Raw genomic sequence first — 57,671 nt, 5'->3', positions numbered from 1 at the left:
CCCTTGCGAGGGTGACCACGGTTTGGCGCTGGAGTTTTACATTCACGCAGACGGGAATGTCATAGGCAACCAGCGGCACATCGACGGCATCTCTTATGTAGCGGAAATGGTCCGCTATCTCGGACTGACTGGTCACGGTGTAGAATGGGGCGGTGACGACAACGGCGTCCGCTCCGGCGGCCTTGGCGACTTTCGAATGGGCGATCACGCGGTCGGTCGTGGGGTCAATAACGCCAACCAGCAGCGGCACCCGCCCGTTCACCACCTTGGCGGAATGCTCGATAATCTCGCGCCTCGTCTTTTCGTCGTGGAAGACGACTTCACTCGTGGAGCCCAGCACGAAGACGCCATGACAGCCGCCATCGATCAGATGCTCCAGCACCCGCGTATAGGATTTGTAATCGACGGTAAAATCGTCGTTCAGCGGTGTTACGACGGGAGGCACCACGCCCTTGAATTTGCTCATTGTCTCGTTCTTTCTTAGGCTCAATGAAGTTCGGCGCGCGGATCGAAGGCATCCCTCAATCCGTCGCCGATGAAATTGATGGCAAGGACGGCCAGAACCAGCGCGGCGCCGGGAAACAGCCATTGCCAGGGATATTGTTCGAGGACGGCAGTGGAGCGGGCAGCATTCAGCATGTTGCCCCAGCTCGCCGCAGGTGGCGCGATGCCGAGCCCGAGAAAGGAAAGCCCGGCCTCCAAAAGGATCGCGTTCGCCACCTGTGTTGTCGCGTAGACCACCAGAATATCGATGCAGTTCGGCATGCCGTGGCGCAGCAAGAGATGCGGCAATCCCGCTCCCATGCCGCGCGCCGCCGTCACGAAGTCGCGTTCACGCAACTCCAGCAGCCTGGAGCGCACCATGCGGGCGAGCAGCGGCCAGGATAGAAGCGATATGACTGCTATCGTCGGCAGGATGCCGGTCCCGGTGATCGAGGCCAGCACCAGAAGAAAAATCACGGGCGGCAGGGTCATGACCAGATCGACGAAGCGCATGCTGAGCGCATCCGCCCAGCGCCCGGCAAAAGCAGACACAAAGCCGAACAGAAAGCCGATAATGGCGGAAATGACCGTGGAACCTGCAGCGACCATCAGCGATATGCGGCCGCCTTCGAGCACTCTGGCAAAGACGTCACGCCCGACACCATCCGTTCCGAACCAATGGGTCGCATTGGGTGGCGCGTTCATGGCGAGGAGATCGATGTCGTTGGGCTGGAACCGCCACCATAGCGGATAGGTGACGATCAGCAGCAGCAGCGGCACGGCGATCCCAACGCCGAAGAGGGCAGCCCCATTCAGCCTGAAACGGTCGAAGGCCCGGGCCAGTGGGCCATGACTTGGTCGTTCGGTTCGCGCCAGCATCTCAGCCCACCTTGATGCGCGGATCGATCACCGCATAGGCGAGATCGGTCAGCAGGTTGACGACGATGACGCAAGCGCCGATGACAAGGGTCGCCCCCATGATCACGGGATAATCGCGGGAGGTGACCGCATCGACGAGCAGCAGACCCATGCCCGGCCAGTTGAAGACGCTCTCGATGAAGATCGCGCCGCCGATCGCAAGCCCGATGGTCGAGCCGATGACCGTCACCACGGGTAGCAGCGCGTTGCGCAGGGCATGCTTGACGATCACCCAGAACTCGAACACTCCCTTGGCACGCGCCGTGCGCACATAATCCTGGTTCAGGACCTCCAGCAGCGACGCGCGCATGTAGCGCATGATGAGCGCGGCCTGGGCGATCGCCAGAAGCGAAGCCGGCAGGATGAGATGCCAAAGCAGGTCGCCAATGGAAAAGTCCTCGCCCGGCGTCAGCATGCCGCCTGAAGGCAGCCAGCCGAGGCGCACGGCAAAGATATAGAGGCCAAGCAGCGCGCTCAAAAAGGCCGGGCTCGATATGCCGGCCAACGCCAGGACGGAGAGTGACACGTCCGTCACCGAATTACGCCTGACGGCACCGATGACGCCTGCGGCAATGCCGGCGATGACCGCCATGACCAGGGCCGAGCCCATCAGCAATACGGTCGGGCCGATGCGCGACAGCACAAGCGTCAAGACCGGCTGATCCGCTCGCTTGACGGAATAGCCGAGATTGCCTTGCAGGGCCTGCAGCAGCCAGCTGACATATTGGACCGGCAGCGGCCGATCCAGCCCGAGCCGCTCACGCAGATCGGCCATGGCAGCGGGAGACAATGGCATGCTCGGATCGATATAGGCATCGATCGGATCGCCCGGCGTCAAGCGCAACAGGACGAAGACCAGCATGCTCAGGGCCACGAGCATGCCGATGCCGATCACGAGACGCCTGAGACCATAGTGGAACATATCGAACCTATGTTTCGAGAGCGTTACAAGCCGTATTTACGGCCGGTCGAAAACCTAGAGCGGCTCAGCTTTTCTCAGAATCTCTGAACCGCTCCATCTCTTTGTTTTCATGCAATTCCGGACGGAAAGCCGCTGCGCACTTTTTCCTGGAATTGCTCTAGTTTGCGAGCTTCCACGCTTCCGGATGCGCGATGTAGGGGCCGCCGCCGGGCGCCGGCGTCCAGACGAAATCCTTCACCTTGGACGAAACGACCCCATAGCGGTTCGCCACCCACATGGTCGCCCAGGGCAGGTCCTTGTTCATGACCTTGCAGACATCCTGGTAGCGTTGATCGCGCTTGCCGGCATCCGTCTCGGCAATCGCGGCATCGAGTGCCTCGGTCAGATCGGGCATGCGCGCCCGCACCACATTGGCACCAGCCGGAGGGATCTGCTTTTCATTGAGCCCGGTATTGATGTTGCTTGGATCGGGGCCGTTCTGCAGGCCGGCATAGACGAGCTGGAACTGCGATATGTCGGCCTTCGCGTTGAGCACGATACCATTATAGGTCGGCGCATCGACGGCGCGCGGCACGACATTGATGCCGACCTGCGCCAGCATTGCCTGCACGGCCGCCAGCACATTCGTCGCAAGCGGCGTGTTGTAATAGGTCAGCAGGGTGATCGGCTTATCGCCGTTGATTTTGTCCCAGCCTGCCTCATCCAGCAGCTGTTTGGCCTTGGCCGGATCGTAAGGATACGCCTCGATGCCCGTCGGGACGAGTTGACTGGCCACGTAGGCGCAGTTGGCCGGCTTTGCCGCGCCGCCATAGAGGCTCTTGATGATCGCATCGCGATTGATGGCGTACATCACGGCCTGACGGACGCGAAGATCCTTCCATAGCGGCGAATCCTGGTTGAAGCCCAGATAATTGACGACGAAGGAATCGCCCTCGATGACCTCAAAAGACTTGTCGTCCTTGAAGGTCGGCACGTCGTTGGAATCGACATAGGTGAACTGGATCTCGCCTGCCCGCAGCGCCGAGATTGCCGCGGCCGGGTTGGCGAAATAGCGATTGATCAGCCGATCGAGAACGGGTTTACCGCCGCGATAATCTGGATTGGCTGTCAGCTCGACATATTGATCCTGCACATATTTGACGAATTTGAACGGCCCCGTCCCGATCGGAGAGGTCGACCACCAGGCGCTCTTCGCAAGCTGGTCGACCGGTACGCTGCCGAGCGCATGTTCAGGCAGAACCATGATCTTGGCGAGTGTATCGAGCAGGCTCGCCGAGGGCGCTGAAAGCTTGATGACAAGCGTATGATCGTCCGGCGTCTCGACGGATGACAGAAGTTTAAACCGGGCAGCAAAGACCGAACCGGTCTTGGAATTGGCAGCAAGATCGATGGTGAACTTGGCGTCCTTGGCCGTAAAGGCCTTGCCGTCGTGCCACTTGGCGTCCGCAAGCTTGAACGTGTAGGTCAATTGATCCGGGCTCACCTCGTAGGAGGAAGCAAGCACGCCGACGATCTTCTGCAGCTTTTCGTCGTAGCTGACCAGAGGTTCGAAATAGGTGCTGAGCCAAGTGAGACCGGCCGTTGCCGCCAGCGGGTTGAAATTGCCCTGAAAGCCGCCCGGACCGACATCGAAGCCGCCCGACATGGTCGCGGCGACGGCAGGTGCGGCCAAGCCACTCAAGACAGGCATTGCAGTGGCCGACAACAGCGCTCCCAACGCGATCGCCGACAGATGAAAAGCCTTCCTCATGATGATCCTCCTCCCCTTGTTTGTGATCGCTATTTCTTCCTGTTGTTGGCGATCACCTGCGAAATGCCCTCGTAGTGGCGGTCGAGGCGCATACGCACCTCCTTGAGATTCTTGGATTCCAGCGCATCGACGATCGCCTCGTGGTCACGCCAGGTGGCCATGGGGTCGACATCGTCCAGATCGAAAAAGCGGGACGCCTTGTAGAAAGCGAGCCAGAAGACATCGATCAGACGAACGAAGGTCTCGTTGCCCTGACAGCGAAACAGCAGGCGATGAAAGAGCTGATCGTCTTCAGCGAAGGGTTCGCCGCGCTCGGCATGAGCGCGCATGCGGTCGGTGGTGGCGCGCAATTCCGCCAGATCCTCCGGCCCGATCATCTCGAGCGTCTTGCCGATCAGGCCGACTTCGAGCGTCCGACGGATTTCCAATACCTCTTCCATGTGCCGCAGCGCATCGCCCAGCCCGTAGGCGAGATTGTCGAGCAGTGGCGCAAAAGAGAACGCCTTGACGAAGATGCCAATCCCGCGGCGCGTCTCCAGCACACCGAGGGATTCCAACGCCTTGATGCCTTCACGCAGAGAATTGCGGCTGACGCCCAATTGAGTCGCGAGCTCTCCCTCGGCCGGCAGCATCGTGCCCGCCTCAAGACCGTTGTCGGCGATATAGCTGCGCAAACTCTCCTGCACAGAGACATGCAGCAGCGGCGCGCGCGTTAAAGGCTGAATGACTTTTCCGACCATGAAACCCAAGCTCCTCGGGACATGACGGTCAACTTATTGACTTGTAGGATATCCGTCAAGTGGATAAGCAATTGAGGTCACCACTACAAATGATCGCCGGATTTGCCGGAGCGCATAAAGATCGCTTGGCAAGTTTCGCCTGATCATCCCTTGGCCATCGATCGGCCGGACCTATTCGGCCTTCGGCGACAGCCGACCTCAATTTGTTGCATGCGGCGCGTCCGTTGCCGGCAGGCGCGCAAGCTTGCCTTCCTCGGCCTTGTAGAAATACTGACTCGCCACCAGCCAGCCTTTGAGCGGCCTCAACGGCGGAATACAGGTCGCCAGCATGAACGGACCGGTCACAAGGAACTGGACCCAGATTGGCGCCGAGAAAGCCACCTCCAGCCAGACGCCGAGAAGCACGCTTGGGATGCAGGCAAAGCAAATGACAAAGAAAGCTGGTCCATCGGCGGGATCTGCGAAGGAATAGTCGAGACCACATGCTTCGCATTGCTTGCGAAGGGTCAAGAATCCGTCGAACAAACGCCCCTGCCCGCAACGTGGGCAACGGCAACGAAGACCTGTCTGCACTGGGCTTAGCGGGGGATAGTCGGCATCCATGATGGCATCACTCCTGAATCAATCTTCCATGAACAAACAATCAATGTCCAGATTGCATGCATTCATTATCCATATAATGAATGCATTCGAAACGTCCATTTGGCAGAATGACGCAGTGGGAATCTCGGCAAATTTGGGGAATAGGCGCAGCAACGAGCCAGTGCACCTCCGATCAATGGCGATATTGCGCAGCGGACTAGAAGAAGGAGGCGGCTAATTCCGGTGGCCCCTGCAGCGCGTGCGCCATGAAATTCAACGCACCCTTCAGCGCCTCGCGGCCTATCGGGCCGCCGAGACAAACACGCACGGCCTCGGGTGCGATGCCCTCCACCGTGAAGGCGTCGCTTGCGACAACGCCGATACCCGCATTGCGCATATGGCTGCCGAAGGTAGCGCGCGTCCAGCCGCCGCCGAGCGGTAGCCATATGTTGAAACTGATGGGATCGGCCCGGTAGCTACCTGATGGCAATATGTCCGCAACCATCCCCTGGCGGGCGGCGGCCTCGGCGCGAATGAAACGCAAGATGCCATCGGCAGTGCCGTCTTCGATCCAGCGCGTCGCAAGCGCCATATTGAGCGGCGACGCCATGACATTGTTGCTCCGCATTGCACTGACAAAGGGCCATATCGACCGGGTGTCCGGCGCCACGACGAAGGCGAGACGCAACCCCGCACCAATGCACTTGGCCAATCCACCGATATGCCAGGTCAGATCCGGTGCGATTGCAGCCATTGGCACAGGTGCATCCAGTGGAATGAAGCCATAAGCATCATCCTCTATGATCGGCACACGATATTTGCGGGCAATCGCAGCAATTGCTTCGCGCCGCGCCTGCGGAATCGTCAGCGTTGTCGGGTTCTGCAGTGTCGGGTTGAGATAAAGCGCCTTCGGCCGCAGGCGTTCGCAGCTTTCTTCAAAGGCTTCCGGCAAGACGCCTTTGTCATCCATCGCCAGGCCTGCGAGATTGAGCCGGAGCTGTGCTGCAATCGAACGCATGCCGGGATAGGTGATATTTTCCGAAAGCACGGTTTCGCCGGGCTTGGCCAAGAGCCCAAAGATCGCCAGCAAGGCCGGGTGTGCGCCGGGTGTTACGAAGATGCGTTCCTGCGCCGGGTTGAGGCCACGGCGGCTGAGCCAGATCGCGGCAGCATCCTTATCCATACCCAGACCGCCAAATCCCTGATAACGCAGCAAGGGAATGATATCGACCGCCACGGCCGACATGCCCTCCTGCATGCGGGCAAGAAGATCCGGATCACTCGGTTCCGGCGGCAGATTCATGGAGAAATCGATCGCGGAGGCACGACGCGGATCGGAAGCGGCGGCGAGAGCGAAACTTCGGCGCTCCCTCGCCTGCCTACCCACCACGAACGTCCCCCGTCCGACGTGGGAATCCACCAGCCCACGCTTCTGCGCCTCGACGTAGCCGCGTGCGACGGTCGTAAAATCGATGTTGAGACGCTTGGCCAGCGCACGTTGCGGCGGCAGCCTGTCGCCGGCGGCAAGAACGCCGCTGCGCAAATCCATCTCGATCAGGTCAGCTATGGCAATGTAGCGGGGGCTGGAGGAACGGCTGAGATCGGGATGCCAGTCTTTCATTTCATGCTCCGCATGAGACCGATCGTGAGCTGAAACTCCGACCGGCATTGATTGCATATAATTGCATACAATTCCCGTTATGTGGAGCTATCAGACACACTTTTCATCCCTGGAAAGACCAAATACAGTGATATTTTCGATCCATGAATGCCTTGAGCCAGCCGATGTTCCCGCAATTGACGGCATGACAAAGCTGTTTGACCGCCTCGACAGTCAGAAACCCAACAGCCTATATCCCGTTTATCGCGATTCGTTCCTGCAAGCCCGGCACGCCTGCTTTTGGCGGGCGTGCCGAACATATGGCCGAGTTCGATCAAGGATTAGACGTCTCGCTCATTTCTCTTGAACGCGCGCGGCTTTCGCTTTCGCTTGATCATCCATCAGTTCGTACCACATCGCGTTAAGGACAGCGAATGCCGCGGCGAGAGGGAAGCCGAGAAGCCAGGCAAAGTACCACATGAAAAATCTCCTTCGGGATCAGTAGGCGTGACCGCTCTTGTCGTTCACCGTCGCTTCGTCGACCTTGCCCCACAGCACGCGATAGACCCATGCTGTGTAGGCCAGGATCATTGGCAGGAAGATGATGGTGACAACAAGCATGATGAACAGCGTCATGTGACTGGACGAGGCATCCCAAACCGTCAGGCTGGAGCGCGGATCGAGCGACGACGGCAAGAGGAAGGGGAACATCGACAGGCCCACCGTCGAGATGATGCCGAAGATCGCAAGCTTGCTGAAGAGCAGCACCGTGACTTCACGTCGGCCGAGCATGGCGAGCAAGGCCACCGCCGCACCGACGAAGCCGAGAACCGGAGCAATCATCATCCATGGGTGGCTGCTGTAATTGCCAAGCCATGCGCCCGCGCTGTGCTCGACCGTCTTCAACAGTGGGTTCGAAGGTCCATTGGCATCGACGGCACTTGCGATGTGATAGCCATCGACCCCTATCCACAGGAACAGGCCGCCGAGCGCAAAGAGCACGATCACGGCTAGCGCGGCGATGATGCCGAAGCGACGTGCCCGCTGCGCAACGATACCATCCGTCTTCACCTGCAGCCAGGCAGCGCCATGCATGACAAGCATGGCGACCGACAGAAGCCCACAGAGGAGCGCATATGGGTTCAAAAGGGCGAAGAACGAGCCTTCATAATAGATGCGCATGTCGTTATCGAAGCGGAAGGGCACGCCCTGCAGTACATTGCCGACTGCCACGCCGAAGATCAGCGACGGAACGAAGCCTCCGATGAAGAGCGCCCAATCCCAACCGGCCTTCCAGCCGGCGCTATCGCGCTTGGAGCGATATTTGAAGGCAACCGGTCGCAGGATCAGCGCAAACAGGATGGCAAACATCGCGAGATAGAAGCCGGAAAAGGACACGGCGTAGAGCGGCGGCCAGGCGGCGAAAATCGCGCCGCCTCCGAGAATCAGCCAGACCTGATTGCCTTCCCAGGTCGCGCCGATCGAGTTGATGGCGATGCGCCTCTCCGTATCCGTCTTGGCAACGAACGGCAGCAGCGTGCCGACGCCGAGGTCGAAGCCGTCGGTGACGGCAAAGCCGATCAAAAGCACGCCGAGAAGCAGCCACCAGATGATGCGCAGGGTCTCGTAGTCGATCAATTCATGCAGGATCATGGCAGGTCACTCCGCAGCCGAAACGAGGTTTTCGGAAATCAGCTTGGCCTCCGGCTCATCGTCCGGTTCAGGCCCCTTGCGGATCGCCTTAATCATCAGCGTCATCTCGATGACGATGAGGACCGTGTAGAGCGCCGCAAAGCCGAGGATGGTGAGAAGCACTGTGCCGGCGCCGAGATTGGAGACGGCCGCCGCCGTCGGCAGCACGCCTTCGATGATCCACGGCTGTCGGCCGAATTCCGCAACGACCCAACCTAGCTCAATGGCGACCCAGGGCAGCGGAATAGCGAAAACCGCGATCCTCAGCAGCAGCGGATAACGATCCAGTTTCCGCCGTGCCGAGAGCCAGAAGAAGACCGTCATCAGCAAGATGAAGAACATGCCGAGCCCAACCATGATGCGGAAGGACCAGAAGAGCGTCGGCACATTCGGAATAGTGTCGCGGGCAGCCTTGGCGATCTGCTCCTCTGTCGCCTGGCGCGGATCGTCGACATAACGTTTCAGAAGCAGAGCATAGCCAAGCTCATGGCCGATATCCTCGAAGGAGGTTCGCGCTGTCGCGATATCCTGTGATGCCTCGCCGGGCGTTGCCGGCTTTGCAGCGCGGATCTTCATCAGCGCGTCATAAGCCTTGATGCCCTCGCGTATGCGGTCCTTGGCCTGTTCCTCGAGTTTGTCGATGCCGGGAATTTCCGTCGTCAGCGAGCGAGTGCCGATCAGGCCCATCGCCCACGGAATATGAAAGGCATAATGGGTCTCGCGGGCCTCCTGATCCGGGAAGCCGAAGGCGGTGAAGGCGGCCGGCGCCGGTTCGGTCTTCCACATTGCCTCGATTGCCGCGAGCTTCATCTTCTGATGCTCGGTCGTCAGATAGCCGCTCTCGTCCCCCAGCACGACCACCGAAAGCGCCGAAGCAAGCCCGAAGGATGCGGCAACCGTCATCGACCGCTTGGCAAGCTCCACGCTGCGGCCACTCAGAAGATACCAGGCCGATACGCCGAGAACGAAGACCGATGCACAGACATAGCCCGCTGAAACCGTATGCACGAATTTCGCCTGCGCCACCGGATTGAAGACGACGTCGAAGAAGCTGACGATCTCCATGCGCATGGTCTGTGGATTAAGCGCCGAGCCCGCCGGATTCTGCATCCAGCCGTTGGCGATCAGGATCCAGAGCGCCGAGAAATTTGAGCCGAGGGCGACGGCCCAGGTGGCAACCAGATGGCCGACTTTCGACAGCTTGTCCCAGCCGAAGAAGAACAGGCCAACGAAGGTCGCCTCCAGGAAGAAGGCCATCAGCCCCTCGATCGCCAGCGGCGCGCCGAAGATGTCACCGACATAATAGCTGTAATAGCTCCAGTTCATGCCGAACTGGAATTCCATCACGATGCCGGTGGCGACGCCGAGCACGAAGTTGATGCCGAAGAGCGTCCCCCAGAATTTCGTCATCTGCCGCCAGATCTGGCGGCCCGTCATGACGTAAGTGGTTTCCATGATGGCAAGCAGCACGGAAAGGCCGAGCGTCAGCGGCACGAACAAGAAGTGATACAGCGCCGTCATGGCGAACTGCAGGCGCGACAGCGCCACGATATCGAGTTCCATAGTCTTTCTCCCACCCCCTACGGTGTGTCTGACAGGAATGCGGCGCCATTCGACGCGCCGCGGGCATGTTGACTACCCCTCAATCAGGCCGCAGCCGATCGAGAAGCATTTCGAATTCCGATGTGCCGCGCGCAGCCATGGCGACCATGCGACCGTCGTCCAGAGCGACGATCCGATCCGCCAAGGCGGCTTCGCGGCGAATATGAGTTGCGATAACGAGACTGCGCCCATCGGCCGCCGAGGCCAGTCGCGCCAGCACGTTGCGAGCCGTAGCTGCATCGAGACCTTCCGTCGGCTCATCGAGAAGCCAGAGCGGCGTATCGCGCAGCAAGAGCCTTGCAAGGGCCAGCCGCCGAAGCTGACCGCCGGAGAGGCCGCTACCGCCTTCGCCGAGGCGTGTTGAAAGGCCATGAGGGAGTGCTTCGATATCATCGAGCAGACCGGCCGCTGCGAGCGCATCGCGCAGATGGTTGTCATCCGCATGAGGTGCTGCCAGCTTCAGATTGCCTCGCACCGTGTCTCGAAACAGCTCGCTACGCTGCGTTAGCGTTGCGGCCGGTTGACGGGCCACCGAGCCGATCGTCGCGGTAATCTCGCCCGCAAGCAGGGCCAGCAATGTCGATTTGCCGACGCCGCTTTGACCCACGACCGCCAGCCACTCGCCAACTGGCAACGACAGGGACAGATCGTTCAGGACCGGGCGGGACGCTCCTTCGTGTCCGGCGACGACAACACTGAGCTGGAAGGCATAGCCGGCGTCCGGCTCAACCCGCTGCATGGAAGCGGCAACCGGGCTCAATCGAGGCGCAATACGCCTTGCAGCAAGGAGGGTCCGTCCGAGTTCGAGCGCTCCCCGTCTGAGAGCCGCAAAGGGTTCCGTGGCAGCGAAGGCGACGAGCAGCGCGAAGGCGGCGGCGGGCGCCCCGATCGCTCCCTGCCTAGCAAACATGGCAACCACAAGCAGCGTCGTCGTCAACAACAATGTCGACCCGAGTGAAAAGCCGGCTGCGACGCGACCATCGATCCGGTTCAAGGCATTATCCGCTTCGGCCAATCGCCGATCCGCCTCGACAATTACCGATCGTTGCGTCTGTAGCTGTCCGGCCATCGCGAGATCCGTCTGCCCGGCGACGAGATCTATGGCGCGGGCACGCAAGGCCTCCATCGCATGGGCACGCCGGCGCCCCGGCTTCAGCGCCAGACGCGCTGCAACGAGGGAAAGACCGAGACAGAGCGTGACAAGCCACAGCCCTGCCATGACGCCGAACAATGGATCGATGAAACAGAGTGCGATCGTCACCGCAATAGCGGCGAGAACTGCGACGGCGGCCGGCACAAGCACGCGCAGATAGAGGGAGTCGAGCGCATCAACATCATTCGTCAGCCGGAACAAAAGCTTTGCCGGCCGGCGGATCATCGCCGCGGCGGCGGCAGGTTCCGCCCAGCCGCGAAACAACTTCTCGCGCAAGGCGGCAAGAACCCTGAGGGTCGCGTCATGCGTGACGAGCCGTTCGCCATAGCGAGCAGCTGTCCGGCCGATTGCGAGCAGGCGTATGCCGGCCGACGGCATGAAGACGTCGAAAACCGCCGCACTCTCGATCGACAGACCGGCAAAGGCCGAGGCCGTGATGAACCAGCCCGACAGCCCAAGCAATCCACCGCCGGCAAGCATGGCCAGCACGGACAGGCCGGCGCCGAGAGCAAGGCTCCCGCCGCGCTCGACCCAAAACAATCTCATGAGCGGCAGAAGGATCTTGAGGGAGGATGTCATGCGGCCACCCTCCGTGCCTGCTCATCAAGCCGGACGATGCGGTTCATTCGCGCGGCGAACACGGGATCATGTGTGGCGACGATCAAGATGCGGCCCTTGGCGAGCGCGAGCAGCGCATCCGTCACGGCCGCCGCCGTTTGCGCGTCGAGATGCGCCGTCGGTTCGTCCGCGAGAATGATATCCGCCCGCTCATCGACCATCATCCGTGCCAGCGCCAGTCTCAGCGCCTCGCCGCCGGAAAGACCGAGCCCTCCCTCGCCGACCGCAGCTACCCGCTCCGGCGTAAACACCTTATCGAGAGCAACGCCTTCGAGCGCTGAAGCAACGGCAGGAGCATCAATGCCGTCGCGTCTTAGAGCGATATTGCGTATGACGCTGCCGGCAAAGATATGCGGTGACTGACCGATCCAGGCCATGCGACGGCGCAATGCATCCGCTGTGTCGTCATGCAGCGGGACGCCGCCGATCCTGATGACACCGGCCTCGTATCGCGCAAGACCTGCAATCAGCGACAGAAGCGTGGTCTTGCCCGAGCCACTGGCACCCCAGAGCGCTACATGTTCCCCGGCCGTGATCGAGAGATCGAAATGATCGATTGCGGCGTCTCGTTCCGGCGTATGGCGAAAGACCAGCGCTTCGATTTCGACACCGGCCTCGCCTGCCGGCATGGGTGACGGCATGTCTGTGCCGCCGAGAATGGTCTGGCGCGATGATGCGAGTTCCTTCAGTGCCGAAAGTGCCGCCTCCCCGCTGGCACGGTCATGCCAAACTGCGGACAGCTCCCGCAGCGGCTCGAAAAAGGCGGGCGCAAGCAGCAGAATGAAGAGCCCTTGCGTCAATGTGAGGCGACCGTCCCAGGTGCCGACTTCGATCGAGCCCAGAAGGCTGAAGCCGACATAGACGGCCGTCGCGGCAACGCCGAGCGCGGCAAAGAATTCGAGCACTGCCGACGACAGAAATGCGATCCTCAAGACAGCCATGGTACGCAGCCGCAGCGAGTCCGCATCCGCGCGCAGGCGCCGGGCCGTAAGATCGACCGCGTCGAGCGCGCGAATAGTGGCAAGACCGCGAAGACGATCGAGCAGGAACGCATTGATGCCGCCGGTTTCGGCAAGCTGCTTCTCGCTGGCGGCTTTTGCACGCCAGCCGATCAATGCCATGAAAATCGGAATGAGCGGCGCGCAGAGCACAAGGATCAGTGCCGCCAGCCAGGAAATCGGCAGGATACAGATGAGCATGACAAGCGGCACTACACTTGCTCTCATGCGGATCGGACGGAAACGCGAGAGATAGGGTACGACCGCTTCAGCCTGCTCGCCCAACACGCTTGCCGCGAGGCCGGAGGCCGGCCTCTCGCTATCGAGTGGTGAGCGCGCCGCAAGAGCTGCAGCTGCGGCGGCGCGCCGAATACTCAGCTCGCGGCGCGCGGCGAGAAACGCGAGCCGGGAACCCGCCGCATCCAGACCGGCGCGCAGGACGCCGATACCCGCGACCACAGCTGCCGGAACGGCGACCTCTGCCACACCGCCGCCCTTGCTGATCGCACCGACGCCTATGGCAAGCATTGCTGCCTGGCCGATCCATCCGAGAGAAGACAAGCAGAGCAGAGCCGACGCAAGGCCAAGGCCACGACACTGCCCGGCCGTCCCTTCACCCGCCACCTTCTCGACAGGCAAACTCTCCGACGAAGGCGGGTTCGCGACCTTGCGTCTTTCCAACATTCCATCGGTGGCGGAAGAGGCTGTCACGTGAGCCCGTCCTTTCCAAGTCAGTGTCATCAAGGAGGGTCCGCCGACCAATAAAGATCGAATGACCTGCATGGCAGACCATCAACCTTTCGTCGAACCCAGAACGCACTTGCCGCAATCGACGATATCGGAGCCCCAATATGACTGGCTTTCTGCTTCTTGTCAGCGACAAGAATAGCAGTGCCCGTCTCGCCGATGGGTTGATCCCACGGCAAGTTGTTCGCGACATGGTTCTAAGGCAGTTTGTGCACTGCGCAAAAGCGCGCAGGATGTCGCAGGGCGCCGCCGCAGCCATGTCAGATTGACGCAGAAGCCCATGATATTTCTATGTTGTTGCGATAGCGACATCGCATCATCTGACGGCTAAGCCGTTTGCACTGCAGCAATTTCCTCTGATTCCGACGCCTCCCTGGGGAGCGCAAATTCGGCGTCGCTCGCTGTCTGATCGGGGATGAAAACCGCGACCATTTGACCTCCATTGCGGTAAACTTCACCCCAGACTGGCGAATCACCCGATCGAATGGGCCAGCGCCGGCCGCGAGACTTGACGGATGCCATCATTGTCGATGTGTTGGGTATTCGTTTGCTTGTCCGGGCAAGTTTAACCGGAGAGATTGCAAGTGACGCCGAAGAACTGCTTCGTGCCGAGGCGTTTTGGGAGAATGCAATGTATGACAAGATCATTTGCGCAATTGGGTTGGGCTCACGCGAGCGCGCCGAACGCCTGCTGCGAACGTCTCACGCACTTTTATCCTCAGGCGGCGAATTGACGGTCGCGCACGTTATCGAGCGTTTCCCTTCCGGGCGCGAAAGCCCGGATGATTGGGCCGTTTCAGTGATCACGGAAGCCGAGGAAAAGCTCGATGCTCTGTGCAGACGTCTCGGCATCACCGCCTCCGTCGACGTGCGCATGGGCACGGCATCGAAGACGCTGCTGACCGTCGCCAAGGAGAAGAAGGCCGATCTCATCGTTCTTGCAACGCATACGTCCGATATTATCGATCGCATATTCGGTTCGACTGTCGAATATGTCATACGCCACGCAGAATGTTCCGTCCTCGTCGAGCGAGCCGACAAAACGCACGACGATACGGCAAGGAGCGCCGACACGGCGAAGAAGGCATAGCGCTTCGTCACATCGTGCAGGATTCTGTCGAGATATAGGTCAGCCCGGTTTGCGCTGCCCCGCAGTGATGCTACATACCCGCTCCGACCTCAAATCCAAGACGAGTTGAATGACCGAATCCGCCATCACCTGGAGCATCGCCGGCCTGACCGCCCTCGGTGTCGTCACGCGCCCATTCCGGTGGCCGGAAGCGATCTGGGCGGTTCTCGGCGCAGCACTTCTCGTCGCCCTCCGGCTCATCGGCCCAGCCGAGGTATGGGCGGGCATATCCAAAGGTTTCGATGTCTATCTCTTCCTGATCGGCATGATGCTGCTGTCGGAGCTCGCGCGGCGCGAAGGGCTCTTCGACTGGGTGGCGGCGATCGCAACCTCGCATGCCAGAGGCTCCCCTCGCCGGCTTTTCGTGCTCGTTTACGTTGTCGGCGTGGTCGTAACGGTATTTCTGTCCAATGACGCAACCGCCGTCGTGCTCACGCCTGCCGTCTACGCAGCCTGTCGCGCGGCGCGGGTGAAAGACCCTATGCCATATCTGCTGGTCTGCGCCTTCATCGCCAATGCGGCGAGCTTCGTACTGCCGATCTCCAATCCGGCCAATCTGGTCATCTTCGCCGGCGGTGAGATGCCACCCCTGTCGCGCTGGATGCAGACCTTCCTGCTGCCGTCCATCGTCTCGATCATCGTTACCTTCGCCTGCCTCTACTGGACGCAAAGACGTGCGCTGGGGGAAGACACGATCGCCCGCAATGTCGAGCAGCCGCACCTCTCCCGCAGTGCTCGGCTGGCGGGATGGGGGCTGGTGGTCACCGCTCTCATCCTAATCGGCGCATCCGCCATGAATTTCGACCTCGGCATCCCGACATTCGTCGCGGGCCTCCTCACGACCATCATCGTTCTCGCCCTTACCCGGCAAAATCCATTGGATACGGTTCGTGGCATCAGCTGGAGCGTAATACCTCTGGTTGCGGGCCTTTTCGTGATCGTCGAGGCGGTCAATCACACCGGCCTCACCGCCCTTCTGTCCGAAAAGCTGGCGTTGCTGGCCGCGCAGTCCCAGACACAGGCGGTCGGCGCTGCCGGGCTTTCAGTCGCGGTCGTCTCCAACCTCGTCAACAACCTGCCGGCCGGTCTTTTCGCCGGCAGCGCGGTACAGGCGGCCCATGTTCCTGATTCCATTGCCGGCGCGGTGCTGATCGGCGTCGATCTCGGCCCCAACCTGTCGGTCACCGGCTCGCTCGCCACCATCCTCTGGCTCGCCGCTCTTCGTCGCGAAGGGCTCCACATGGGAGCATTGGCTTTCCTGAGGATCGGCGCTCTCGTGATGTTCCCGGCTCTGATCCTCTCGCTTGCCGCTCTCGCATTGATCTGACGGCGAACAACATCGGGTTTATAGACGACCGGTCGAATATTTGTTACGGACCGCTCATGATGACGAAGAAGAAATCAGAGCTGACTCGGAGCCATATTCTCGCAATCGGGCGAGAACTGGTGCTGCGCAAGGGTTTCGGAGGCGTGGGCCTGAAAGAGCTGCTCGAGCAGAGCGCCGTGCCGAAAGGCTCGTTCTATTATTATTTCGCGTCCAAGGAGGCCTTCGGCTGCGCCCTGCTGAAGCAATATTGTTCTGACTATGCGGAGAGACTCGACGCACTCTTCGGGTGGAAGGGCAATGGCCGCCAACGCCTGATGCACTATTGGGATGCCTGGCTTTCCGACGGTAACACGGCCAGCCTTGCCGACCGATGCCTGGTCGTAAAGCTTGCCGCCGAGATCTCCGATCTTTCGGACAATATGCGCGTGATCCTGCTCGGCGGCGTCGAGGATCTCATTCGCCGCCTCACCAAAACAATCACCGAGGGGCGCGAGGACGGTTCGATTTCACCATCCTGCATCCCGGAAAAGACGGCTCGCTCGCTCTATAGCCTCTGGCTCGGGGCAGCGATCCTCGCCAAGCTTGGAAAAGACAAGACACCGCTCGACCAGGCCATGCTTGCCACCGAACAAGCCCTTTCGGCACCCGGCAGCCTTTGATCCAAAGCAGGACCAGCATGTCAACACGCAAGGAAAATACAATGCGCAGTGCCATCCACGATGTCTTCGGCGATCCGGCTGCGGTCCTTTATCTGGCCGACATGCCGCTGCCGGAGCCTGCCGCCGGAGACGTGCGCATTCGCACTATTCTCTCCCCCATCCACAATCACGATCTTTGGACCGTGCGCGGCGCTTATGGCTACAAGCCGATTTTGCCCGCCATCGGCGGTAGCGAAGCGGTCGGTTTCGTCGACGCCGTCGGAGCCGGTGTCGACAAGACGCTCATCGGCAAGCGGGTCGTTGCGGCCGGCGTCCATGGCACCTGGGCCGAGCAATTCACAGCGCCGGCAGCAAGCCTGGTTCCGGTGCCCGACGTGATTTCCGACGAAGCCGCAGCACAGCTGATCGCCATGCCGTTCAGCGCCATTTCGCTTCTCGAGTCCCTCCATGTCGAGCCCGGCGACTGGATCATCCAGAACGCTGCGAATGGCGCGGTCGGAAAGACGCTGGCCATGCTGGCCCATAGCCGCGGCATACACATGATCAACCTCGTTCGGCGCGATGGCGGCATTGACGAGCTGTCCGCATTCGGCATCGGCAACGCCGTTTCGACTGCCGCTTCAGATTGGAAGGCGAAGGTACGTGCCATGGTCGGCGATGCACCGATCCGCGCTGCCGTAGACTCCGTCGGCGGTGTTGCAAGCAACGACCTGGCCGACCTTCTAGGTGAAAACGGCCTCTTGGTTTCCTTCGGCACTGCGGCGGGCAAGCCGATGCAGATCGCCTCAAGGGCTGTCATCTTCAAGCAGCTAACGATCAAGGGCTTCTGGGGCATCAAGGTCAGCGCCGCCATGCCGGCGGAAGAGCGCCGGCGGCTGATCAGCGAATTGATCACGCGCGTCGCATCCGGCGAAGTCAAACTGCCGGTGGAAGCAGCCTATGACATCACGGAGATCGCAGAAGCGGTGAAATCCTCGCTGGCGCCCGGCAAGGCTGGAAAAGTTTTGCTGAAACTATAGGCCTGCCTGCGCCGTGGCGTAACAACCGGTGCAGGGAACTGGGGCGGGAGCACGGCTAGATCGATTGCCGCTTTCTGCGAATGATCACACAAAATTCGCAAAATTGCTCTTGTCCCTCTAGTTACTAGAGGATGTAGCAGTGGTTCCAAGAGAAAATCTGGAACCGAAACATGACTTCGACAACACAACAGAGCCGCTATCGCGTAGAGGGCATGGACTGCGCTTCGTGCGCCGCGAAAATCGATACAGCCGTTCGCCGCCTGCAAGGTGTCGAGGATGTTTCCGTCTCGGTCACTGCGGGCACGATGACGGTCAAGCATCAGAGAGATCCCGATCTTCTGCCCAACATCGCGAAGCGGGTCACGGGGCTGGGTTACAAAGTTTTCCCGCTGCCGCAGAGCAACGTCTCCACGCCAAAGGTAGAAGAGAATGACCATGCCTGCGGCTGCGGGCACGATCATCACAAGCACGAATCCGATGGGCATGATCATGCGGGACACAGCCACGATCACCACCATGACCATGATCATGGCGACCACGATCACGGCGCCGCTGGCCATCGGCACGACCATGCCGGGCATAACCACACCACCGAAGAGCGAGAAGCGGCGGTTGCCGGCCTTCACGGTCACGACCACGGACCGAGCACAGGACCATGGTGGAAATCGGCCAAGGGCCGCCTGACGATCGCCAGCGGCTTGGCACTTGCCGCTGCCTGGGGGATCGGCAAGCTGGTTCCCGCACTGGACGTCTGGATCTTTACCGCTGCCATGCTTGTCGGCTTGGTGCCGATCGCCCGGCGCGCCTTCATGGCCGCAAGGGTCGGAACACCGTTTTCGATCGAAATGCTGATGACGATCGCGGCCATCGGCGCTGTCATCATCGGCGCCAGCGAAGAAGCCGCGGCCGTCGTCTTCCTGTTCCTGATCGGCGAGCTGCTCGAAGGCGTTGCGGCCGGCAAGGCCCGCGCCAGCATTCAATCCCTTACGGATCTGGTGCCCAAGACCGCTCTCCTTGAGGAGAATGGCAAGACCCGCGAAGTGCAGGCCGAAAGCCTTGCCGTCGGTGCCATTATCCTGGTTCGCCCCGGCGACCGCATTCCGGCCGACGGCGTGATCCTCTCAGGCGAAAGCGCCATCGACGAGGCGCCGGTGACAGGCGAAAGCACCCCCGTTCGCAAGGGTGCGGATGCCGCCGTCTTTGCCGGCACCGTCAACAGCGATGCGGCGCTGCGCGTCCGCGTGACCGCGGCAGCCTCCGACAATACCATCGCCCGCGTCGTCAAGCTTGTCGAGGAGGCGCAGGAATCGAAGGCTCCAACCGAGCGTTTCATCGATCGCTTCTCCCGCTATTACACGCCCGGCGTCGTCGTTGTCGGCGCGCTGGTCGCCATCCTTCCCCCGCTGTTCCTGGGCGGGGCCTGGAGCGAGTGGGTCTATAAGGGCTTGGCGATCCTGCTGATCGGCTGCCCCTGCGCCCTCGTCATTTCGACGCCGGCGGCGATTGCGGCCTCGCTCTCGTCCGGCGCGCGGCGTGGTCTGCTGTTGAAGGGTGGCGCCGTGCTCGAAAACATCGGCAAAGTCACCGCCGTTGCCTTCGACAAGACCGGCACTCTGACCGAAGGCAAGCCCAAGGTCACCGATATCGTCGGTCTCGGCATGAGCGATACGGAAGTGTTGCGACTGGCAGCCGCACTCGAAACCGGTTCCAGTCATCCGCTCGCCCGCGCGATCCTTGATCGCGCAGCTGCAGCCGGAACGGATATTCCTCAAGTCATCGATGCGAAAGCGATTGGCGGCAAGGGCGTGAGCGGCACGGTCGATGGTGTCGAAGTGTTTCTGGGATCGCCGCAGGCCGTGGCCGACAGGATATCGTTGACCTCGGAACAGTCGGTACAGATCGCGAAGCTCAATGATGAAGGCAAGACCGTTTCCGTCGTCGTTGCAAAGGGCAGCGCTGCCGGCCTGCTCGCCATGCGCGACGAGCCGCGTGCCGATACCGCCGCCGGCCTCAAGGCGCTTGCCGATGCGGGCATCAAGACGATCATGCTGACCGGCGACAACCAGCGCACGGCACAGGCGATCGGCAAGACACTCGGTATCGAGGTCAGGGCGCAACTGCTGCCCGAGGACAAGCAGCGGATCGTTGGCGACCTGAAGCGGCAAGGCTTGCGCGTCGCCAAGGTCGGCGACGGCATCAACGATGCCCCCGCGCTTGCAGCAGCCGATGTCGGGATCGCCATGGGCGGCGGAACCGACGTTGCTCTGGAAACGGCGGATGCCGCCGTGCTGCATGGCCGCGTCGGCGATGTCATCGAGATGATCGACCTTTCCAAGCGGACGATGAGCAATATCGGCCAGAACATCACCATCGCGCTCGGCCTGAAGGGTGTGTTCCTCATCACCACGATTGTCGGCATCACCGGGCTCTGGCCGGCAATCCTCGCCGATACCGGCGCCACGGTGCTGGTCACCATGAATGCGCTGCGCCTGCTCGCCTTGAAGCCACGCCGGGTCGCAGTCTGAACTATCTTCGGGCGCCGATGAACAGGTCGGCGCCCCCTCTCGTCATTTCCGAAATTACGAGGAGATCAAGATTTCCGGACGGACAGGTAACGGCGCGGCGATAGGCCAAATGCCTTCCGGAACATGGCGATGAAGCTGCTCGCGCTCGCATAGCCCAAGCTGTCCGCCACCTCAGCGATCGGTATTCCCGCGCTCAGATGTTCCAGTGCCAGCAACAAGCGCGCCTGCTGCCGCCAATTTGCGAAGGACATGCCCGTTTCTGCATGGAAGAGCCGCCTGGCCGAGCGTTCGGATATGCCCGCCCGCTGCGCCAGTGACTGAAAGGTCTCCTCGCTGGCGGGGTCCTGCAGCACGGCTTCCGTGATGCGCAGAACGCGCCGATCCGTCGGCATAGGCAGATGCAGGCTTTCGCGAGGCGCGGCCCGAACCTCATCCAGCAGAACGGCGGCAAGGCGACGCTGCTGCGCTGACAGCTTTTCCTCCCAATGCCATGTCGTCGCCCGACGCACGAGCGCCCGCAGGACATCGCTGACGCTGAGAACGCAAGGCGTCGTCGGCAAACCGGCGCTGGCACCGGGCGTCAGAAGGATGCCCCAGCCGCTCAGCACGCCGTTGATCCCCGCCTTGTGCATGACACCAGGCGGAATCCAGCCCGCACGCTGCGGCGGCAGGAGCCAGGAACCATCCGGCGTATCGACGCGGACGAGCCCGCTCTCAATGCAGAAAAGCTGCCCGCGCATATGCGCGTGCCAATCATATTCCTGGGTTCCCAGGCGGAAGGCGCTACCGGGTTCATCCGATCCCCAAAAGGCAATGAGCGGCGGCCCGTCAGCACGTTCGCCGATATCTTCGATGTCCATTTTCGTTTGGCCGTTTTGCAATATTTATAGTCCGAATGTCGTTATCATGCTCTGGCGGCGCTGGGCTATCTTTCTCTCGTAAGATCGAAATCGACCAGTGAATGGAATAGAAGACCCATGCAGGACTTTCGTGTCGTCATCATCGGCGCAGGCCTCGGCGGCTTGTGCCTCGCACAGGGATTGAAGCGCGCCGGCATCCGCTTTGACGTATATGAGCGCGACCCGGCGGCAGATAGCCGCTTGCAAGGCTATCGCATCCGTATCGACGCAAACGGACAACAAGCGTTGGGAGCCTGCCTGCCGCCGGCTCTGTTTGAGCTCTTTCGGGCGACCGCCTCGGTGAGCCCTCGATCCGTATGCTTCCTGACTCCTCAGCTTCTGCCCGTCACGGGGCGCGCGCCGACGAGCTGGGATACCGGCGAGGATGACGACGACGGCGATCTGAGCGTCAATCGCCTGACCCTTCGCGAAATCCTGCTGTCGGGGATCGAGGATCACGTTCATTTCGGACATGCCTTCACCCACTATCGCTGCATGGATGACGGTCGCGTCGAGGTGCAGTTCGAAGGTGGCCCCCCGGTTTCCTGCAATCTGTTGGTCGGCGCCGACGGCGTGAACTCGCAGGTGCGCCGCCAGCTGGCTCCATATGCCGAGCCGGCGGATACAGGTTCTATATGCGTCTACGGCAAGAGCGAAATGCCGCTGAACGATGCCGCTGACCTACTTGGGAATGGAACGACGGTGGTCTTTGCCGATGGGTGCACGGCGATCTTCGATCTCATGCGCTTCCGCGACGACTTTCCGAACCTTGCCGCCAGTGTTGCTCTGGATTGCAGGCTGACGCCGGTGACGGACTATCTCTATTGGGCGCTGATCGGCCCCCGTCAAAAACTGGGATTGGAGACCTACGATCACACGCAGGATCTGCCTGTATTGCTGAGGACGGCAATGCGCGGCTGGCATCCGGAACTGAAACAGATCATCAGCCACAGCAAGTCGACAGCTGTGGCGGCACTCCCCGTCAGAAGCGGTCGCCCGGACGCTCTCTGGCCATTCGGTGCGGTGACGCTCCTCGGGGATGCTATTCACGCGATGAGCCCTGCCGGCGGGCTTGGCGCCAATACCGCGTTAGAGGACGCATGCATGCTGACGCAGATCCTGGCCAAATCCGACAAGGAGTCAAAGACGGCCTGTACGGCCTTGCTGGATTACGAGGCCGACATGCGCGAACGGGCAGCCCGCGCCATCGATACATCGGAACGCGGCGCCGCGATGCTGTTCGCAGCAGTGACAGACAAAATCGCTTGAGGACAACAGCATGACAATCGATGCAACCACCTTCACCTTTCACGATGTCTCCCTGTGGCCGATCGTGCGCCAATCGGCCGGGTCCGTGCGACCAGGCTATTCCGCACAATGGGAAAGGGAAATGGACGCCATGCTCGCCATTTCCATGCCCTTCGTCGTCATCATGGACGGCGATCAGGCAGCTGAGAATCATGAGGATCGCAGGGCTCGCGGCATATGGCTGAAGAAGAATAAAACTGCGCTTGCGGCAATTTGCCGGGCAGTGATCGGGGTCGAAGCCAACCCTATCAAGCGGGCAGCCATGCAGGTGCAGATGGCGCTTGCAACGAAGGCGTTCGGCACGAGAATGGATCTCGTCGCAACGCATGAAGACGCGCTTCGCCTTGCGGAGCGGATTCTCAAAGGCGGCAAAGCCACGGCCGCGCAGTTCGGCTAGAATATCTCCTAGCGCGACGTGATACAGACCGGGCAGATTGCAGCCTGCTCGGTCTCTTGGCTATGGCCGCTTCACGATGCGGACCGCTGCAGAGGCCTGATTTCTTTCCAGCCAAGCTCCGGAGCGATCGATGTCACGAAGTCGTGGATGATCTGTCGATATTCCTCGTCATGAAACTCATAGGGCAGCTCCAGCCGGAATTCACTGACATAGGGCAGGATCGGATCCTTGCGCAGACGTTCGAGGATTTCATCCGACGAGCCGACGATATCGCGGGCGAAAAGGGTTCGCCGTTCGCCTTGAGGCGAAAGCGTGCGCTCATAGCGGCCGGCGGCATAGTCGGTATAACGCTTGCGGGTGATCGCATCGGCGCTGTCGAAGGGTACGATGACCCGGCCAAGCGCCACCCGCCTCGTATCGCCGCCCGAAGCACGGTAGGTTTCCAGTTGGCGCGACTGCGCGACAAAGAAATCATCCGTCTGCTCGCCGGTCGTAACATTGCCGATGAGCAGGTTGAAACCGTTTCGACCGGCCCATTCGGCCGAACGCAGCGAGCCACCACCATACCAGATGCGATCGATCAAGCCTTTGGCATAGGGCTGGAGGCGCGGGCGCTGCGGGCCGAACGGCGTCTTGATGAGCGTATCCTGATTGCCGACATAGGTGCCCTTCAGATTATCCGTGAAGCGCAGCACCCTCTGATGGGAAAAATCGTGGTTCTCCCAATCGCCATCGAAGGCGAGCGGCCCGATCAGATCCGCATGCAGCGGCCGGCCGGCGCTCAGACCGATATTCAATCGTCCGCGCGAGAGCACATCCACAGTCGCCAGATCCTCGGCAAGCCGATACGGGCTTTCGTAGCCGATGGGTATGACGGCGGTGCCGAGCTCGATGTGGCGCGTTCGCTGCGTCGCCGCGGCGAGAAAGGCGCTTGCCGAGGAAATGCCGGGTTCCAAATGCCGCTGGCGTACCCAGGCGCTGTTGAAGCCCCTCCCTTCCCCGTATTCGAGCAATTGCAGGGTCTGTTCGAGACCGGCGAGCGGGTCCTCATCCGGATAGTTTCCCGGCGTCAGGAAGCCGATATGGCTGATCGATGGGGCTTGGCGGCTCATTCGGCTGTCTCCTCAAAATTTCGGCAGGCCCGGCGGATTGGTTTCCGACTTCGGCAAGGCTTCTTCGGCAAGATGCCAGTGGTCGAGGATCTTGGCGTAGGTACCGTCCTTGATCAGCCCGTTCGTCGCAAGCGTAAGCGCCGCGGCAAGGCCGCTGCCCTTACGCGTGGTGATCGCGACATCCGATCGATCCGGCCAGCCGGCGCTCAGCGTTCCCACGCGCTTGATGTTCTTATCGCGCGCCGCGATGTAGACGAGCTGGGCGTGTGGCTGCACGATGACATCGGCCCGATCCGACTGGAGAGCCAGAAGGCTCGCCGCGTCGTCGTCATAATATTGCAGCTCGATCGGCTTCAGACCGGCTTTGACATCCTCGTCGCTCCATTTGAGCAGGATACGCTCCTGATTGGTGCCGGCGCCAACGATGATGCGCAGACCGGCTGCATCCTTCGGCTCTTTGATCGACACGATCTTGCTGTCTTTCTTGACGAAGAAACCGTGCAGGCCCTGCCGATAGGTGGAGAAATCGAACTTCTCCTTGCGCTGCTCGGTAACGCCGACGTTGGAAATGACGGCATCGTATTTGCCGGAGGTCAGCCCCAGCGGCCAATCGATCCAGGCGACGGGCACGAGTTCGAGCTTCAGGCCAAGCGCATCGGCAACGGCATTGGCATAATCGGGATCGGCGCCGACGACGGTCTTCGCGTCCGTCGCATAGGTCGCAAGCGGAGGTCCACCAGGTGCGACCGCGACGGTGAAGGTGCCCGGAGTGACGAACTTGAAATCCTTGGGGATAGCGGCGATCGCAGCATCGTTCTTCGCTGCATGAATGCGGCCCGGCTGTTCAGGGCTGAGATCGAAGTCGTCGGCCGCCTTCGCGGCGCCAAGTCCGATCAGGGAAATCGTTGTGACCGCGGCCAATATGGTTTTGAAAGTCGGAAGGATGAACACGAACAGGTAACTCCATGGATAAGACGGGGAGCGGACCGACGCGGGCCCCACCGGCGCCGGTCCGCTCGACCAACATTACGAGCCGCTCTTCGGCAGGCCCGCAGGGTTGGTCTTGGATTGATCGATCCCTTCGGCAGTCAGGCTCCAGTGCTTCAGCACCTCGCCATATTTGCCGTTCTTGATCAGATCGTTGAGTGCGAGAGTGACAGCATCGGCAAGGCCAGCGCCCTTCTTCGTCGTCACGGCGATTTCGGCCGTCAGCGGCCAGCCACCGGAGACGATGCCAACGAGCTTTCGGGTGCCGTTGATGGAGGCATTATAGGCCTGCGTCGCGTTCGGATTGAATTCGACATCGGCGCGGCCGGACTGCAGCGCGAGATCGGCGGCGGCGCGATCATCGTAATATTGCACTTCGATGGGCTTCAGGCCAGCCGCCACATTCTGACGATCCCATTCGAGAATGATCTTTTCCTGGTTGGTGCCGGCGCCGGTGATCACCTTGAGACCCGCTACATCCTTCGGCTCCTTGATCGAGGTGATCTTGCTATCGGCCTTCACATAGAAGCCGAGCACATCCTTGCGATAGGTGGAGAAATCGAACTTCTCCTTGCGCTCTTCGGTGACGGTTACATTGGAAATGACCGCATCATACTTGCCGGAGGAGACGCCGAGCGGCCAGTCTTCCCAGGCAACTGGCACCAGGTCCAGCTGAAGGCCCAGGGAATCGGCGAGCAACTGCGCGATGTCCGGATCGCCACCCACGACCGTCTTGGCATCGGTCGCATAGGTGGCGATCGGCGGATCCCAAGGGCTGATCGCGACGGTGAACTTGCCGGGATTGACGAACTTGAAGCCCGGCGCAATTGCCTTGACCGCCGCCTCATCCTTTTGCGCCCTGACGCGATTGGATGTATCCGGACTGAGGTTGAACTTCTCGGCCGCAATCGTCGGCGTCCAACTCATCGCTACCGCCGTCAGAACGCCGGCAACGACATACTTTGCTCTCTCAATGAATGTCATTTCCCTTCTCCGTTTCAATTATAGGTTGCTTTTATTGTTATCAGTATCCGAACGCTTGCTACGTCAGAACGTCCAGATCCTGCCTGCGACTGCTAGAGAACCTTGGCGAGGAAGGCGCGGGTGCGCGGGTGCCTCGCATCGTTGAAGATCTGGGTTGGCGAGCCAGTCTCGAGAATATGTCCGCCTTCCATGAAGACGACGGTATCGGCCACCTCGCGGGCAAAACCGATTTCGTGGGTGACGATCACAAGGGTCGTGCCGGTTCGCGCCAGTTCCTTGATCACATCGAGGACTTCGCCGACGAGTTCCGGATCGAGCGCCGAGGTCGGCTCGTCAAAAAGCAGGACCTTCGGCCGTAGCGCCAAGGCGCGAGCGATGGCAACGCGCTGCTGCTGGCCACCGGAAAGTTGGCGTGGGTAGGCATCGATCTTGTCGCTGAGGCCGACGCGAGCGAGCAACTCCCTGGCAAAAGCGATAGCTTCGTCCCGGCCTAGCCCGCGCACCTGTATTGGCGCCTCGATAATGTTTTCCAAAACAGTAAGATGCGGGAACAAGTTGAAGTTCTGAAAGACCATGCCGATGTCGGTTCGGCGTTTCAGAATCTCCTTTTCCTTAAGCTCATAGAGCACCTCGCCCTTCTGCGTGTAGCCGACGAGATCGCCATCGACGGAGATAAAGCCGCTGTCGACGCGCTCCAGATGATTGATGGCGCGCAGCAGTGTCGATTTCCCCGAGCCCGACGGTCCGATGATAGCCGTGACGCTGCCGGCCGGCAGGTTGAACTCGATATCGTCGAGAACCTTCAGCGCACCAAAGCTCTTCGATATACCATGGATGCGCACGGCACCGCCCTTGGCACGAAGATCTGTGACGCTCCGAAGGGTGGCGAGTGCCCCGGTTTCCGACCTGGTATCTGCCGTGACGGCAGGCAGCGGCCGCTGGAAGCGTTTGAAGAATGCCTGGAACGGCAACGGTGTCGGATTGCGTACCGCGCCCCTGGAGAAATAACGCTCGATATAGTGCTGCGCGATCGATAGCACCGTCATAATGACGAGATACCAGACCGTCGCCACCATCAGCAGCGGAATGACTTCCAGATTGCGGCGATAGATGACCTGCACCGTATAGAAGAGCTCCGGCAGGGCGAGCACGTAGACCATGGACGTGCTCTTGGCGAGACCGATAATCTCGTTGAAGCCCGTGGGAAGAATGGAGCGCATCGCCTGCGGCAGAACGATGCGGAAGGCCTGACGGCGGCGAGACAGGCCGAGGGATGCGGCCGCTTCCAACTGGCCCTGATCGACCGAAAGGATGCCGCCGCGCACGATTTCGGCAAAAAAGGCCGACTGGTTTAGCGTCAGGCCGAGAAAGGCTGCGGCAAACGGCGTCAGGAGCTGCGTGGTCGGATAATTCAGGAGCACCTTATCGGTGAACGGGACACCAATGCTAATAGTTTCATAGAGATAGCCGAGATTGTTGAGAACCAACAGCAGTACGATCATCGGGATCGAACGCAGCAGCCAGATATAGCCCCAGGAGAGACTTGCAAGCAGCGGCGACTTCGATACGCGCGCCAATGCCAGGGCGGTTCCGAGGATGGAGCCTGACACAGCCGCAAGCGCCGTCAGAAGCAACGTCCTGCCAAGCCCCACCAAAACCGGCTCGGCGAAAAACCATTCGGCAAAGACACCCCAGCCCCAGCGCGGATTGGTGAAGGTGGAATAGAGGACGACCGCTATGACGAGCGCGGCAAAGATCGTGCCGGTCATGCGTCCGGGGTGCCTCGCCGGCACGATGCGGTAGCGCGAATAATCAGTCTTGGTCTCGATAGTTGCCGTGCCTCGATCGGCACCCGCAAAATCCGTCGTTAGCGCCATGATACTTACCCCTTATGATTGTTGTTGATCCGGCTCGCCATTACCTGCCGGCGGCGGCCAGACGTTGCCCGGAGCCCGGGGCATCAGCGATGTCAGGCAAGGCCAGATGGCTGACATCCTTCTCGAAAGGCAGGATCTTGTGGACCTCCGGATCGAGCGAGGTATCGAAGAGCGCCGTGTAACCATTGCTGAGATAAAGACCGACCGCCTCGGGCTGCCGAAAACCGGTCGTCAGATAGATGCGTCGATAGCCTTGCCGCACCGCCTGTGCCTCCAGTTCCACCAGCACTGTGCGCGCCAGTCCCTGACGGCGCAGATCATGCCGTGTCCAGATGCGTTTGAACTCGGCGGTCCGATCGTCGTAATGCTTGAACGCGCCGCCGCCGATCGCCTCGCCATTACGCAACAGCAGCAGGAAGTTGCCATGCGGCGGCGCGAAAGCCTCTGGTGGATAACGATTGAGTTCGGCCGCTGCCCCTTCGGCACTGAAGTAGTTGCCGTAACGGCTATCATATTCATGGATCAGCTCGTCAATCAGCGGCTTGGCGCGCGGGTCCAGCGTGGTCGTATAAAGAAACGTGTCGCTCATGTGGTTCGTCACCCGTTGTCATTCGCGAGGAAAGCTTCGGCGAGCCGCACCCAGTAGCGAGCTGCCGGCGCGATGATGGCGTCGTTGAAATCGTAGCGGGCACTGTGCAGCGGCGCGGTGTCGCCGTTGCCGACGAAGAGATAGCTCCCGGGCTTGGCCTGCAGCAGAAAGGCAAAGTCTTCGCTCGCCGTACGCGGCCGAAAATCCGCCTCGACGGCAGATGTCCCAAGCGCCTGCAAGGCGACATTGCGAGCGAATTCGGTTTCTTCGGCATGATTGACGAGTGCGGGAAAACCGAGACGGTAATCGACTTCGGCCGCGGCACCGAAGCTTTCCGCCTGTGCGCGCGCTAGCGCGGGTATTCGTTCCTGCAATCTGGCACGGACGGTCTCATTGTAGGCCCGCATGGTCAGCTTCATCTCCACGCTTTCCGGGATGACGTTCGAAGCCGAACCGGCATGAATGGATCCCACAGTCGCGACCGCCATCTCCTGAGGGTCTATATTGCGCGAGACGACGCTCTGCAGGGCCGTGATGAACGAAGCCGAAGCCAGCACTGGATCGACCGAACGGTGCGGCTCGGCACCATGCCCGCCTTTTCCGACGATCGTGATGACCGCCTTGTCGACGGAGGCCATCGCCGGGCCGGCAACGAAGCCGAACTGTGCCGTCGGCACACCAGGCCAATTGTGCAGGCCGAAGACCGCATCGACCGGAAAACGATCGAAGAGCCCCTCCGACAGCATCTTGCGCGCACCCGCGCCAATTTCCTCGGCTGGCTGGAATATCAACCGCAGAATGCCGCTGAAATTGCCGCTTTCGGCAAGATAACGGGCAGCTGCGAGCAGGATCGACGTATGCCCGTCGTGACCGCAGGCATGCATGACGCCGGGATTGGCGCTCGCATACTCGAGCCCGGTCGCCTCTTCGATCGGCAAGGCATCCATGTCGGCGCGAATACCGATGCTGCGGTTGCCATTGCCCCGCCTCAGCGTCGCGACCACGCCGGTACCGGCTATGCCTGTCGCGACTTCGTAGCCCCATTCCGCGAGCAGCGAGGCCACCTTCTTGGCGGTACGATGCTCCTGAAAGGCAAGTTCGGGATATTGATGCAGGTCATGCCGCAAGGCGATGATCTCATCAAGATAGACGGCGATTCCTGTCTCGATCGGATCGGTGATCGAAGCGGTCTTGATGATGGCGTTCATGATGATTGTCCTGGCTCAAGCGCCCACGGCCTTTGCGGGTTCGATGTCCGCGGCCTCTGCCGCATAACGGCTTTCGCGATATGGCAGTCCGAGGTGATCGCGCAGCGTCTCGCCTTTCAGCGTGGGATCGAAATAGCCGCGCTCGGTCAGGATCGGCAGGACATGCCTGGAGAAATCGTCGAAGCCTTCACCGATGACCGGGAAGCCGAGGATGAAGCCATCCGCCCCTTCCTCATCCACCCAACGGATGATCTCATCGGCAATGTGCGCGGCAGTGCCGATGAAGGATGTTCGAGGCGTGGCCGCATCGAGCGCCACTTCGCGCAGGGTGAGCCCCTTCTCCCGTGCGGTCTTCTTGATGCGGTCGGTCGTGGCTCGGAAATTGTTGCGGCCGATATCTCCGAGATCGGGAAACGGCTCGTCCAGCGGATAGGCGCTGAAGTCGTGGTGATCGAAGAAGCGGCCGAGATAGGCGAGCGCTTCCTCGATGGTGACGAGATTGCGGATTGCCCGATACTTGGCTTCCGCCTCCTCCTGCGTCGCGCCGACGATCGGGCCGATGCCTGGAAAGATGCCGACATCGGCGGCACTGCGGCCATGCGCGATCGCGGACTGCTTGACCTGCTTGTAGAAGACCTTGGCATCTTCGAGCGGTCCGCCATTGGTGAAGACAGCATCGGCGTGCTTGCCGGCGAGCCGGATGCCGGAATCGGAAGCACCTGCCTGGAATACCACCGGCTGACCCTGCTTCGAGCGGCCGATATTGAGCGGACCTTCGATCCGGAAGAACCGGCCCTTATGGTTTAAACGATGCAGCTTGGATTTGTCGGCATACACGCCGGTCTCGCGATCCCGAACAAAGGCATCGTCGTCCCAGGAGTCCCACAGGCCCTTGATGGCATCGAGATATTCGTCAGCGATCTCATAGCGCAACTCATGTTCCGGATGCTCGCGACTGTAGTTGCGACCGGAACCCTCGAGCGGCGACGTTACCGCGTTCCAACCGGCGCGGCCGCCGCTGATGAGATCGAGTGAGGCAAACTGCCGTGCGATGGTGAAAGGATCGCTATAGGAAGTCGAAACCGTACCCACCAGACCGAGTTTCGTCGTGAAGGCGGCAAGCGCGGACAGAATGGTCAGCGGCTCAAAGCGATTGAGGAAGTGCGGGATCGACTGTTCATTGATGTAAAGTCCGTCCGCGACGAAGGCGAAGGCAACGCCGGCCTCCTCGGCCTTGCGGGCCGTCTTGACGAAGAAGTTCAGATTAGTGCTGGCATCGGCCGGAACGCTCGGATGCTTCCAGGCATTCATGTGGCCGCCCGGGCCTTGCAGCATGATACCGAAGGTGACGTGTTTTTGAGCCATGATGATCCTCCTGGGACAGGCCGTTCAGGCAACAAGGGAAAGGCGCTCTTTGGCGAGCAATTCTACGGAGTTGAGCCGTTCGGCTGCGGTCAGCGCCGGCGTGTCGAGTACGAATTCCTCGATGCCGTAGCGGCGGTGTAGCGCATCGAGTTCGCCTCGGATCTGCCCCGCCGTGCCATGCAGCACGCTCGGCACCTTCTCCTCGGTCCGAAAATCCGAGAAACCGGCCTGGCGTGCGAACTCCGCAGCCTGTTCCTGGGTGCCGACATTGACGCTCTGGCCATTCGGTAGGAAAAGCTTGACGATGCGCAGCTGGCCGACGCGCTCGCGTGCATGAGCCTCGCTTTCGGCGGCGAAGGCGGCGAGCGCCAGGATCGGCACCTTGCCGCCTGTTGCATCGTAATAGGCTTCGAAGGTCTTCTGCAGGTTCTCTGGATCGCCGTTCAGATGGCCGGCAAAGACCAGCCTCCAGCCCTTCTCCGCTGCAAGCCTCGCGCTTTCGACACTGGCACCAAGGAGAAAGCGCTCCGGCGAGCGCGGCGGAAACGGTGTGGCCAGCGCGCCTTCGGAATGAGGATCCGCCGCAAGATAGGTGTTGATGTCGGAAAGCTGCTCTGCGAAATCAGGCTTCTTTTCGGGATCGAAGGCAAGTTGCAGCGCGCGGGTGGAGAGCGGAAATCCGCCCGGCGCCTTGCCGACGCCGAGATCCACGCGGCCGGGTGCCAGCGAGGCAAGGAGATTGAAGGCCTCGGCAACCTTGTAGGCGCTGTAGTGCTGCAACATGACGCCGCCCGAGCCGAGGCGAATCTTCGTGGTCCTCGCCAGAAGGTAGGCGATCAGAACTTCCGGCGCCGAACTTGCGAGGTTCGCCATGTTGTGGTGCTCGGCGACCCAGAAGCGATGATAGCCAAGTTCTTCGGCCCTGATGGCCAGACGTGTCGTTGCCCCAAGCGCATCGGTGGCGCTGAGCCCCTGTTCGATCGGGCTCTTGTCAAGAAGGCTAAGAAGGTAAGTCATGCCGTTTCATCCATGTTTGCGCTCAATGCCGACCATGGAACGCTATAGTCTATAAAAAACATAGATTTTAAGTTATTTAAGAAACAGCTTTCTTTTTCTTTCGCCGGATGCGGAAAAAATCGGCAGTTGTCCAAGGGGTGCGGATGGGGCCGCAACAAATGTCACCAGTCTAGGCTTTAAGCGACAGCTTTACCTCGTGGATACGGCGCGGTCGTCCGCCGAAACCTTTCAGACTGCGCTGAACTTGCTTGGCCGCAGGCGCGGACAAGCCAATTAACTCGAGCTCGGCAAACTCGGCAAGTTGACGTTGTTACGTCTACTCTAAGGACATCCACGAGTTTGCAGCGCCCCTCAAGGCTGAGATTCCTCGCCTTCGAATCCGAGCTTTGCTAACAAAGCGCCAGCGGCGCAACGTCCAACTGCGACGCTACGAACCTGGAGAATCCTGAATGCCGCACCAATTTCTCATCAATGGTCCCGAAGACGCCAAGGTCACCATCGTTCTCGCGCATGGGGCCGGTGGCGCAATGGATACGAAATGGATGGAAACCATGTCTGCGGCACTCGTCCGCAAGGGCTTGCGAATTGTCCGGTTCGAGTTCGACTACATGTCGGCACGGCGCTCCTCCGGGAAGCGGTCTCCGCCACCCCGAGCGGAGCTCCTCAATCAGGAATTCGAAGCCGTGATCGACGAAGTCGGTTCAAGTGGGACACTCGTCATCGCGGGGAAATCCATGGGCGGACGCGTGGCGAGCATGATCGCGGACGATCTTCACAATGCGGGGCGGATTTCCGGACTGCTTTGTCTTGGCTATCCTTTTCATCCGATAGGAAAACCGGAGAATCTGCGAACCGCCCATCTTCAAGGCATGACGACGCCTACCCTCATCTGTCAGGGAACGCGCGACCTATTCGGATCACGCGAAGAAGTCTCCACTTTCCAACTCTCCAACATGATCGAACTTCTCTGGTTGGAAGATGGAGACCATGATTTCACGCCACGAAAGGCCGTATCCGGTTTCACATCCGCAGAACATATAGCAGCCGTTGCGGATCACGTGTTCGGATGGACCTCTGCATTGCGTTGATCGGCAGAAATACGCCGTCGCTGCGCTTGTCACGGATTCAGACAAACAATTCCCACTATAGTCTATAAAAATAGTTTGTTATTTCTGTCGATCCTCTCCCCTTCTTCGCTAGGCTTTACCCTATCGCACTCAGGGAACCGCCGGAGAAGTCCGATCCGGCCAAGGGGACACACATGAAGTTCAAGACATTGATCGCTGCCGCTGCCATGGGCCTCGCCAGTATCTCCGTGGTAACGGTCGCTGCCGCGGCCGACAAGAAGGTCGTCGTCGCCTATCAGACCGATGCCCTGCCCTCCTCCGTCGCAATCGCCAACGGAGAATTCGCCAAGGAGACGGGCTACCAGATCGATTTCCGCAAATTCAATTCCGGAGCCGAGATTTTCGCGGCCATCGCATCCGGCGACGTCCAGATCGGCTATGTCGGCTCCAGCCCGTTTGCGGCAGCTGCCTCCCGTGGACTTGAAGTGAAGGCGTTCTACCTCTCGTCCATCTCGGGCGTCGATGAAGCCCTCGTGGTGCGCAATGGCTCCGGCATCAACACACTCGCTGATCTGAAGGGCAAGAAGCTTGCGGCAGCACCCGTTTCCACGGATCATTATCAGCTGCTAGCCCTCATCAAGTCTCTAGGTCTGAGCGAAAAGGACGTGCAGGTCTTCGCCGTCCCGCAGCCGGAGATCGTCGCCAGCTACAATCGCGGTGATATCGACGGCGGCTTCGTCTGGGACCCGGCGCTCACCGAGCTGAAGAAGAACGGCAAGGTGCTGGTGACATCCAAGGACGTCGCCGACAAGGGTGCCCCGACGTTTTCCGCCTGGGTCGCAACCTCGAAATTCGCGGCCGACAACCCACAATTCCTGAAGGCCTATGCCTCTGTCATCAGCAAGTACTACGCCTCATTCGCAACCGACAAGGCCGCCTGGGGACCGGAGAGCGACAATGCGAAGGCCCTCGCCAAGCTTCTCGGCGGCACGGCCGACCAACAGGCCGCAGCACTCAAGAACCTTACGCTCCTGACCCCGGATGTTCAGGCATCGGCCGACTGGCTCGGCGGCGGTGACAAGTCCGGGGCAGCCAAGATCTTGAAGGACACCGCGACCTTCTTGAAGAGCCAGGGAAAGGTCTCCGAAGTGCTGCCGAACTACGGCGCATTTGTCACCGCTGACGCGCTTGCCAACGCCAGCAATTGATCCCCCGACACCGGCGCTCGTCGTGCCGGTGTCTCATTTCTTGAGGGCTCTATGCTTCAAGTCGACCATGCCAGCGTTTTCTTTGCGGCGCGTGACGGCAGAACCGTTCACGCGCTCGACCGCGTTTCCTTCAACATTCCGGAGCGCGGCATCGTCGTAGCGCTTGGTGCATCCGGCTGTGGCAAATCCACACTGCTCAACGCGATCGCCGGTTTCCTCCCACTTTCGGAGGGAAAGATCACGCTCGACGGCAGGCCGGTCTCCGGCCCTGGCGCCGATCGCGGCGTTGTCTTCCAGAAGGATTCGCTGCTGCCGTGGAAATCCGTTATCGACAATGTAGCCCTCGGTCTGCAATTTGCCGGTTTGGGCAAGCGGGAACGCCGGGATCGCGCATCGGAGCTTTTGCGGCTCGTCGGGCTGACCGACTTTGCCAATGCCCTGCCCTATGAGTTGTCGGGCGGCATGCGCCAGCGCGTCGGCATTGCGCGGGCGCTCGCCACCGATCCGGATATCCTGCTGATGGACGAACCATTCGGCGCTCTAGACAGCCTGACCCGCGAGCAGATGCAGGAACTGCTGGTCTCGATCTGGGCCAGAACCGACAAACGCATCTTCTTCATCACCCATTCGATCGAGGAGGCGCTTTTTCTCGGCACAGAGGTTCTGGTCATGTCTCCGAGGCCGGGGCGTGTCGTTGCCCGCTTCGAGCTTGATTTTGTGCATCGCTTTGCCGAAAGCGGCGACACAAAGACAATCATTTCTTCCACCGAATTCGGCAATCTTCGCGAAGAAATCCGCGCCATCCTCCACAACGCCGACAGCATCAGGAGCGCGGCATGAGCGATATCATCGAAACCAGACCGATCGTCGTTTCCGAAACGCAGGCCCAACCGAAGCTGGTTCGCATTCCCGGTTTTGGCGTCGGAGAAAAGCCGACTATCGCCATCAGCTTCGCGACTGCAATCGTCTGTCTCGCATTGTGGTGGCTGGTCGCCAAGCTCGGCCTGGTGTCGCATCTCTTTCTGCCCCGCCCCGACGAGGTTTGGACACAGATCGGCGTCGTCTACCGCGATGGTTATGCCGGCGCTTCGCTTTCCGAGCACATATTGGCGAGCCTGTTTCGCATCGTCGTCGCAGCAGCCATCGCGATCGGGATCGGCATTCCCGTCGGTCTGTTGATGGGTCTCAACCGCTGGGCAAAGGGCATTCTGGATACTCCGATCGAATTCTATTGGCCGCTGCCTCCCCTCTCCTACCTGCCGCTGATGATCATATGGCTTGGCATTGGCGAAACCTCGAAGATTACTCTCCTTGTGCTCGCCATGTTCGCGCCGATCTGCCTGTCTGCCCAAGCAGGCGTTCGTTCGCTGCCGCTCGAGCGTGTCAACGCCGCCCGGTCTCTCGGCGCGAACCGGCTGCAGCTTTTCCTCACGGTCGTCCTGCCTTCGGCCCTGCCGGAAATCCTGACCGGTATCCGGATTTCCTTCGGCATAGGCTGGGGAACTTTGGTTGCAGCCGAACTCATTGCGTCCACCCGCGGCATCGGCTTCATGATCATGTCGGCATCGCAGTTCCTTGCCACCGACGTTGTCTTCGTCGGCATCGGCATCATAGCGGTCTGCGCATTCGCCTTCTCGACCGCCGTCCGTATCATCGAGGTCGTCCTCGTTCCCTGGAAGGGCAAGCTTTAGCCGCAACGGTCTGCGAGCCAATGTCGCTCGCGGCCTTCTTCACCACTAAATCCGTCATTCGATCCAGAAAGACTTACAGGCGCAGGCATGAGCGATAACAGCGAATTTCTCTGGTACATCCCCAATGATGTTAAACCGGGCCATCGCGGCGATTCCGCCGTCGAGAACCATAACAGCCTGGAAACGCTCACCAGCCATGCCAGAGCACTGGAGGATCACGGCTGGAAGGGCGCATTGATCGGGACCGGCTGGGGCCGACCCGACACCTTCACCGTCGCGGCTGCGCTCACCATGCGTACCACCAGCTTCGAGCCGCTCATCGCAATCCGCCCCGGCTACTGGCGACCGGCGCACTTCGCGTCTGCCGCTGCCACGCTGGATCAGCTGAGCGGCGGCCGCGTGCGCGTCAACATCGTTTCCGGCAAGGACAATCTTGCCGCCTATGGCGACAGCGAGGGTGATCAAGCCCATCGCTATGGCCGCACCAAGGAATTCATGCGGCTCACCCGCAAGCTCTGGACCGAGCAGAATGTCACCTATGAGGGAGAGCACTTTCGCGTCAGCGAATCTACGGCTGCGCCGCGCATTGAGCCCCGCGGGAAACGCCTGCATCCCAAGCTCTATTTCGGCGGGGCTTCGGACGCGGCAGAGCGCGTTTCCGCCACGGAGGCCGATGTTCAGCTTTTCTGGGGCGAGCCACTCGCCGACATCGCTGAGCGGATCAGCCGGCTCAAGGCACTAAGCAGAGACCTTGATCGCGATCTGCCGCCGCTGGAATTCGGACTGCGCATTACAACGCTGGTGCGCGACACGACAGAGCAGGCCTGGACCGATGCCGAGGCGAAAGTTGCCGAGATGGCGAAAAACAAGGGGGTCGGCTGGAACGATCACCGGCAATCGATCGCGGTCGGCCAGAAACGCCTGTTCGATCTCACCGTGCGCGGCGACGTACTCGACGACAATCTTTATACCGCACCGGGCAAATTCGGCGGCGGCGGTGCCGGCACCACCTGGCTGGTCGGATCGGCCGAGGATGTCGCCAGTTCCCTGCGGAAATATCGCGATCTGGGCATCACGCATTTCGTCCTCTCCGACACGCCCTACCTGGCCGAGATCAAACGACAGGGTGAGCAACTGCTGCCGCTGTTGCGCGGGCACCTTTCGGCGTGATCCGGCGGCGGAAAACCAGTACGCGTTGAACGGAGGCCGATGCCGGGTGTTGCGGCGTCCACAATAAACGTCAGCAAGGCCTGAAAACATCATCCTCCCCAACCTTTCCAAGCCGCATTTTGTCAATTATGACACTTTCGTGACAATGGACGCATGGAGCTTTGATGCTGGGCTGGTTTCGCAAACTCATGCCGCGCGAGGATCGTTTCTTCGATCTTTTCGCGCAGCACTCGCGCACCATCGTCGGTGCTGCCGAAGCATTAAACGAGCTGCTTTCCGGTAAAGACATTGAGGGAAAGTGCCGGCTGATCGTCGAGCTCGAAAACCAGGCCGACGACATCACACGCAACGTACTGCTTGCCGTGCGCAAGAGCTTCATCACCCCATTCGATCGCGGCGATATCAAGGATCTGATCATGTCGATGGATGACGCCATCGACATGATGCACAAAACGGTCAAGACCATACGCCTGTTCGAGCAGAGGAGCTTCGATCCACGCATGCAGCAGATGGGCGAAGTGATCGTCAAGGCGGCTTATCTCGTCGCCGAGGCGGTACCGCTATTGGATCGCATGGGAGCCAACGCCACCCGGCTTGCCAACCTCACGGAAGAGATCATCACAGCTGAGGGCCATGCAGATGAGCTGCACGAGCAGGGACTGAAGGATCTTTTTCGCACGCACGGTGCCTCCAACGCCATGGCCTACATCATCGGCAGCGAGATATATGGCGAATTGGAAAAGGTCGTCGATCGCTTCGAAGACGTTGCCAATGAGATCAATGGCATCGTGATCGAGAGTGTCTGATGGAGGCCTCGCTCGCCTTTCCGCTGCTGGTGGCGATCATCGCCACAGCGTTGTTCTTCGACTTCCTGAATGGTCTCCACGATGCCGCGAACTCCATCGCGACCATCGTCTCGACCCGAGTTCTCAGGCCGCAATATGCGGTTCTTTGGGCCGCGTTTTTCAATTTCATCGCCTTCCTGTTCTTCGGCTTGCACGTCGCGGAGACGCTTGGAACGGGGATTATCGACCCGAAGATCGTCGACGCGTCGGTCATCTTCTCCGCTCTTATGGGCGCAATCGTCTGGAACATCGTCACCTGGATATTCGGCATTCCGTCGAGCTCGTCGCATGCGCTGGTCGGCGGGCTGATTGGCGCCGGCCTTGCCAAGGTCGGCATCAGTTCGATCGTATGGCTTGGCGTTCTCAAGACGGCGGGCGCGATCGTCATGTCGCCACTGATCGGCTTCATGCTTGCCCTGCTTCTGGTGCTTGCCGTGACATGGCTCTTCGTCCGGCAGACGCCGTTTGCCGTCGATAGTACCTTCCGCATCATGCAGTTCTTCTCGGCCTCGCTCTATTCGCTCGGGCACGGCGGCAACGATGCCCAGAAGACCATGGGGATCATTGCGATACTCCTATATTCTCAAGGATATGGCGGCGGCTCGTTCCACGTTCCCTTGTGGGTGGTTCTCTCATGCCAGTCGGCCATGGCCTTAGGCACGTTGCTCGGAGGATGGCGGATCGTGCACACGATGGGTTCGAAAATCACCCGTCTCAATCCCATGCAGGGCTTCTGCGCGGAGACGGGTGGCGCTTTGACGCTCTTTGCCGCGACCTGGCTGGGAATACCGGTTTCCACGACCCATACGATTACCGGCGCCATCATCGGTGTCGGTGCCGCCCGCAGAGTCTCGGCTGTGCGTTGGGGTGTTGCCGGCAACATCGTCATCGCCTGGGTCATCACCCTGCCGGCTGCAGCCGTGATTTCGGCGCTATCCTATTGGATTATTCGACTCTTTCATTGATCTGCGCGCAGCAAAGACGCTTGACCCCCGCGCAACCGCAAACCAGACTTTGATCCCATTTGTAGGTGACTATAACGCCATGAGGGTTTTATTGCGCTTGCGATTTATTTATAGGCAAGGCTAAATATCTTCACCACTTTCTTAGCCTTGCGAAGGTGCGCCATCTTGACCAAACCGCCGACCATCCTGGAAAGTCGTCTTTCTTCGACCGAGATCGAGACGCACGCGGAGGCCTTTCAGAAAAGCCGCGATGATCGACGCACGGAATTGATGGAAGATTACGTCGAGCTCATCGCCGACCTGATAGAACACGCTGGCGAAGCGCGCCAGACCGATATTGCGCAAAGACTGGGAGTAACGCAACCGACGGTTGCCAAAATGCTCAAGCGGCTCGCTGAGGAAAACCTGATTACGCAACGCCCTTATCGCGGTGTCTTCCTGACTGAAGAAGGCCAGCGCCTGGCCGTGGCAACCCGCAGACGCCATGAGATCGTGGAGGCTGTCCTTTGCCGTCTCGGCGTCGATCCCGACACGGCGAGAAATGATGCCGAGGGCATCGAGCACCACGTCAGCGAAAGGACCCTGGAAGCCTTTGAACGCTTTTTGAAGACCTGATCGCCTATACATCGAAAAAATCCGATGACGATCGGGCTAAAGAGCCATTTGGGGCACAGTTTCAACAAGAATGAGTTGAAAAGAAGCGGACATTGACTGTCCGGCTTGACCCGCTGGTCGATATCAACGCAAGGTTTACCAATGCTCGCTAAGCAGAACTTAGCGAACTGCCGGCCCTTGCATTCGCACACCGACTTTTATTGCCGGCGCAGGGAATCATGATGAACGCCCAGGACTTCAGCAGCACCATCTTCGATCTTGCCCCCGTCGCCATGTGGCTGGAGGATTTCAGCGGCGTCAAGGAGCAGTTCGAGCTCTGGCGTGCGGAAGGCGTGACGGACCTGCGTTCCTATCTGCTCGCCGACGTGCAGCGCGTCGCCACCTGCTCACAAAGGATCAAGCTTCTTGCCGTCAATGCCAGGACGCTGGAGCTCTTCGAAGCGCCGTCCTTCGAAACGCTTGTCGGAAGTCTCTCGCGGGTCTTCCGGGACGAGATGCTCCACAGCCACGTGAACGAACTTGTCGCGCTTTGGGAAGGCAAGACCGAGTTTTCCGGCACGGCAATTAACTATTCTCTCGGCGGCAGAAGGCTCGATATCCAGCTTCGCGGCGTCATCCTGCCGGGTTATGAAACCTCCTGGAGCAGATTGCTGCTGACGACGGAAGACGTGACGGCGCGCGAGGAGGCAAGGCGGCAGGAAGAGCGGCAACGCCGCTATGCCGAAGGAATGTTCGAGCATTCGCCCGTCTCCCTTTGGGTCGAGGATTTCAGCCGCATCAAGATCCTGCTCGACGAGATCCGCCACCGCGGCATCGTCGACTTCCAGGTGTTTCTCGATGTGCATCCGGAATTCGTCCAACAATGCATGAGCGAAATCAGCGTGCTTAATGTCAACCAGGCAACGCTCGATCTCTTCTGCGCGCCGGATCGTCAGACCCTGCATCAGAGGATCGGTGAAGTGTTCCGCGACGATATGGAAAAGCATTTTCGCGGGCAATTGGTGGAATTGTGGAACGGCCGCCTCTTCCATCAGCGTGAGGTGCTGAACTATGCCCTCGACGGATCCGAACGCCACGTCCTCCTGCAATTTTCGGTCTTTCCCGGTTATGAAAACGACTGGTCGCTGGTGCAGGTGGCGCTGACGGATATTACCGCACGCAAGAAGGCGGAAGCCTATCTCGAATATCTCGGCAAGCACGATGTGCTCACCAGACTTTTCAACCGTGCCTTCTACATGGAAGAACTCAACAGGCTGGAGCGCAAATCGCTTCGGCCGGTGTCGGCCATCATCCTCGATCTGAACGGGCTGAAGGACGCCAATGACGAGAGCGGCCACGATGCCGGCGACGCGCTATTGCGCCGCATGGGCGAGGTGCTAAACAGCGTCGTCTCCCTGCCGAACCACGCTGCCCGCATCGGCGGCGACGAATTTGCCGTTCTCATGCCGGGCGCCGATGAAATCGCGGCTGCCGCGATGGTCGAGACGATCAACGAACTGCTGAAGATCAACAATCAGTTCTACTCCAGCGCGCCGCTCAGCGTCTCCATCGGTGTCGCCACGAGCCTGCCCGGCGAAACCATGGAAGCCATGATCAAGCGCGCTGATCTCGGCATGTACGAGCAGAAGAAGGCTCATTATGCCGCGGCTGCCATCATCGGCCCACATCAGGCGAAGCACGGCGCCTGAGGCCCCGATATAGAAACCGACCCGCACAATCCATTGAAACAGTTGAGTTTCATGCACCCGATCGTCGGGAACAAAAAACGCGACTTCTCATTTGGCTCTCTGGGAAAGATGGAGTTTTGACATGGACGATCAAACGACCAATATCGTCGTCGCCACTCGGACGGCACTCGACCAGGCTTCGGCGCTCGCGGTTCAATATGGATTTTCGCTTCTCGGCGCGATCATTCTTCTGATCGGCGGCTGGCTTCTTGCAGGCATTATCAGCCGCTCGGCCTATCGCGTCATCTCACGCATTCGCGGCATAGACGAAACGCTCGCGAGCTTCTTCCAGAACGTCTTGCATTACAGCTTGCTCATCCTTGTCTTCATCACCGTACTTGGTCAGTTCGGTGTTCAGACCGCCTCCATCATCGCTGCTCTCGGTGCCGCCGGCCTGGCGATCGGCCTGGCACTGCAAGGCACACTTCAAAACATTGCGGCCGGCATCATGCTGCTGATCCTGCGGCCATTCCGGGTCGGCGAATATATCGAGACGACGAACGTCAAAGGCTACATCAAGGAAATCGGGCTCTTTGCCACCGAGATGAAAACGGCGGACGGCCTCTACCTCATGGCACCGAACTCGACGCTCTGGAACACGCCCATCATCAACCACAGCCGCGAACCGGATCGTCGCCAGCAATTGGCCGTAGCCCTGGGCGAAAACGTTGACATCGATCTCGCCCGCAAAACAATCCTCGACATCCTGAAGGCGGATCAGCGCATCAAGACCATGCCCGCACCGAAGGTTTTTCTCGACGAGCTGGCCGTCGACCAAGCCGTGCTCAACATCGAATACTGGGCGATTACCTCATCCTGGTCGGATGTCCGGCACGATGTCGTGTTAAAGCTGAAGGCCAAGCTTGCCGCGCCCGACATAACGATCAAATCGCCAACGGAAGCGACAGCAGCAACTGACTGAGCTCTCCGGTCGAATGCTAAGCCTGCCGCCGGCAGGGAGTTGAACCAGCGGCAGGCTTCGCGAGGTCATGACACCTCGGGCAAGATCGACGTCCTGCCCGGTCTAAACTTCCGTCAGGGGCATTTGTTCCCGCTTCGATATGCAAAGGGCCGAACTCGGCAATCTACCATTTGACACGATAGTCCAGGCGCACATTGCCGGCTGGCGTCAGCGTCTGTGGGTCGGCAAAGGAAGCGGAGAAATCAAGGTTCGGCGCCAATGGCTGCTGAAACGAGATCGTGCTGGAAAAGGCGCTGCCGACATCCTTCAGATTGCCGATCGCGGATATGGAAGTTCCCGTCCAGGGAACAGCGACAGTAACGGCCTGGGTCGCGGTAATGGAGTTTGCCGCATTCCGCGATCCCGCATAATTGACGTTCAGCGATCTCGCGGTGCGCATGTCCAGATTTTCCGACACCGTCCAGCTGCGCGAGCGCTCGAGGCAAAGCGTTCCCGTGCTGTTGAGAGTATCCACCCTCAGGGCGACTTCGCGACGCCACACGGTCGAAAAGCGCTTGTGATCGTCGATTGCCGTCCCCCAGAGCGTCGCCAGGCTGCTGCCGCGCAAGATCCCGCCACTGGCCGCGCCACCCAAGCCCAGATCCATGCCTGCACTGACTTCCCAAGCCATCGGCAGCCGAAAACCCAGCGTCGTCTTATATGTCCGCGGCGCCACCTTGACCGGCGACCAGATCATCAGGTCGCTGGCCTTGGTAACCTGCGGCAAGCTGACACTCGCAAGAAGACCAAGAACGCCGCGAAGGACGCGTTTTGACTTGAAGCCCATGTTAAGCTCGCATTCTCTGTACCCCGACCTGGTGATGTTCAGGGTGCACCAAGGCAACAGCCAGACACGGAAGAACGCCGCATTCTGGCTTCGGATTGATTTTGTTCGGTTAAGCACCGGCAAAATTGCGGCGCATCGGAGCCAAGATTTACAGCATCCGGTTGAAGGGATTGGTGCCGCTTGAAATCAAGCAGCGCCCTTCGTCCAAAAGAATCCCATCCGGGGCCACGCTTGTAAACCCCTAGACCTCAAGTTTTTTGCTGCGTTGCACACATGTCGCACCTGCGACACCACCGCATGAAAGCGACATCATTGCTAGCGGCCTGGAAAACCGGCCTTGGCGGCACCGCCGTTTCGCCATCAGAGAATGATCACATTCCCGCGAGCGACGACGGCGAAGCATCGAAGCGGTGGTTCACTCCACCCGGAGCCCAGCCTTCTTCAGAATCGGAAGCACCCGATCGCAGAAATAGGGCAGTTCCTGCGTATAATTGACGAAGGACAAGGCGATGCCGGCATAGCCTTGCTCGGCAATGGCGATCATCTCTTCGGCAATACGCTGCGGCGTTCCAATCAACGGATAGCTGCCCGCTCCACCGGCAAAGCGCTGGCGGTAGCGGTCATAGGCCTCGCGATCATGGGATTGCGAGAACTCTTTCTTGCCGGCCATGTGTTGGTCGACGGCGGCGTGATCGGCCATGGTCACGGCATAGCGCGTATAGTAATCCTCCGCCTCCGCTTGCGTCTCGCGGCAGACAACGTGACAAACCGTATAAACGCCGACCTGCCTGCCAGTGCCTTCCGCCCGCCCGGCGATGTCGGCAACATGCTTTCCGGCTCCATCGATCTCGGTAAAGGTGGTGAAGAGATAGTCGCAATGCGCGGCGGCAAAGTCTCTGCCGGGACCGCCGAAAGCCGCATTCATGGTCACCGGCCGGGGTGCTTGCAGGCTTGCGGGACGACTGACGGCTTCTTTCAGATTATAGTAGCTGCCCACATAGTCGATCGGCCCATCAGACGCATAGAGCCTTTCGACGATTTCGAGCCATTCAGTGGCCTGATCGTAGCCCTTTTCGACCAGCGGCACGCCGAACATGCCGAATTCCTTTGGATTCCAGCCACAGACGATGTTCAGCCCCGCCCGCCCCTGACTGATATGGTCGACAGTCGCAAGCGACTTGGCAGCATAAAGGGGATGAACGAGCGGCACGTGCACCGTCATGAAGAGACCGATCCGCTCGGTCGCCGCCGAAAGTGCCGCTGCCCAGGTGAAAGTCTCGAACGACCATTCGCGCACGCGGTTCTTGCCGCCGAAGCCGCGCCAGCGGGCAATCGGCAGAAAGAATTCGAGCCCGGCCCGGTCGGCGATCTGTGCTGCGGTCAGATTATCCTGCCAGCCTGCCGCCCAGCGCTCCGGTACATCGGTAATCGCAAGGCCGCCATCCGCATTGGCGGAAAACACGCCGAGCTTCAACCGGTTCGGCCCCTTCAGCGGATGCATCTTCATGGCGGTTTCCTCCTCCCGAATTCACCTCGCGTCTACCCTGCCGAAAATCCGCAGTGACCCGATAGAAAATGTGTGACCGCCGCGAGAGAAAATTTCAAGCTTAAAATTTTCTGACTCCGCCGCCACGCTTCCGGAAAGCGGTCGTTGTCATTTCCCCAGGTCTACAAGGCTCTTTCGCCTCGCCTGTTGCGATGCCATGCGCTTGTCACCAGCGAAAAACGGTCCACCATGCCGGTCCAGTTCGCTATGCGTCAGGTCGCGCAGTGCCTCGACATCTCCCGCTGAAGCCCGCTTGAAGGCATCATCGAAGCTATCGGCCAGTTCCCGATCCATCTCTCGCAGCAGGCGGGGAATCCATTTGCCCCTGCCCGACCACCTTCCTCGTCCCAGCAACATAAGGTCGGCCAAAGGCTGATAGAGTTGCGCGGCAATTGCGCGCGCCTCCGGAGCCGCCCGCTCTCCATGCAGATCATCGAGGAGATCGGTGATCTGATATTTCAAAGCATTCAGCCTATCACCCCCCAGTTCCGGTGGGCTGGCGTGGAGACTGATGGCATAGTCCTTCCAGACCTCTCCCTTGTCGAGATTTGGACCGAGGACCTGGCCGGTCGCAACCATATGAATGATGACGGGGTAACCGCGCGCAATATCGCTCTCAAAGAACCAGCTGAGCGTCTCCGGGTCATGAACAAACACTTCGAATGGAAAGTCGCCCTCGATAAAGGTTTCGCGCCAAGCGGTTTCGAGCTGATCAAAGACCACGACCAGATCGATGTCAGAGCCTTTTCTTCCCTCGCCTCGTATGATCGACCCTGAGGCAAAGGCAAAGGAATAACCCGGAAAGCGGTTTGCGAGAACCGAGCCGGTCGCCCGCATTACCGTTTCGAATATGCTCATCTCGCTCTCCAGACATCGATTGTTCTGCCGGTCAGATATGTCCGCTGGGCGCTTCACCGCCGCCATGGCCAACCGACGGCTGGCTCCAAGACTACGAGGCTAAGGGCAGCTCAAAACTTCGCTTCAATGTTTCCATCGGCACATCGGTCTTGACGTTCAATACGCTCGGAATACGAGTCAAATGGTCGGCCTGAAACCGCCAATAGCTGTGCAGATCAGCCGTGACGATACGCAGGACGGCGTCGCACTCGCCTGTGGTCAGATAACATTCCATGACTTCGGGAAACCGCCTGACAGCCTCCGCGAATTGCAGGGTGACTTGCGCATTCTGTGTCTTGAACCAGACGCGGGCAAACACGGTGAGGCCCGCCCCCACCTTTGCCGGGTCCAGAACGGCAACGTAGCGATCGATAATGCCCGCATCCTCGAGCAGTAGCACGCGGCGAAGACAGGGTGACGGCGACAACCCCACCTCCTTCGCGAGGTCCACATTGGAAATGCGTCCATCCCGCTGCAACACCTTGAGGATACGCCGATCGATCTCATCCAAAGTCAGTGACACAATATAGCTCCAGTGGCGAGGCAAGTGGCATAATATACCAATTTGTCTCGTATCCTTGAAGTCTTTGCAAGCTCATTGCGCGGAGATTGGCCTATCGTTTCATGCATCAACATGGAGACGGAAGCCAATGTCGAAAAAGCTCAAGAAAGTCGTGCTCGCCTATTCGGGAGGCCTGGACACATCCATCATCCTGAAATGGCTGCAGCAAACCTACGGCTGCGAAGTCGTGACCTTTACCGCCAATCTTGGCCAGGGCGAGGAGCTTGAGCCGGCTCGCCGAAAAGCCGAACAATTAGGCGTGGCGGATATCCGGATCGAGGATGTCCGCGAGGAATTCGTTCGCGATTTCGTCTTCCCGATGTTCCGGGCAAACGCGCTGTATGAGGGGCAATATCTCCTTGGCTCTTCCATCGCCCGTCCGCTGATCGCCAAGCATCTCATTAATATCGCGCGGGAAGTGGGCGCCGATGCCATTGCCCACGGTTCGACCGGCAAGGGCAATGACCAGGTACGTTTCGAACTGGCGGCCAATGCACTGGATCCATCGATCAAGATCATCGCGCCATGGCGCGAGTGGGCCATCCAATCGCGCACTCAGCTGATCCAGTACGCCGAAGCACATCAAATTCCCGTGCCGAAGGATAAGCGCGGCGAAGCTCCTTTCTCGACCGACGCAAATCTCCTGCACACATCCACTGAAGGCAAGGTCCTGGAAGATCCCGCCGAAATCGCGCCATCCTATATCTATCAGCGCACCGTCGATCCTGTGGACGCGCCTGACGAGCCGGAGATCGTCGTCATCGGCTTTGAAAAGGGCGATGCGGTTTCTCTGAACGGCGAAGCAACGGCACCAGCCGCGCTCCTGACGAAACTCAACGAATTGGGCGGCAGACATGGGATCGGGAGGATCGATCTCGTCGAAAACCGTTTCGTCGGGATGAAATCGCGCGGCGTTTACGAAACTCCCGGCGGTACGATCCTGCTCGCAGCCCATCGCGCCATCGAATCCATCACGCTCGACCGTGCCGCGGCACATTTGAAGGATGAGATCATGCCTCGCTACGCTGCACTGATCTATAATGGATTTTGGTATTCGCCCGAGCGGGAAATGCTGCAGGCATTGATCGATCAGAGCCAAATCCATGTCAGCGGCGAAGTGACGCTGAGGCTCTACAAGGGTTCAGCCAGTGTGATCGCCCGCACCTCGCCCGCCTCGCTTTACTCGACCGACCTCGTCACCTTCGAGGAAAGCTCCGGAGCATATGATCACCACGATGCCGAGGGCTTCATCAAACTCAATGGCCTGCGCCTGAAGAGCTGGGCAATGCGAAACGCCAGGATGGCCGTATCATAAGAACGGCTGTGAAGACGCAGATAGGTCCAGCTGCATAATTCATGCTCATCGACACCCTACGTCTATCGTTTTCAAACCTGCTGTTGCCGGCCGCTATTGACCTCAGGCGCGCTTGAGGTTGCAGAGTGGCCGGACACACGGAGGTCGACCCGCAATGAAGATATTGAAAGACGAAGATTTATGCCCTGCCGCAGTCATGCGTGGGGCGATCGATGCCTTGGAAACAGCCTTTCGGGCCAAGGCGGCGGGCGAGATGGTATCCCCACCCCGGCATTATGTCTCCTTTCCCAAGCGTGGAGACATCGTGTTTACGGTCGGCGGCATAGACGGCGAACGGCCGCTTGCCGGCTTTCGTGCCTATGAGACTTTTAATGGCGGGCAGCATTCACAAGTCGTCGCTGTTTGGCGTGCCGATACTGCAGAACTGCAAGGCGTCATATTGGGCGAACGGCTCGGCCAGATCAGGACGGGGGCGATCGGAGGCGTGGCCATCCGCCACCTCAGCGCTCCGACCGCCAGAACGGTCGGCATCGTTGGCAGTGGCGCGCAGGCGCGAACGCAGCTGATTGCCGCTGCCGCCGTTCGCGACATAAGCTCTGCCCGGGTCTTCAGCCGAAACCCGGGAAACTGCGCCACCTTCGCTGAAGAGATGCAATTGCAACTCGGCATTACCGTTGAGCCGGTCACCAGTGCCGCAAGAGCCGTGGCCGATGCCGATATTGTGCTATGCGCGACAAGCAGCGACATGCCGGTGATCGATGCTTCGGAATTAAAAGCTGGCGTCCATATCAACACGATAGGCCCGAAGACGCTCAAGGGACATGAACTCGGCCTGGACGTCGCTGATATGGCCGGTATCATCGCCACGGATTCTCCTGAGCAAACACGCGCCTATGCGTCCCCATTTTTCCTTTCCGGGACCATACACGAGAAGCGAATGATCGATCTTGCAGCGATAGTCGCCGGTCACGCTGCCGGTAGAACGTCGCCTCTCGACACGACGCTCTTCTGTTCGGTCGGCCTCGCGGGCACGGAAGTCATCGTAGCATCGGCCATATTCGACACGATCTGACGTCGGGTTTGAAATCGCGCGGCACCTGAGGGCCATTCAGCCGTCCCAGTCTACGACGCGCAGCCCCGGCCAGACCGCAGTCCAGCGATTGACTTTCTGTTCATAGATCGGCTGCGTAATCTGCTTCTTGTTAGGGCGCACGGTGCCATTCAGCAGATCGGAAAGACCGAATGGAGCACAATAATCCAGGCCGTGGCCATTGAGACGCAATCCCACGGCGGTTGCTGTGGTCGGAAAAGTGGTGATGGCGTCCAGGGTCGATTTGTAAGGCGGGATTGAGTATCCGAACTTGGCTTCGTACCAGCAGTGAACGCGGGCTTCGTTCTTCACATCAATCCAGACCGGTAAATCGGAAAACATCTCGCGGATCCGACCGGCATGATCGGCCTCCGCTTGTTCGGACAGATCATCAGCATCGAAATAAACGATGTCGAGGTCATTGATCCCATGAGACGGAGGCAATCCGAAGGCATGATTCCAAACAGTCTGGGCAATGGCTCCTGCCACCAGCCAGCAATCTGGCAGCGCAATCTCACTCCAGCGTTGGAGAAGCGGCACGAGCAAAAGGCTCTTGAAGACTATGTCCTCCAATTCCGCTTGTTCGCTCGTCGTCATTGCCCTGTCCTTTTGGAAGCGGCCGCGCAGCCATGGTCCATGAGCCGTCTTCTGCATTGAAACACGATTCTCGGCCCGACTGTAGATTTAGCCGGCTCATCGGCGCTGCCGCTCATCTGCTGTTGCCTGCAAGCCGTAGCGGCCCGCCCATTTCGGCGTGCAAATTCAAAAGGGGCGACCGGCACTTGTGGCCCATGCAGGTCGATATTTCGAACGAACAGAGGTGCGTATCTCCTCTCGAAATTCCAGATATAAGACAGGAAAACCCGATCGGATCAGCGCGGTATCACCGCCTGCGATTGCGGCGTGACCTCGCTCAACAGCCAATCCTGAAACAATGTCGCCGTCTCGTTGGTCTGCTTCTTTTCGGGCATGACGACGTAATAGCTGTTCTCGGTCGGCATAGGCAGATTAAACAGCGGCAGAAGCGTGCCGGCCTTGAGTTCATCCTCGATCAGGTAGGTCGGCAAAAGCGCGACGCCAAGCCCGGCAATGGCGGCCGCGATGATCATGGAAAACTGGTCGAAGCGCGCACCCGGATAAGCGTTCTCGGTCGGCAATTCCTGCAGATCGAACCATTGCGCCCAGAGCTTCGGGCGTGTCGTCAGATGCAGCAGCGGGGCTGCGGACAGCTCTTCCGGCGCGACAAGATCCAGCCGCGCGGCGAGTTCCCGGCTGGCGACTGGCAGCACAGTCTCGTTGCAAAGAAAGGTCGCGACAGCCCCTGCCCAGGCCGGCAGGCCATAGTGAATGGCAAGGTCGAAATTATCCTCGTCAAAATTGAAGGGCTTTGAGCGAGATTCCACCGTGACGGCGACGTCGCGATGTTCATCCAGAAAACGACCTAGGCGAGGCACCAGCCAGCGCGTGCCGAAGGTCGGCAAGGTCGCGACCTTGAGCGACAGTTTCATCTGGCCGGCAGCGACGGCGCCGATCATCAGCCGCTCCGAACGCAGGAGTAGGTCTTTTACCTCCGGCAACAGCCGAAGACCGGCCTCGGAGAGCACAACGCGTTGCCGTACGCGCTCGAACAGCTTCAGACCCGTCTGCTGCTCGAGATCGCTGATCTGCCGGCTGACGGCGCTTTGCGTCAGATTGAGCTCTTCCGCCGCGCGCGAAAAGTTCTGGTGACGCGCCGCGCATTCGAAGGCCTGAAGATTGACGATGTCAGGGATGAGGCGCCGGCGCATATTCATTCCATTTTCGCATCAAGTTAGAATTCTCTCTCACAATACCGACCATCAAACAAGAGATATTCTGCAAAACAGGAATGATATAGCCTTTCAGGAAGAGATCGCACATGAAGCCTGACCACGTCTCGACCAGCGATATTCGCAGCGCTTTTTCGGCCGCCATGTCGGCGATGTACCGCGAGGAAGTTCCCGCCTACGGCACGCTCATGGAACTGGTTGCCCGCGTCAACGACGAAATGCTGGCGGCACAACCGAAGCTTAAAGAGCGGCTTGAGGCGACCGATTATCTCGATCGTATCTCCGAGGAGCGGCACGGCGCCATCCGGCTCGGCACAGCGGCTGAGCTTGCGATGATGGCGCGCGTCTTCGCCGTCATGGGCATGTATCCGGTCGGCTATTACGATCTGTCGACCGCCGGCGTGCCGGTTCACTCGACGGCGTTTCGCCCGATCGGCGACGCGGAGCTGAAGCGCAATCCCTTCCGTGTCTTCACCTCGCTGCTGCGGCTCGATCTCATTGCCGACGAAGACCTTCGCAAGGCGGCCGCAGATATTCTCGCCAAGCGCCAGATCTTCACGGAAGGTGCAGTTGAGCTCACAGAGAAGGCCGAACGGGACGGCGGGCTGACCATGGCCGATGCCAGCCGGTTCGTCGACGAAGTACTGGAAACCTTCCGTTGGCATGACGAAGCCAATGTCGATGCCGGCATGTACCACCGCCTCCATGATGCCCATCGCCTGATCGCCGACGTCGTGTCGTTCAAGGGGCCACACATCAATCATCTGACGCCGCGCACGCTCGATATCGATCAGGTCCAGGCATTGATGCCGGATTATGACATCGCACCGAAGGCCGTCGTCGAGGGGCCGCCTACCCGCAACTGCGCGATCCTGCTGCGCCAGACTTCGTTCAAGGCGCTTGAAGAGGCCGTTTCCTTCCGCAATGCCGACGGCATCTGGGAAACGGGCTCGCACACTGCCCGCTTCGGCGAAATCGAACAGCGCGGCATTGCGCTGACCCCGAAAGGCCGCGCGCTTTACGACAAGTTACTGGATCAGTCCCGCAAGGTCGTGCGCCCGGCCGCCGACGGATCGAATGCCCGCGATTATGAGGCCGCACTTGCGCAGAGCTTTGCCGAATTCCCCGACGACTGGCCGGCAATCCGCGCCGAAGGCCTCGGCTACTTCACGTATTCGCTGACGGCCAAGGGCCAGACCGCCGCTACGAGCCATGCGGATATCGACGCGCTGATCGACCAGCGCCTCGTCCAGTTCGACCCGATCGTCTACGAGGATTTCCTCCCCGTCAGCGCCGCCGGCATCTTCCAGTCCAATCTTGGCGATGGCGCGCAGCAGGACTTCGTCGCCAGCCCGAACCAACAGCGTTTCGAAGCCGATCTCGGTATGAAGGTGCTGAACGAATTCGACCATTACGCCGGCATTGAACAGGCATCGATCGACGCCTGCCTGCGGGCATTATCCAAACAAGACGCCGCCGAGTGAGGCGCAGCGGCGCCAATCGCCGCCGCCGGTATCAAAGACAATTGGAGTTTCATGAGATGAACATCGCAGCCAAGACCACATCCGTTGCAGCCGAAGCGGCCGCAATCCTCGAAAAGCTCGGCGTCGACAAGGCGCTCTATACCGGGGGCGGCATGCCCTCCTACTCCCCGGTCACGGGCGAGAAGATCGGCAGCCTCAAGACCGTTTCGGCCGATGAAGCAGCAAGCAGGATCGAGAAGGCCCATGCCGCATTCCGCGCCTGGCGCCTGGTACCGGCTCCCAAGCGCGGCGAACTGGTACGCCTGCTCGGCGAAGAGCTGCGCGCTGCCAAGGATGATCTCGGCCGTCTGGTTTCGATCGAAGCCGGCAAGATCCGCTCTGAAGGCCTCGGCGAAGTGCAGGAAATGATCGACATCTGCGATTTCGCCGTCGGTCTTTCCCGCCAGCTCTACGGCCTGACGATCGCGACCGAACGTCCGGGCCATCGCATGATGGAAACCTGGCATCCGCTCGGCGTCGTCGGCATCATCTCGGCCTTCAACTTCCCGGTCGCGGTCTGGTCTTGGAACGCGGCGCTGGCGCTGATCTGCGGCGACGCCGTCATCTGGAAGCCGTCGGAAAAGACGCCGCTGACGGCGCTGGCCTCACAGGCGATCCTCGATCGTGCGCTTGCCCGCTTCGGCGACGCGCCTGAGGGCTTGTCGCAGGTGCTGATCGGCGATCGCTCGATCGGCGAGGTCCTCGTCGACCACCCGAAAGTGCCGCTCGTTTCGGCAACCGGCTCGACGCGCATGGGTCGTGAAGTCGGACCGAGGCTCGCCAAGCGCTTTGCCCGCGCCATTCTCGAACTCGGCGGCAACAATGCCGGCATCGTCTGCCCGTCGGCCGATCTCGACATGGCGCTGCGCGCCATCGCGTTCGGCGCCATGGGGACTGCCGGCCAGCGCTGCACGACACTGCGCCGCCTCTTCATCCACAGAAGCGTCTACGACCAGCTCGTGCCGCGGCTGAAGAAGGCTTATCAGAGCGTTTCCGTCGGTGATCCCCTGCACTCCTCCGCTCTCGTCGGCCCGCTGATCGACAAGGCGGCGTTCGACGGCATGCAGAAGGCAATTGCTGAGGCTAAGGCTCACGGTGGCTCCGTCACCGGCGGCGAGCGGATCGATGTCGGACACGCCGAAGGCTATTACGCAAAGCCGGCACTTGTAGAAATGCCGAAGCAGGCAGGCCCGGTCATGGAAGAGACCTTCGCGCCTATCCTCTACGTCATGCCCTATGACGATTTCGACGCCGTCATCGACGAGCACAACGCCGTTGCCGCTGGCCTGTCGTCCTCGATCTTCACGCGCGACATGCAGGAATCCGAGCGCTTCCTCGCAGCCGACGGTTCCGATTGCGGCATCGCCAACGTCAATATCGGCACCTCGGGCGCTGAAATCGGCGGCGCATTCGGCGGCGAGAAGGAAACCGGCGGCGGCCGCGAATCCGGCTCTGATGCCTGGAAGGCCTATATGCGCCGGGCGACCAACACGGTGAACTACTCCAAGGCCCTGCCGCTGGCGCAGGGCGTCTCCTTCGACATCGAGTAAGCACCATGACGATCGCCACGAAAATCGAAGAGGCGGGCTTCAAGCCCGCTTCGCGGATCGCTTCCATCGGCGTTTCCACCATTCTGCAGATCGGAGCGCGCGCCAATGCGATGAAGCGGGACGGCCTGCCTGTCATCATTCTCGGAGCGGGCGAACCGGATTTCGACACGCCTGACAATGTGAAGGAAGCGGCCAAGGCCGCCATCGATCGCGGCGAAACGAAGTACACCGCGCTCGACGGCACGCCGGAACTGAAGAAGGCAATCGCCGGAAAATTTCAGTGCGAGAACGGCGTCAATTACACGCTCGACGAAATCACGGTGGCGACGGGTGCCAAGCAGATCCTGTTCAACGCCTTCATGGCCTCTATAAATCCAGGCGACGAGGTCATCATCCCGACACCCTATTGGACCTCCTATTCCGATATCGTCGAGATCTGCGGCGGCGTACCGGTTCTGATCCCTTGCGATGCCAAGGCCGGCTTCCGCCTGAAGGCTGATCAGCTCGAAAAGGCGATCACGCCGAAGACGCGCTGGTTGCTGCTCAACTCACCGTCGAACCCATCGGGTGCGGCCTATTCCAAGGCCGACTATCTGCCTCTGATCGAGGTGCTGTCGCGCCATCCGCATGTCTGGCTGATGGTCGACGACATGTATGAGCACATCGTCTATGACGGATTCGAGTTCGTCACGCCCGTTGCGATCGAGCCCAGCCTCAAGAGCCGGACGCTGACCGTCAACGGCGTCTCCAAGGCCTATGCCATGACCGGCTGGCGCATCGGCTATGCCGGCGGTCCGAAGGCTCTCATCAAGGCCATGGCGGTCATCCAGAGCCAGGCGACATCCTGCCCCTCTTCCGTCAGCCAGGCCGCGGCGGTTGCCGCGCTGAATGGCCCGCAGGATTTTCTTGAAGGTCGCAAGGCAAGCTTCCAGCGTCGGCGCGATCTCGTCGTCAACAGACTGAACGCCATCGAAGGCCTGGATTGCCTGGTGCCGGAAGGCGCCTTCTACACATTCTCGGGCTGCGCCGGCATACTCGGAACGACAACGCCATCAGGAAAGTCTATCGAGACGGACGCGGACTTCTGCGCCTATCTGCTCGATGAAGCCCATGTCGCCGTCGTGCCCGGCTCCGCCTTCGGGCTGTCGCCCTATTTCCGCATTTCCTACGCGACATCGGAAGCTGATCTCGTCGAAGCGCTCGATAGGATTGAGCGGGCTTGCGCAGCTCTTAGGCGCTAAAGCAATTCCAGCCGAAGCGCAAAGCAGTCATGCATCCGGAATTGCGTGAAAACAAAGAGATAGAGCATTTCCGTAATTCTGTTTAAAAGCGGGAATGCTCTCATCATCGCGTAAAACGCCGGAAGCCTTCGCATCATGATACCACGCCTCGTTTTGTCGAAAGACAGTTCGCTACATCAGATCCGCGCCTTCGGGCGCCGACTGACCGCACTTGGCTTTCAAGGCGATGTCGAGACGGATGACGGCGCGCGGACGGTCGCCTCGACCGACAACTCCATCTATCAAGTCAAGCCGGCGGCCATCCTCTATCCACGCGGCGCCGGTGATCTGAAAATCATTGCCAGAGCCATATCCGAGCCTGTTTTTTCCGATCTCACCATCGCCCCGCGCGGCGGCGGCACAGGGACTAACGGGCAATCGCTGACCTCGGGAATCATCGTCGATTGCTCCCGACATATGAACCGCGTTCTGGAGATCGATCCGGTTAGAGGGATCGCGCGTGTCGAGGCTGGCGTCGTCAAGGATCAGCTCAACAAGGCGCTGAAACCATACGGGCTGTTCTTCGCACCCGAACTTTCCACCTCCAACCGCGCCACCATCGGCGGCATGATCTCCACCGATGCCTGCGGCCAGGGTTCTTGTCTTTACGGCAAGACCAGCAATCATGTTCTCGGCCTGCATGTAGTGCTCTCAGATGGCAGCGATTGGTGGTCGCGCCCGCTCGCCGAGACCGAACTGGAGGAGATCAAGGCGCGTGACGATCGAATCGGCGAAATTCACCGTGTGGTCGATGCGATCGCCAGGGAGAAAAGCGAGCTGATCGCGGCAACCTTCCCGAAGCTCAACCGCTACATGACCGGCTACGATCTCGCCCATATCAGGCGCGAGAACGGCCGCTTCGATCTGAATGCGGTACTATGCGGCGCGGAAGGCACGCTTGCGATGATCGCCGAAGCCGAACTCAACGTGCTGCCGATCCCGGCGCATTCGGCGCTCATCAACATTCGCTATGACAATTTCAACATCGCGCTCGAAGATGCGCGGCAGCTGGTGGCGCTGAAGGTCGCCTCGGTCGAGACAGTCGACGAGAAGGTGCTGGGCCTGGCAAAGGGCGATATCGTCTGGAGCGGCATCGCCCGCTTCTTTCCCGAGGATGCATCCGGCTCCGCCAATGGCATCAATATCGTTGAGGTGCTGGCCGACAATCGCGACGAGCTGGAACGGAAGCTGGCGGATGTGACCGCCGCTCTTGATGACCTCTCGGCGGCCCGCCACAAGGGCTATACGATCGCCCGTGAAAAGACCGAGATCGAGGCGATATGGTCGATGCGCAAGCGCGCCGTCGGGCTGCTCGGCAATGTCGAAGGACCGGTGCGGCCTGTGCCCTTCGTCGAGGATACGGCTGTTCCACCCGAGCATCTGGCCGCCTATATCGGAGAGTTCCGGGCGCTTCTCGATGCCGAGGGACTGGATTACGGCATGTTCGGCCATGTCGATGCCGGCGTGCTGCATGTCCGCCCTGCCCTTGACCTTACCCGCTCCGACCATCAACCGCTCGTCCGCAAGATCAGCGACGGCGTCGTCGCCCTCACCCGCAAATATGGCGGCGTGCTTTGGGGCGAACATGGCAAGGGCGTACGCTCGGAATATGTGCCCGCCTATTTCGGCGACCTCTATCCCAGCCTGCAGGAGATCAAGCGCGCCTTCGATCCGGGAGATCGGCTCAATCCCGGCAAGATCGCCTCCGGCACATCGCGTCCATTGCTCAAGATTGACGAAGTATCACTACGCGGTGATTTCGATCGCATTATCGGCAACGATATCCGCGCCGCCTTCGATAATGCCGCTTATTGCAACGGCAACGGCGCCTGTTTCGATTTCGATGCGACGAGCCCGATGTGTCCCTCCTTCAAGGCGACGGGCGATCGGCGCTACTCGCCGAAGGGGCGCGCGGCGCTGATGCGTGAATGGCTGCGCCTGCTCGCCGAACGGCAGGTCGATCCGCGGCGCGAGGCGGAAGCGCTGCGCCGCGCCAATCCTTTCGGCAATCTCCTGCGGCGGACAGTCAACTCGCTTAGTCCAGTCAATCGAGACGACTTTTCTCATGAGGTGCGGGCGGCGATGGACACCTGTCTCGCCTGCAAGGCCTGCGCCGGCCAATGTCCCGTCAAGGTCAGCGTCCCGGCCTTCAGATCGAAATTCCTGGAACTCTATTACGGCCGATACCTTAGGCCGCTCAAGGACCCAATCGTTGCCGCCATCGAAACGATCCTGCCGCTGATGGCGCGTTTCAGGCCCGGTTACAACATGCTGACCGGATCGGCCGTTGGACGAGCCTTGATGCGGCTTGCCGGCCTTACCGCGCTTCCAGCGATGCCGGCGCTATCGCTCGAACGGGAGGCCGCCCGGCTCGGTGTTCGGATCGCGACGCCAGAGCGTCTGGCGAAGCTCCCGGAAAACGAGCGTGCCCGAGCGGTCGTCATCATCGCTGATGTCTTCTCCACCCATTTCGACCCGGCCGTCGTCATCGCAACTCTCAAGCTCGCGCTGAAGATCGGCTTCACGCCGTGGCTTGCCTCCTCGCAGGACAACGGCAAGGCCCTGCATGTCCATGGTTATCTCGGCCGCTTCGAAAAGGCGGCGACGAAATCGCGTGACTATCTCGATCGTATCTCGCAAATGAATATCCCGCTCATCGGCATCGATCCGTCGATGACGCTGACCTATCGCAGCGAATATGCCGCTCTACCCTCCGCCCGGCTGCAGGCCCCGGTGCTGCTGCTTCAAGAGTGGCTTGCCGCCAATCTCGACCAATTGCCAACGCCACGCACGTTGCCGCAAGAGCGTTTCACGCTGCTTGCTCATTGCACGGAAAAAACGAACGCGCCGGCCGCCC

At 60.1% G+C, this 57,671-nt stretch carries 50 protein-coding genes and 1 pseudogene (2 of these 51 only partly in view); 23 read left to right on the top strand and 28 right to left on the bottom strand.

Going from position 1 to position 57,671, the window contains the following annotated elements; all coding sequences use genetic code 11:
- The 12 genes from AC13Q5_RS18355 to cydD form a co-directional block, all read right to left on the bottom strand.
- A protein-coding gene (locus AC13Q5_RS18355; RefSeq protein ID WP_488502677.1) for a dihydrodipicolinate synthase family protein crosses the window boundary here: on the bottom strand, window positions 1-466 show its 5' portion. 455 nt of this gene lie to the left of the window's left edge; only the first 466 of its 921 coding nucleotides appear in the window; it begins with the start codon at window positions 464-466; the stop codon falls past the left edge of the window.
- Between the two features lie 20 nt (window positions 467-486).
- Window positions 487-1,362, bottom strand: coding sequence for an ABC transporter permease (locus AC13Q5_RS18350; RefSeq protein WP_488502676.1), 876 nt, complete (start codon window positions 1,360-1,362; stop codon window positions 487-489).
- 1 nt (window position 1,363) lies between these two features.
- On the bottom strand, window positions 1,364-2,323 hold the full coding sequence (locus AC13Q5_RS18345) for an ABC transporter permease (protein WP_488502675.1): 960 nt from the start codon (window positions 2,321-2,323) through the stop codon (window positions 1,364-1,366).
- Between the two features lie 157 nt (window positions 2,324-2,480).
- Entirely contained in the window at window positions 2,481-4,073 is a 1,593-nt protein-coding gene (locus AC13Q5_RS18340) for an ABC transporter substrate-binding protein (RefSeq protein WP_488502674.1), read from the bottom strand.
- A gap of 29 nt (window positions 4,074-4,102) precedes the next feature.
- Window positions 4,103-4,813 (bottom strand): FadR/GntR family transcriptional regulator, encoded by a 711-nt coding sequence (locus AC13Q5_RS18335; protein WP_075854170.1) that lies wholly within the window; start codon window positions 4,811-4,813, stop codon window positions 4,103-4,105.
- A gap of 198 nt (window positions 4,814-5,011) precedes the next feature.
- Window positions 5,012-5,416: a DUF983 domain-containing protein gene (locus AC13Q5_RS18330; protein WP_457880875.1), complete on the bottom strand. Its 405-nt coding sequence runs from the start codon at window positions 5,414-5,416 to the stop codon at window positions 5,012-5,014.
- A gap of 196 nt (window positions 5,417-5,612) precedes the next feature.
- Window positions 5,613-7,016 carry an aminotransferase-like domain-containing protein gene (locus AC13Q5_RS18325; protein ID WP_488502673.1) on the bottom strand — a complete coding sequence of 468 codons (1,404 nt, stop codon included), beginning with the start codon at window positions 7,014-7,016 and terminating at the stop codon, window positions 5,613-5,615.
- Between the two features lie 333 nt (window positions 7,017-7,349).
- Window positions 7,350-7,475, bottom strand: a complete 126-nt coding sequence (gene cydX / locus AC13Q5_RS18320) for a cytochrome bd-I oxidase subunit CydX (protein ID WP_488502672.1) — start codon at window positions 7,473-7,475, stop codon at window positions 7,350-7,352.
- A gap of 18 nt (window positions 7,476-7,493) precedes the next feature.
- Window positions 7,494-8,648 (bottom strand): cytochrome d ubiquinol oxidase subunit II, encoded by a 1,155-nt coding sequence (gene cydB / locus AC13Q5_RS18315; protein ID WP_457880871.1) that lies wholly within the window; start codon window positions 8,646-8,648, stop codon window positions 7,494-7,496.
- A 6-nt stretch (window positions 8,649-8,654) separates the two neighbouring features.
- Window positions 8,655-10,250 carry a cytochrome ubiquinol oxidase subunit I gene (locus AC13Q5_RS18310; RefSeq protein ID WP_488502671.1) on the bottom strand — a complete coding sequence of 532 codons (1,596 nt, stop codon included), beginning with the start codon at window positions 10,248-10,250 and terminating at the stop codon, window positions 8,655-8,657.
- Window positions 10,251-10,329: 79 nt separating this feature from the next.
- Window positions 10,330-12,021, bottom strand: coding sequence for a thiol reductant ABC exporter subunit CydC (gene cydC, locus AC13Q5_RS18305; RefSeq protein ID WP_488502670.1), 1,692 nt, complete (start codon window positions 12,019-12,021; stop codon window positions 10,330-10,332).
- The gene (gene cydD, locus AC13Q5_RS18300; protein WP_488502759.1) at window positions 12,018-13,742 is read right to left on the bottom strand and encodes a thiol reductant ABC exporter subunit CydD; all 1,725 of its coding nucleotides are present in this window, start codon (window positions 13,740-13,742) and stop codon (window positions 12,018-12,020) included. The genes cydC and cydD overlap by 4 nt, the downstream gene beginning before the upstream one ends.
- A 694-nt stretch (window positions 13,743-14,436) precedes the next feature.
- On the opposite strand from cydD, the gene AC13Q5_RS18295 reads away from it, so the two are divergent.
- From AC13Q5_RS18295 to AC13Q5_RS18275, 5 genes are all read left to right on the top strand, one after another.
- Window positions 14,437-14,895 carry a universal stress protein gene (locus AC13Q5_RS18295; RefSeq protein ID WP_075854162.1) on the top strand — a complete coding sequence of 153 codons (459 nt, stop codon included), beginning with the start codon at window positions 14,437-14,439 and terminating at the stop codon, window positions 14,893-14,895.
- Between the two features lie 109 nt (window positions 14,896-15,004).
- Entirely contained in the window at window positions 15,005-16,261 is a 1,257-nt protein-coding gene (locus tag AC13Q5_RS18290) for an arsenic transporter (RefSeq protein WP_488502669.1), read from the top strand.
- Between the two features lie 59 nt (window positions 16,262-16,320).
- Window positions 16,321-16,920: a TetR/AcrR family transcriptional regulator gene (locus AC13Q5_RS18285; RefSeq protein ID WP_457880862.1), complete on the top strand. Its 600-nt coding sequence runs from the start codon at window positions 16,321-16,323 to the stop codon at window positions 16,918-16,920.
- Window positions 16,921-16,961: 41 nt separating this feature from the next.
- A complete protein-coding gene (locus AC13Q5_RS18280; protein ID WP_075854159.1) occupies window positions 16,962-17,939 on the top strand; it encodes a zinc-binding dehydrogenase in 978 nt (325 codons plus the stop codon).
- A gap of 170 nt (window positions 17,940-18,109) precedes the next feature.
- Window positions 18,110-20,464 (top strand): heavy metal translocating P-type ATPase, encoded by a 2,355-nt coding sequence (locus AC13Q5_RS18275; RefSeq protein ID WP_488502668.1) that lies wholly within the window; start codon window positions 18,110-18,112, stop codon window positions 20,462-20,464.
- Between the two features lie 65 nt (window positions 20,465-20,529).
- On the opposite strand, the gene AC13Q5_RS18270 is transcribed toward AC13Q5_RS18275, so the two are convergent.
- Window positions 20,530-21,324 (bottom strand): AraC family transcriptional regulator, encoded by a 795-nt coding sequence (locus AC13Q5_RS18270; protein ID WP_457880858.1) that lies wholly within the window; start codon window positions 21,322-21,324, stop codon window positions 20,530-20,532.
- A gap of 117 nt (window positions 21,325-21,441) precedes the next feature.
- Here AC13Q5_RS18270 and AC13Q5_RS18265 point away from each other — a divergent pair, with 117 nt between their 5' ends.
- Together AC13Q5_RS18265 and AC13Q5_RS18260 are read left to right on the top strand one after the other, a co-directional pair.
- Window positions 21,442-22,632, top strand: coding sequence for an FAD-dependent oxidoreductase (locus AC13Q5_RS18265; RefSeq protein ID WP_488502667.1), 1,191 nt, complete (start codon window positions 21,442-21,444; stop codon window positions 22,630-22,632).
- Window positions 22,633-22,642: 10 nt separating this feature from the next.
- A complete protein-coding gene (locus tag AC13Q5_RS18260) occupies window positions 22,643-23,068 on the top strand; it encodes a hypothetical protein (protein ID WP_457880856.1) in 426 nt (141 codons plus the stop codon).
- 71 nt (window positions 23,069-23,139) lie between these two features.
- Here AC13Q5_RS18260 and AC13Q5_RS18255 read toward each other — a convergent pair whose 3' ends face one another.
- The 8 genes from AC13Q5_RS18255 to AC13Q5_RS18220 form a co-directional block, all read right to left on the bottom strand.
- Window positions 23,140-24,180: an LLM class flavin-dependent oxidoreductase gene (locus AC13Q5_RS18255; protein WP_488502666.1), complete on the bottom strand. Its 1,041-nt coding sequence runs from the start codon at window positions 24,178-24,180 to the stop codon at window positions 23,140-23,142.
- A 12-nt stretch (window positions 24,181-24,192) separates the two neighbouring features.
- The gene (locus AC13Q5_RS18250) at window positions 24,193-25,125 is read right to left on the bottom strand and encodes an ABC transporter substrate-binding protein (protein ID WP_488502758.1); all 933 of its coding nucleotides are present in this window, start codon (window positions 25,123-25,125) and stop codon (window positions 24,193-24,195) included.
- A gap of 81 nt (window positions 25,126-25,206) precedes the next feature.
- Complete coding sequence (locus tag AC13Q5_RS18245; protein ID WP_457890773.1) at window positions 25,207-26,151, bottom strand: ABC transporter substrate-binding protein; 945 nt, start codon at window positions 26,149-26,151, stop codon at window positions 25,207-25,209.
- A 92-nt stretch (window positions 26,152-26,243) separates the two neighbouring features.
- The gene (locus AC13Q5_RS18240) at window positions 26,244-28,028 is read right to left on the bottom strand and encodes an amino acid ABC transporter permease/ATP-binding protein (protein ID WP_488502665.1); all 1,785 of its coding nucleotides are present in this window, start codon (window positions 28,026-28,028) and stop codon (window positions 26,244-26,246) included.
- 40 nt (window positions 28,029-28,068) lie between these two features.
- Window positions 28,069-28,617 carry a GNAT family N-acetyltransferase gene (locus tag AC13Q5_RS18235; protein WP_488502664.1) on the bottom strand — a complete coding sequence of 183 codons (549 nt, stop codon included), beginning with the start codon at window positions 28,615-28,617 and terminating at the stop codon, window positions 28,069-28,071.
- Window positions 28,618-28,625: 8 nt separating this feature from the next.
- Complete coding sequence (locus AC13Q5_RS18230; protein ID WP_457880851.1) at window positions 28,626-29,825, bottom strand: M20 aminoacylase family protein; 1,200 nt, start codon at window positions 29,823-29,825, stop codon at window positions 28,626-28,628.
- 15 nt (window positions 29,826-29,840) lie between these two features.
- Window positions 29,841-31,190, bottom strand: a complete 1,350-nt coding sequence (locus AC13Q5_RS18225; RefSeq protein WP_488502663.1) for an LLM class flavin-dependent oxidoreductase — start codon at window positions 31,188-31,190, stop codon at window positions 29,841-29,843.
- A gap of 24 nt (window positions 31,191-31,214) precedes the next feature.
- Entirely contained in the window at window positions 31,215-32,207 is a 993-nt protein-coding gene (locus AC13Q5_RS18220) for an LLM class flavin-dependent oxidoreductase (protein ID WP_488502662.1), read from the bottom strand.
- 449 nt (window positions 32,208-32,656) lie between these two features.
- On the opposite strand from AC13Q5_RS18220, the gene AC13Q5_RS18215 reads away from it, so the two are divergent.
- The 10 genes from AC13Q5_RS18215 to AC13Q5_RS18170 all read left to right on the top strand — a co-directional run bounded on the left by AC13Q5_RS18215 (window position 32,657) and on the right by AC13Q5_RS18170 (window position 42,417).
- Entirely contained in the window at window positions 32,657-33,295 is a 639-nt protein-coding gene (locus tag AC13Q5_RS18215) for an alpha/beta family hydrolase (RefSeq protein ID WP_488502661.1), read from the top strand.
- Window positions 33,296-33,468: 173 nt separating this feature from the next.
- Window positions 33,469-34,482, top strand: a complete 1,014-nt coding sequence (gene tauA / locus AC13Q5_RS18210) for a taurine ABC transporter substrate-binding protein (RefSeq protein ID WP_488502660.1) — start codon at window positions 33,469-33,471, stop codon at window positions 34,480-34,482.
- Between the two features lie 51 nt (window positions 34,483-34,533).
- Complete coding sequence (locus AC13Q5_RS18205) at window positions 34,534-35,322, top strand: taurine ABC transporter ATP-binding protein (RefSeq protein WP_075854144.1); 789 nt, start codon at window positions 34,534-34,536, stop codon at window positions 35,320-35,322.
- On the top strand, window positions 35,319-36,173 hold the full coding sequence (locus tag AC13Q5_RS18200) for an ABC transporter permease subunit (RefSeq protein ID WP_075854143.1): 855 nt from the start codon (window positions 35,319-35,321) through the stop codon (window positions 36,171-36,173). The genes AC13Q5_RS18205 and AC13Q5_RS18200 overlap by 4 nt, the downstream gene beginning before the upstream one ends.
- Window positions 36,174-36,260: 87 nt before the next feature.
- Window positions 36,261-37,343 carry an LLM class flavin-dependent oxidoreductase gene (locus AC13Q5_RS18195; protein ID WP_488502659.1) on the top strand — a complete coding sequence of 361 codons (1,083 nt, stop codon included), beginning with the start codon at window positions 36,261-36,263 and terminating at the stop codon, window positions 37,341-37,343.
- A 164-nt stretch (window positions 37,344-37,507) separates the two neighbouring features.
- A complete protein-coding gene (locus AC13Q5_RS18190) occupies window positions 37,508-38,149 on the top strand; it encodes a DUF47 family protein (RefSeq protein WP_488502658.1) in 642 nt (213 codons plus the stop codon).
- Window positions 38,149-39,153 carry an inorganic phosphate transporter gene (locus AC13Q5_RS18185; RefSeq protein ID WP_488502657.1) on the top strand — a complete coding sequence of 335 codons (1,005 nt, stop codon included), beginning with the start codon at window positions 38,149-38,151 and terminating at the stop codon, window positions 39,151-39,153. The genes AC13Q5_RS18190 and AC13Q5_RS18185 overlap by 1 nt, the downstream gene beginning before the upstream one ends.
- A 165-nt stretch (window positions 39,154-39,318) precedes the next feature.
- A complete protein-coding gene (gene mntR / locus AC13Q5_RS18180; RefSeq protein WP_075854139.1) occupies window positions 39,319-39,768 on the top strand; it encodes a manganese-binding transcriptional regulator MntR in 450 nt (149 codons plus the stop codon).
- Between the two features lie 218 nt (window positions 39,769-39,986).
- Entirely contained in the window at window positions 39,987-41,456 is a 1,470-nt protein-coding gene (locus AC13Q5_RS18175; RefSeq protein ID WP_488502656.1) for a sensor domain-containing diguanylate cyclase, read from the top strand.
- A gap of 121 nt (window positions 41,457-41,577) precedes the next feature.
- Window positions 41,578-42,417 carry a mechanosensitive ion channel family protein gene (locus AC13Q5_RS18170; protein WP_488502655.1) on the top strand — a complete coding sequence of 280 codons (840 nt, stop codon included), beginning with the start codon at window positions 41,578-41,580 and terminating at the stop codon, window positions 42,415-42,417.
- A gap of 163 nt (window positions 42,418-42,580) precedes the next feature.
- On the opposite strand, the gene AC13Q5_RS18165 is transcribed toward AC13Q5_RS18170, so the two are convergent.
- From AC13Q5_RS18165 to AC13Q5_RS18150, 4 genes are all read right to left on the bottom strand, one after another.
- A complete protein-coding gene (locus tag AC13Q5_RS18165) occupies window positions 42,581-43,243 on the bottom strand; it encodes a hypothetical protein (RefSeq protein WP_488502654.1) in 663 nt (220 codons plus the stop codon).
- A gap of 415 nt (window positions 43,244-43,658) precedes the next feature.
- On the bottom strand, window positions 43,659-44,750 hold the full coding sequence (locus AC13Q5_RS18160) for an LLM class flavin-dependent oxidoreductase (RefSeq protein WP_488502653.1): 1,092 nt from the start codon (window positions 44,748-44,750) through the stop codon (window positions 43,659-43,661).
- 147 nt (window positions 44,751-44,897) lie between these two features.
- The gene (locus AC13Q5_RS18155; RefSeq protein ID WP_488502757.1) at window positions 44,898-45,713 is read right to left on the bottom strand and encodes a nucleotidyltransferase domain-containing protein; all 816 of its coding nucleotides are present in this window, start codon (window positions 45,711-45,713) and stop codon (window positions 44,898-44,900) included.
- A 25-nt stretch (window positions 45,714-45,738) separates the two neighbouring features.
- Window positions 45,739-46,209, bottom strand: coding sequence for an Lrp/AsnC family transcriptional regulator (locus AC13Q5_RS18150; protein WP_488502652.1), 471 nt, complete (start codon window positions 46,207-46,209; stop codon window positions 45,739-45,741).
- Window positions 46,210-46,336: 127 nt separating this feature from the next.
- Here AC13Q5_RS18150 and AC13Q5_RS18145 point away from each other — a divergent pair, with 127 nt between their 5' ends.
- Together AC13Q5_RS18145 and AC13Q5_RS18140 are read left to right on the top strand one after the other, a co-directional pair.
- Window positions 46,337-47,563: an argininosuccinate synthase gene (locus AC13Q5_RS18145; protein ID WP_488502651.1), complete on the top strand. Its 1,227-nt coding sequence runs from the start codon at window positions 46,337-46,339 to the stop codon at window positions 47,561-47,563.
- A gap of 154 nt (window positions 47,564-47,717) precedes the next feature.
- Entirely contained in the window at window positions 47,718-48,635 is a 918-nt protein-coding gene (locus tag AC13Q5_RS18140) for an ornithine cyclodeaminase family protein (protein WP_488502650.1), read from the top strand.
- Between the two features lie 36 nt (window positions 48,636-48,671).
- Here the strand turns inward: AC13Q5_RS18140 and AC13Q5_RS18135 are convergent, their stop codons facing one another.
- The 3 genes and pseudogenes from AC13Q5_RS18135 to AC13Q5_RS18125 all read right to left on the bottom strand — a co-directional run bounded on the left by AC13Q5_RS18135 (window position 48,672) and on the right by AC13Q5_RS18125 (window position 50,446).
- The gene (locus AC13Q5_RS18135) at window positions 48,672-49,250 is read right to left on the bottom strand and encodes a nucleotidyltransferase family protein (RefSeq protein WP_488502649.1); all 579 of its coding nucleotides are present in this window, start codon (window positions 49,248-49,250) and stop codon (window positions 48,672-48,674) included.
- 173 nt (window positions 49,251-49,423) lie between these two features.
- Window positions 49,424-49,522, bottom strand: a pseudogene (locus AC13Q5_RS18130) (AAA family ATPase); the annotation flags it as partial.
- Between the two features lie 3 nt (window positions 49,523-49,525).
- Complete coding sequence (locus AC13Q5_RS18125) at window positions 49,526-50,446, bottom strand: LysR family transcriptional regulator (protein ID WP_488502648.1); 921 nt, start codon at window positions 50,444-50,446, stop codon at window positions 49,526-49,528.
- 104 nt (window positions 50,447-50,550) lie between these two features.
- On the opposite strand from AC13Q5_RS18125, the gene hglS reads away from it, so the two are divergent.
- The 4 genes from hglS to ydiJ all read left to right on the top strand — a co-directional run.
- On the top strand, window positions 50,551-51,945 hold the full coding sequence (gene hglS, locus AC13Q5_RS18120; RefSeq protein ID WP_488502647.1) for a 2-oxoadipate dioxygenase/decarboxylase HglS: 1,395 nt from the start codon (window positions 50,551-50,553) through the stop codon (window positions 51,943-51,945).
- Between the two features lie 56 nt (window positions 51,946-52,001).
- Complete coding sequence (gene amaB / locus AC13Q5_RS18115) at window positions 52,002-53,534, top strand: L-piperidine-6-carboxylate dehydrogenase (protein WP_488502646.1); 1,533 nt, start codon at window positions 52,002-52,004, stop codon at window positions 53,532-53,534.
- Window positions 53,535-53,539: 5 nt separating this feature from the next.
- On the top strand, window positions 53,540-54,775 hold the full coding sequence (locus tag AC13Q5_RS18110) for a pyridoxal phosphate-dependent aminotransferase (protein ID WP_488502645.1): 1,236 nt from the start codon (window positions 53,540-53,542) through the stop codon (window positions 54,773-54,775).
- 135 nt (window positions 54,776-54,910) lie between these two features.
- Window positions 54,911-57,671, top strand: the 5' portion of a protein-coding gene (gene ydiJ, locus AC13Q5_RS18105; RefSeq protein WP_488502644.1) for a D-2-hydroxyglutarate dehydrogenase YdiJ. It continues 275 nt past the right edge of the window; only the first 2,761 of its 3,036 coding nucleotides appear in the window; the start codon lies at window positions 54,911-54,913; its stop codon lies off the right edge, out of view.

Source organism: Martinezella sp. CNPSo 3964 (genome assembly GCF_057784375.1).
Note: the sequence above shows the minus strand (reverse complement) of the source record. Positions and strands in the feature narration are given on the sequence as shown.

Bases quoted from the DNA above. Each gene is read 5' to 3' on its own strand.
- tauA (WP_488502660.1), top strand. From the start codon at position 33,469: ATGAAGTTCAAGACATTGATCGCTGCCGCTGCCATGGGCCTCGCCAGT.
- hglS (WP_488502647.1), top strand. From the start codon at position 50,551: ATGAAGCCTGACCACGTCTCGACCAGCGATATTCGCAGCGCTTTTTCG.
- AC13Q5_RS18345 (WP_488502675.1), bottom strand. From the start codon at position 2,323: ATGTTCCACTATGGTCTCAGGCGTCTCGTGATCGGCATCGGCATGCTC.
- AC13Q5_RS18185 (WP_488502657.1), top strand. From the start codon at position 38,149: ATGGAGGCCTCGCTCGCCTTTCCGCTGCTGGTGGCGATCATCGCCACA.
- AC13Q5_RS18350 (WP_488502676.1), bottom strand. From the start codon at position 1,362: ATGCTGGCGCGAACCGAACGACCAAGTCATGGCCCACTGGCCCGGGCC.
- AC13Q5_RS18125 (WP_488502648.1), bottom strand. From the start codon at position 50,446: ATGAATATGCGCCGGCGCCTCATCCCTGACATCGTCAATCTTCAGGCC.
- amaB (WP_488502646.1), top strand. From the start codon at position 52,002: ATGAACATCGCAGCCAAGACCACATCCGTTGCAGCCGAAGCGGCCGCA.
- AC13Q5_RS18280 (WP_075854159.1), top strand. From the start codon at position 16,962: ATGCGCAGTGCCATCCACGATGTCTTCGGCGATCCGGCTGCGGTCCTT.
- AC13Q5_RS18295 (WP_075854162.1), top strand. From the start codon at position 14,437: ATGTATGACAAGATCATTTGCGCAATTGGGTTGGGCTCACGCGAGCGC.
- AC13Q5_RS18230 (WP_457880851.1), bottom strand. From the start codon at position 29,825: ATGAACGCCATCATCAAGACCGCTTCGATCACCGATCCGATCGAGACA.
- AC13Q5_RS18190 (WP_488502658.1), top strand. From the start codon at position 37,508: ATGCTGGGCTGGTTTCGCAAACTCATGCCGCGCGAGGATCGTTTCTTC.
- AC13Q5_RS18290 (WP_488502669.1), top strand. From the start codon at position 15,005: ATGACCGAATCCGCCATCACCTGGAGCATCGCCGGCCTGACCGCCCTC.
- AC13Q5_RS18265 (WP_488502667.1), top strand. From the start codon at position 21,442: ATGCAGGACTTTCGTGTCGTCATCATCGGCGCAGGCCTCGGCGGCTTG.
- AC13Q5_RS18170 (WP_488502655.1), top strand. From the start codon at position 41,578: ATGGACGATCAAACGACCAATATCGTCGTCGCCACTCGGACGGCACTC.
- AC13Q5_RS18255 (WP_488502666.1), bottom strand. From the start codon at position 24,180: ATGAGCCGCCAAGCCCCATCGATCAGCCATATCGGCTTCCTGACGCCG.
- AC13Q5_RS18155 (WP_488502757.1), bottom strand. From the start codon at position 45,713: ATGGCGGCGGTGAAGCGCCCAGCGGACATATCTGACCGGCAGAACAAT.
- AC13Q5_RS18260 (WP_457880856.1), top strand. From the start codon at position 22,643: ATGACAATCGATGCAACCACCTTCACCTTTCACGATGTCTCCCTGTGG.
- AC13Q5_RS18205 (WP_075854144.1), top strand. From the start codon at position 34,534: ATGCTTCAAGTCGACCATGCCAGCGTTTTCTTTGCGGCGCGTGACGGC.
- AC13Q5_RS18330 (WP_457880875.1), bottom strand. From the start codon at position 5,416: ATGGATGCCGACTATCCCCCGCTAAGCCCAGTGCAGACAGGTCTTCGT.
- AC13Q5_RS18175 (WP_488502656.1), top strand. From the start codon at position 39,987: ATGATGAACGCCCAGGACTTCAGCAGCACCATCTTCGATCTTGCCCCC.
- AC13Q5_RS18270 (WP_457880858.1), bottom strand. From the start codon at position 21,324: ATGGACATCGAAGATATCGGCGAACGTGCTGACGGGCCGCCGCTCATT.
- cydB (WP_457880871.1), bottom strand. From the start codon at position 8,648: ATGATCCTGCATGAATTGATCGACTACGAGACCCTGCGCATCATCTGG.
- cydX (WP_488502672.1), bottom strand. From the start codon at position 7,475: ATGTGGTACTTTGCCTGGCTTCTCGGCTTCCCTCTCGCCGCGGCATTC.
- AC13Q5_RS18335 (WP_075854170.1), bottom strand. From the start codon at position 4,813: ATGGTCGGAAAAGTCATTCAGCCTTTAACGCGCGCGCCGCTGCTGCAT.
- AC13Q5_RS18140 (WP_488502650.1), top strand. From the start codon at position 47,718: ATGAAGATATTGAAAGACGAAGATTTATGCCCTGCCGCAGTCATGCGT.
- AC13Q5_RS18235 (WP_488502664.1), bottom strand. From the start codon at position 28,617: ATGAGCGACACGTTTCTTTATACGACCACGCTGGACCCGCGCGCCAAG.
- AC13Q5_RS18165 (WP_488502654.1), bottom strand. From the start codon at position 43,243: ATGGGCTTCAAGTCAAAACGCGTCCTTCGCGGCGTTCTTGGTCTTCTT.
- cydC (WP_488502670.1), bottom strand. From the start codon at position 12,021: ATGACATCCTCCCTCAAGATCCTTCTGCCGCTCATGAGATTGTTTTGG.
- AC13Q5_RS18275 (WP_488502668.1), top strand. From the start codon at position 18,110: ATGACTTCGACAACACAACAGAGCCGCTATCGCGTAGAGGGCATGGAC.
- AC13Q5_RS18225 (WP_488502663.1), bottom strand. From the start codon at position 31,190: ATGGCTCAAAAACACGTCACCTTCGGTATCATGCTGCAAGGCCCGGGC.
- AC13Q5_RS18215 (WP_488502661.1), top strand. From the start codon at position 32,657: ATGCCGCACCAATTTCTCATCAATGGTCCCGAAGACGCCAAGGTCACC.
- AC13Q5_RS18110 (WP_488502645.1), top strand. From the start codon at position 53,540: ATGACGATCGCCACGAAAATCGAAGAGGCGGGCTTCAAGCCCGCTTCG.
- AC13Q5_RS18220 (WP_488502662.1), bottom strand. From the start codon at position 32,207: ATGACTTACCTTCTTAGCCTTCTTGACAAGAGCCCGATCGAACAGGGG.
- AC13Q5_RS18340 (WP_488502674.1), bottom strand. From the start codon at position 4,073: ATGAGGAAGGCTTTTCATCTGTCGGCGATCGCGTTGGGAGCGCTGTTG.
- AC13Q5_RS18135 (WP_488502649.1), bottom strand. From the start codon at position 49,250: ATGACGACGAGCGAACAAGCGGAATTGGAGGACATAGTCTTCAAGAGC.
- AC13Q5_RS18240 (WP_488502665.1), bottom strand. From the start codon at position 28,028: ATGGCGCTAACGACGGATTTTGCGGGTGCCGATCGAGGCACGGCAACT.
- cydD (WP_488502759.1), bottom strand. From the start codon at position 13,742: ATGTTGGAAAGACGCAAGGTCGCGAACCCGCCTTCGTCGGAGAGTTTG.
- AC13Q5_RS18325 (WP_488502673.1), bottom strand. From the start codon at position 7,016: ATGAAAGACTGGCATCCCGATCTCAGCCGTTCCTCCAGCCCCCGCTAC.
- AC13Q5_RS18160 (WP_488502653.1), bottom strand. From the start codon at position 44,750: ATGAAGATGCATCCGCTGAAGGGGCCGAACCGGTTGAAGCTCGGCGTG.
- AC13Q5_RS18285 (WP_457880862.1), top strand. From the start codon at position 16,321: ATGACGAAGAAGAAATCAGAGCTGACTCGGAGCCATATTCTCGCAATC.
- AC13Q5_RS18245 (WP_457890773.1), bottom strand. From the start codon at position 26,151: ATGACATTCATTGAGAGAGCAAAGTATGTCGTTGCCGGCGTTCTGACG.
- AC13Q5_RS18195 (WP_488502659.1), top strand. From the start codon at position 36,261: ATGAGCGATAACAGCGAATTTCTCTGGTACATCCCCAATGATGTTAAA.
- AC13Q5_RS18200 (WP_075854143.1), top strand. From the start codon at position 35,319: ATGAGCGATATCATCGAAACCAGACCGATCGTCGTTTCCGAAACGCAG.
- AC13Q5_RS18145 (WP_488502651.1), top strand. From the start codon at position 46,337: ATGTCGAAAAAGCTCAAGAAAGTCGTGCTCGCCTATTCGGGAGGCCTG.
- AC13Q5_RS18310 (WP_488502671.1), bottom strand. From the start codon at position 10,250: ATGGAACTCGATATCGTGGCGCTGTCGCGCCTGCAGTTCGCCATGACG.